Genomic DNA, 52,060 nt, shown 5'->3' on the forward strand with positions numbered 1-52,060 from the left:
TGCGTTCGGGCACACCGAGCATTAGCGAGGTGCCGAGTGGTGGGGCAAGAGCGTTTTGCTTACTTTTGCGCTTTTCAAAAGTGAGCCGCTGTAAGAGCGGAACCCATATCAGCCATCACCTAAATAACGGATATACACCCCACCCCAGCAACAACCAGCCTACGCAGTCTTCCCGGTATGGTTATTCAGCGAAATAACCTTGGTCTTCCCAATCCGGTGACGATAAATCTCGCGCAGGTACTTGATCGCCTTCTTCACACAATCCCGCGACAGCCGGATATCGTTGATCGACACAAACTTGTCCTTGTCGTTGATCAGCTCACGGTACTTCTTCTCATACATCGGTTTGATCGCATACCAGTTGGTATCCAGGATCTTCGCCGGATTCTCGAACTCGTTGAGCAGCTCATCAATCCGGTCTTCATCAAAATCCTCATGGATGATGAAATCCAGGATCGAATTATCCAGCGTGTCATCAAAGCGGTACGGATTACGCGCAAAGCAGCGCTTGATAAACGCTACGATCAACGTCAGAAAGTCGTCCGACAAACACGGGCTCTTGGCAATCAGGGTGGTCAGCGACAAGTTGGCCGACGCCCCGATCACCAACGCATAACGCTTGAGGGTCGTGTTGGGAAACAGACTGTTGAGGTGCGTCTTGAGCCGGTTCAGGTCCATATAGGACAGCTTGTAATCCTTGGGCAACGACACAATCGATACCACCGACGAGCAGTTCTTGAAGAAGTGCAGGTCATGCAGCGCCGCCGCGTCATACCCGGAGTTCTTGTACTGCTCCAGGGACGCCTTGTAGCGCTTGGACTCAATCGGCAACAGGCTGATGCCCTCGATCGCCTGGGTCACCTTGTTGAAGTGCGGCAGGTCAATGGAGCGGAAGAACAGGTCGTCGATGTTCAGCCGCTGCGGCTCTTTTTCGAACACCTTGAACTTGTCGCTCGACGGCGCCGGGGTTTCCGGTACCACCGATTCGGCGTAGGCAATCGCCACCGGGCCGGCCAGGCTCATGAACAGGTCGTTGGCATCCAGGCGGATGGTCTCGCCGATGTCGATCCCGGCCCGACGGAAATAGTTCTGGTCGTAGTCGGTCGTAACCGCCTGGGCCGTCAGAATGTTGAAGATCTGCTGCGAGATGTACTGGTTGGCGTGTTTCTCCATGGCATTGACATCAATGTTCTGGATGTTGCCGTCATCGCTTTCTTCGGCGTAACGCATGATGTCGTTGGAGATCAGCATCATCGCGTTCCACGGCCGGATACGGCCTTTCACGCTGGCTTCGCTGCTGTCTTCATTGTCGAAGTTGTACGAGAAGTCCCATTCCTCCGACAGGTATTTGCACAGCAGCCGCCCGGCGTTGATGTGCAGCGCCTCGGACATTTCGCTGCGGTGATCGGAGATATTCGGCAGCACACAAATGCCGCTGGTGAAGATCGGCTCGAACACGAAGGCGTGGCCGCTTTTGCTGTCGTGCTCGTCGGCGGGCTTGGTGTCGAACGTCTTGTTCATGTACGAGTGCTGCTGGGCCAGGCCGAATTCCGAGGCCATGCCCGAGCCGGTACCGCCGCCGGCGCTGAAGATCGAGAAGTACAGCCGCGACTGGTTGGCCTTGATGCCGCAGGAATCGATCAGGTACGAATGGATCATCTTCCAGTCGGGGCTGGAGAAGCGCTGGGTGTCTTTGTTGAGGATGATCTTGGCCAGGTACTGGCCGAGGATCGGCGCGTTGCCGGCGCCACCGGCATGGACTTCCGAGAGGTCCATGATTTTCATCTTGCTGTAGTCCCGCAGGAAACCGCTTTTCTCACCCTTGCGCGAGAAACGGATGCGCCCGGCGATGTCCTTGTCCAGATCGCCCAGCATCACCAGCGGCTCGACCAGGAATACCGGCTTGGTGCCCTTGTTCGAACCCAGGCGCAGGTTGTTGCGAATCCATTGGGCGGGGCGATAGCCCTTATCCGTGGACTTGTCTTCGTTGCTGAATTCGTTGAGGTAGAACTTGCGGGCGTTGTACACCAACTCCGCCACATCCAGGGCAATGTTCGAACCGCAGCGGCCCAGGCCGATCAGGCACACCGAGGGGAATTCCTGCTCGTTGCGCAACTCACCGTCGACTTCCAGGTGCGGCGCACGCGGGAACACCATGTCGCGCAGGCCGTCGAGGTTATCGAGGATGCGGTCGGTGTTGGTCTCGGTGAAGTACAGGTACTGCTGGGTGGCCAGCGGGCGGGCGGTGCTCAATGACTTTGAACCTGAGGGTTTTTCCGCAGGGCCTGTCAGCAACACGTCGGATACCGCAGTGGCAGAGTTATTTTTAGAAGTCATTGTGCGCCATGTGCCTGGACGGACGGCTGGAAAAGTATCAAATAGCCATCACAGAATGAGAGATCGCAACTTTACAGTGCGTCCTGGTCCTGGGCGATAGGGTTTAACCCTAGGGTTTTAAGGGGGAAACTCTGGCCGGACTCTGATGAATCGGCCGTTCGTCGGGGTTCTTTAATGAAATGATGGCGATTTGCCAAATTTTCGGCGTCAGCGAATTGGCCGAACGATGGACGCTGGGCCCGTACGACCCGAAGGCGGGTCTTTCGGCGCGGGTTCTCCTCCGGTGAGGCCCAGCAGGCTGAACATATTGTGCTGATCCAGGCCATTGATCACCGCGCTGATATCACTCATTGGCACCGCAGCGCTGAGCAGGTAACCCTGGACGAAATCGCAGCCGTGTTTTTGCACCACTTCCAGCTGTTGCAGGGTTTCCACGCCTTCGGTCACCACCTGCAGGTGCAGGGTGTGGGCCATGCCGATAATCGCCTGGACGATCTCGATGTCGGTGGTGGATTTGGGAATGTCCTGGATAAACGAGCGGTCGATTTTCAAGGTGTTCAGCGGCAGTCGCTTGAGGTAGGCGAGGGACGAATAGCCGGTACCGAAGTCGTCAATCGACAGCGAGACGCCCAGGGCGCGGATTTGCCGCAGCAGCGCCAGGGTGCTGCTGATATTGCCCATCAGGGCGTTCTCGGTCACTTCCAGTTCCAGGCGATTGGCGGCGATCCCGCCGAAGCGCAGGGCGTTTTCGATTTCGTCGGCCAACTCGTCACGGGTCAGGTTCAGGGCCGAGCAATTGACCGCCATGATCAATTCGGTATGCCCTCGCTCCGACAGCAGACTCAGGTCGTGACAAGCCTGGCGCAGCACCCAGTGATCCAGTTCGGCAATCAGCCCGTTGTTTTCGGCAATGCCGATAAACCGGTCCGGGGTCAGCAGTCCATGTTGGGGATGTTGCCAGCGCACCAGGGCTTCAAGGCGCGTGATCTTGCCTTTTTTCAGGTCAAGAATCGGTTGGTAAAACAGCACCAATTCGTTCTTGCCGCGCAGGGCCGCGCGCAGTTCTTCTTCCAGCTGCAGTTCCAGGAAAGCCCGGGTTTTCAGGTTGGAGCTGAAGAAGTTCAGGCTGTTGCGCCCCGCATCCTTGGACTGATACAGCGCCAGGTCAGCGGTTTTCAGCAGTTCTTCGCTGGTTTTGCCGTCTTCGGGGAACAGGCTGATGCCGATGCTGGTGGTCATCACCATGCGCCGGCCAGCCAGCTCGATGGGGTCTTTCATTTTCTGCATGATGCGCTGGGCCAGATGCCGCGCTTCATCGCGATGATGGATGCTGATGAGGATGCAGAACTCGTCACCGCCAAACCGTGCAACCACGTCGTCATGGCTGCGTACCGAGCTTTTGATGTGGCCGGCGAGTACGGTCAGCAGTTCGTCACCGGCGTCGTGGCCGAGGCTGTCGTTGATGCGCTTGAAGTGGTCGATGTCGAGGAAAATCACCGCCAGCATGCCGTCGGTGGCGGTTTTTTCCGCAAGTTTCTCGGCAAAGATCTGGTTGAAACCACGGCGGTTGAGCAGGCTGGTCAGGGCGTCGTAGTGCGCCACCTGTTGCAGGGAGGCGCGGGCCTGATCCAGCTCGGTGAGCAGTGCATTGACCCGGCGCAGGTCGGTTTCCTTGTGTTGCAGCTTCTTGTCTGCCAGGGCGGCGCTGATGCTGCTGCCGATCACCAGCAAGGCGATGACCGCCACCAGCAGGCCCAGTTGGACCGGGTTGTTGTCCACGGGCAGCGCCGACGGCACCACGTCCTCGGGCACCAGCAGTTGCATGGCCGCCATGCCGGTGAAGTGCATGCTGATAATGCCGGCGCCGAGCACCAGGCTGGCGGCGTACTTGAGCAATTGATGGAACATCCCCGTGCCGTTGCGCAGGTACAGCGACAGCAGCAACGCCGCCAGGCTGGCGCCGATGGCGATTACCACCGAGGCCAGGAACAGTCCGGTCTCGAAATACACGCCCGCCTCGGAGCGCATGGCCGACATGCCAACGTAGTGCATCAGGGCAATACCCAGCCCCATCCACACTGAAGCCAGCACATATTGGTGCAGGCGCAGCCTTGGGTGACTGAGGGTTTGCATGGCGAACAGCGACGCGATCAGGGCGATCAGCAGCGAGGCGAACGTCATGATCAATTCGTAGTGAATTGCGATAGGCGCCTGGAAGGCCAGCATGCTGATGAAGTGGGTCGACCAGATACCGCCTGCCAGGCAGCCCGCGCCTACCCAGCGCCAGTGCCGTTGAGCCTTGAGGTTGTCGACATGGCCGACACGCTCGGCCATGTCCAGGGTGCCGAAGCCCGCTGCACAGGCCACTACGTAAGCCAGTAGCACCAGAAAGGGGTTATGACTGCAATTGAGTAATAAGTGCCCGGTCCCTGGAAGGTCGGTAAAAAAATGCAAACCAAGCCATTCCATAGCATGTCCCATCACAGAGTTTTAGTCTGACTGCGCTCTTGAGTATAGAGAGCGTGAGCGGGTTGCAAGGGTTGATGGCAGATTGCTTCTAATCATTTGGCGATGAATCTATAAACAACTAGAACTAAATGAATAGGGATGACCGCCAGGGTCGCCCGATGGAGTGACATCAGACTTACGAATCATTACAGACAATCACCACGGGGCTGACTAGATTGCAGGTTCCGGGCTCAGGATGCGTCTGGCATCGCGGCTCACATAACAATAAAAGAGACGGACCCATGCAGAACTCGACCCAAGCGGCGAATGCCTGGCGCATTCTGTTCCTGTTGTTCCTGGCCAACCTGTTCAACTTTTTTGACCGCACCATTCCCGCGATCATCATTGAACCGATCCGTATGGAGTGGCACCTCAGCGACTTCCAGCTCGGCATCATCGGTACGGCGTTCACCATTGTTTATGCGATTGCCGGCTTGCCCCTCGGGCGCATGGCCGATACCGGCTCGCGCAGTAAGCTCATGGGCTGGGGCCTGGCAGCGTGGAGCGGCCTGACCGCGGTGAATGGTCTGGTGGGCAGTTTCTGGACCTTTTTGCTGGTGCGCATGGGCATCGGCATCGGCGAGGCGAGTTATGCGCCGGCGGCCAACTCGCTGATCGGCGACCTGTTTCCCGCCCACCGTCGGGCGCGGGCCATGGGGATCTTCATGCTGGGCCTGCCCTTGGGGCTGTTGCTGGCGTTCTTCACCATTGGCGCGATGGTCAAGGCGTTCGACAGCTGGCGCGCGCCGTTCTTTATTGCGGCGGTGCCGGGGCTGATCCTTGCGGTGTTCATGTTCTACATCAAGGAACCCAAGCGCGGCGCGGCGGAAACCGTGCAAGTCTCCCAGGAGAAAGTCGACCGGCCGATTCGCCGGGTGCTGGCGGTACCGACGTTCCTGTGGCTGGTGCTGGCAGGGTTGTGCTTCAACTTCGCCACCTACGCCTGCAACTCGTTCCTGGTACCGATGCTGCAACGTTATTTCCTGTTGCCGTTGCAGGATGCGGCAGTGGCCACCGGTGTTATCGTCGGTGTTACCGGCCTGGTGGGCCTGACCCTGGGCGGCTGGATTGCCGACAAGATCCATCAACGCATCGCGAATGGCCGGCTGCTGTTCGCGGCGTGCAGCCTGATCATCTCCACTGTCACCACTGCCTGGGCGTTGCACGCCGGGCGGATCGAGATTGGTGTGTTTGTGGCGCTGTTCAGTGTGGGCTGGCTGTTTGCCTATAACTTCTACACCTGCGTGTACACGGCGATCCAGGACGTGGTGGAGCCGCGCCTGCGGGCGACGGCGATGGCGTTGTTCTTCGCCGGCTTGTATTTGCTGGGCGGTGGCATGGGGCCGATTGTGGTGGGTGGGTTGTCGGATCATTTTGCCCATTCGGCGATGTATGCGGCGGGGGCGGAGCAGATGACCGAGGCTTATAAAGCCATAGGGTTGCACGATGCCATGTACCTGATTCCGGTGGCGCTGTTTCTGACCATGCTGTTTCTGTTCCAGGCGTCTCGCAGTTTTGTGCGCGATGCCAAGCGGATGAAGGATGGGTTGGGGGTGGTGGAGGTGCCGGCTGCGGCGGTGACTGCTTGAGACCGAGGTGAAGCCATCGCAGGCAAGCCAGCTCCCACACTTGATCGAGTTGTTGCTGATGTACTCGTTCACTGTGGGAGCCGGGCTTGCCCGCGATGACGGCAGCAAGGTCACCGATGAAACCCAGTGAAAAAAAAGGCCCGCATTGCGCGGGCCTTTTTGTTTGGCAGGGCAGGGCGGCTAGTTAGCCCGCGACCAACACCCGAATCGCTTCCAGTCGCAGCGCCGCCTTGTCGAGCATGGCCAGGCCTTGCTCGCGCTGTTGGCGCAGGGCAACCAGTTCGCTGTCACGCACGGTCGGGTTGACCGCTTGCAACGCGGTCAGGCGTGCCAGTTCTTCGTCGGTATCCGCCGCCAGGCGACGTTGAGCCTCGGCCACACGCTCGGCGTGGCGCGGTGCGATCTTCTCTTCACCGGCGTTGATCCGTGGCGTCAGCTGGTCGCGCTGGGCCTGGACGAACTTGTTGGCACTGGCACGCGGCACGCTTTCCAGCTGGTCGTTCAAGGTCAGGAACGACACGCGGCCCGACAAATCATTGCCGTTGGCATCCAGCAGGCAGCGCAACGCGGCCGGTGGCAGGTAGCGGCCCAGTTGCAGCGAGCGCGGGGCAACCACTTCGCTGACGTAGAGCAGTTCCAGCAACACGGTGCCGGGTTTGAGCGCCTTGTTCTTGATCAGCGCCACGGCGGTGTTGCCCATGGAACCGGACAGCACCAGGTCCATGCCGCCCTGCACCATCGGGTGTTCCCAGGTGATGAACTGCATGTCTTCGCGCGACAGCGCCTGGTTGCGGTCGTAGGTGATGGTCACGCCTTCGTCGTCGCCCAGGGGGAAGCTGGCGTCGAGCATTTTTTCGCTGGGCTTGAGGATCAGCGCGTTTTCCGAATGGTCTTCGCTGTCGATGCCGAAGGCGTCGAACAGGGTTTCCATGTAGATCGGCAGGGTGAACTGATCGTCTTGCTCAAGGATGTCTTCCACCAGCGCATCACCTTCGCCGGCGCCGCCGGAGTTGAGCTCCAGCAGGCGATCGCGGCCGGTGTGCAGCTCGGCTTCGAGGCGCTCGCGTTCGGTGCGGGCTTCGTCGATCAGCGCTTGCCACTCGCCGTCGTCGGCGTTTTCCAGCAGCGGCAGCAGGCGCGGGCCGAACTGGTGCTGCAAGGCGTTGCCGGTCGGGCAGGTGTTGAGGAACGCATTCAGTGCTTCGTGGTACCACTGGAACAGCCGCTCTTGCGGGCTGGTTTCCAGGTACGGCACGTGCAGTTCGATCACATGCTTCTGGCCGATCCGGTCGAGACGGCCGATCCGCTGTTCCAACAGGTCCGGGTGGGACGGCAGGTCGAACAGCACCAGGTGGTGGGAGAACTGGAAGTTGCGGCCTTCACTGCCGATTTCCGAGCAGATCAGCACCTGGGCGCCGAACTCTTCGTCTGCAAAGTAGGCAGCGGCGCGGTCACGCTCGAGGATGTTCATGCCTTCGTGGAACACCGTGGCCGGGATGCCGGAGCGCACGCGCAGGGCGTCTTCCAGGTCCATGGCGGTTTCGGCGTGGGCGCAGATCACCAGCACTTTGGTGCGTTTGAGCATTTTCAGCTGGTCGATCAGCCACTCGACCCGCGGGTCGAAACGCCACCAGCGCTGTTCTTCATCCACATCCGGCTGCGACTGGAAGCTGACTTCCGGGTACAGCTCGGCGTGTTCGCCCAGGGGCAGTTCGAGGTATTCGTCCGGGCACGGCAGCGGGTAGGCGTGCAGCTTGCGCTCCGGGAAGCCTTGCACCGCGGCGCGGGTGTTGCGGAACAGCACGCGGCCGGTGCCGTGGCGGTCCAGCAGTTCGCGCACCAGGCGGGCGCTGGCTTCGGCGTCGCCATCGTTGACGGCGGTCAGCAGCGCTTCGCCTTCGTCACCGAGGAAACCCTGGATGGTCTTGTGGGCGGCTGGCGACAGACGGCCCTTGTCCAGCAGCTCCTGGACGGCTTCGGCCACCGGGCGATAGTTTTCGCTCTCGGCGCGGAAGGCGTGCAGGTCGTGGAAACGGTTCGGGTCCAGCAGGCGCAGGCGCGCGAAGTGGCTGTCCTGGCCCAATTGTTCAGGGGTTGCGGTGAGCAGCAGTACGCCGGGAATCACTTCGGCCAGTTGTTCCACCAGCGAGTACTCGGGGCTGGCTTTCTCTTCGTGCCAGACCAGGTGGTGAGCTTCGTCGACCACCAGCAGATCCCAGCCGGCGGCGAACAGCGCGTCCTGGGCTTTCTCGTCGTCCACCAGCCATTCCAGGGCCACCAGCGCGAGCTGGGTGTCTTCGAACGGGTTGGCGGCATCGCTTTCGATAAAGCGTTCTTCGTCGAACAGCGCGACTTGCAGGTTGAAGCGGCGGCGCATTTCCACCAGCCACTGGTGCTGGAGGTTTTCCGGCACCAGGATCAGCACGCGGTTGGCGCGGCCCGACAGCAACTGGCGATGGATTACCAGGCCGGCCTCGATGGTCTTGCCCAGGCCCACTTCGTCCGCCAGCAGAACCCGTGGCGCGATACGGTCGGCGACTTCACGGGCGATGTGCAACTGGTGCGCGATCGGTTGCGCGCGCACGCCGCCCAGGCCCCAGAGCGAGGATTGCAACTGGCGGCTGGTGTGCTCAAGCGTGTGGTAGCGCAGGGAGAACCAGGCCAGCGGGTCGATCTGACCGGCGAACAGACGGTCGCTGGCCAGACGGAACTGGATGAAGTTCGAGAGTTGGGTTTCCGGCAGGGTGACCTGTTCGTTCTGCCCATTGAGGCCGTGGTAGACCAGCAGGCCGTCGACGTCGTCGACCTCTTGCACGGTCATTTTCCAGCCTTCGAAATGGGTGATGGTGTCACCCGGCGAAAACCTCACGCGAGTGAGGGGCGCGTTCCGTAGCGCATACTGGCGGGTGTCGCCAGTGGCCGGATAGAGCACGGTCAACAAGCGGCCGTCCTGTGCCAGAACGGTGCCTAACCCCAGCTCTGCTTCGCTGTCACTAATCCAGCGTTGCCCCGGTTGATACTGCTGCGCCATGCTGCCTGACTCCCGCCGTGAAAAAGCCGACTATCTTAACGGAACAAGGGCCCCAGCCAAAGGACTCTGACAAAAACTACCAAGCTTTACGGGTGGTTCGGGCTGCAATCGACGGGTGGCAAGGCACTTGAGACTGACGACTGAGTCACAAGTTGGCAAACGAAGGCTCAAGTGGATCCCGCGCCAGCCGACAGCCTGCTGACAGGAGACTGATAATTATGATTCCACCCATGCTGCCCTTGAGTGTTGTGCCGGTCACGTCGCAACTCGATCCGGTGCGCCAGAAACCGGATATCCCGCCCGTGGTGCCGGTTCAGCCAGGCTCCAACGAAAGCACCATCGACCTGCAAAAGCGCGACCCCGAGGAAGCGGCACTGTTGCTGCGCGAAGAACAGCGTCGCCAGCAGGAACAGCAAAAGCGCCGCCGCGAAGCCGATGAGGATCCGCAGGAGCACCTGGCTGTGCCCGGTGACGAACTCAACGCCGACAACACCGTGCCGGTGGTGCCACTGATCGAAGATGCGCCCCGGCAAGGCTTGTGGGTGGACGTCGAGGTTTAGTCCCGCAGTTCCCGCAGGGCGGCGATCAGTTGCTCGATGTCTTGCGCCGTATTGAGGTAGCTCAGCGAAATTCGCGCCACGCTGTCCAGCCCGCGGGCCAGCATGTCCAGCGGGGTGTAGGGCACGCCGTTGGCACCGATGTTGATCCGCTTGAGCCCCAGGCGCCGCTTGAGCTCAAAGGCGTCCCAGCCGGCCAGGTTGAAGGCGATCAAACCGGACTGGTTTGCGGCCACCCCCAGGTCATGCAAGGTTATCCCGTCGATCCCGCGCAGTTCTTCGCGAAGCGTGACGCTTAGAAGCCGGACCGTCTCGCGGATCCGCTCAACCCCCAATCGATTGACCTCCAGCAACGCGTTGCCCAGGCCTGCCAGCAAGGCGAATGACACTTCGCTGGTTTCAAAGCGCCGCGCGTCGTTGCGCAGGTCGAAACCCGCCGGGCTCCAGGGCGCAGAAAACACATCGCGCTGGGCAGGGTTCAAACGCTCCAGGAAATCCGGCCGCACATAGAGCAGGGCGGTCCCGCGCGGGCCCCGCAGATGTTTGCGCCCGGCGCCCTTGAGCACATCGCACCCCAGCGCTTGTACATCCACCGGCACCTGGCCGATGGCTTGGCCGGCGTCGATGAAATAGGCGATGCCGTGGCGCCTGGCGACCTGGCCGATGGCCTCGGCGGGGTTGATCAAACCGCTGTTGGCGGGGAGCCAGGTCAGGTCGATCAACCGCACCCGTGCGTCGAGCATGGCTTCCAGGCCAGCGACGGACACGGCGCCGGTTTCATCGCAAGGAATCACCTCAATCCGCGTGCCTGCTTCTATGGCCGTCTGCATGCTCGCCAGGTTGCCGCCCCATTCATGGCGGCCCACCAGGATCCGGTCGCCCGGCTGCCACGGGCCCAGCGCCTGGAACGCCATGCTCCAGGCGGTGGAGCCGCTGCTGGCGAAAGCAATCGATGATACCGGCGCGTTGAGCAATTGCGCGGCGGCGCGGCGGGCTTTCTCGGCCAACTGCGCCCCGTGCTCGCCGGCCTCCATCGGGCCGTCGTGGGCTTCGCGCTGCAACTGATCAATGATCGCGTCGAGCGTGCCCTGGCTGGGCAGGGACGCACCGGCGTGATTGAAGTGGACGATGCCGGACTGGCAGCCCGGCGTTTCGTCCCGCAGTTCCAGGACTTGCGTCGGGGAAAGCGCGGTCACGGCTGCAGCTCGAAAATGGCGTCGATCTCCACGGCCACGCCGCCCGGCAAACTGGCGACGCCCACAGCCGTACGGGCATGGCGGCCCTTGTCGCCGAGGGCGTTGACCAGCAGGTTCGACGCGCCATTGGCGACGGCGCCCTGGCGCTGGAAATCGCCGCTGCTGGCGATAAACACCCCCAGCCGAATGATGCGCACCAGCCGCGACAAGTCATCGCCCAGGGCATCGCTCAATTGCGCCAGCAGGCCCAATGCCGCGAGTTCGGCGGCCTTGGCGCCTTCATCTTCGCTGATGGACTCGCCGAGTCGGCCGATGTACGTCGGCTTGCCATCCAGCAGCGGGATTTGGCCGGAGATGAACAGTTGGTTCTGGCTGATCACGTAATTGACGTAGTTGGCGATCGGCTGGCTGGGTGTCGGCAGGTTCAGGCCGAGGGCTTGTACGCGTTGGGCGATGGAGTGGCTCATGTCGAATCCTCGTGGAAAGAGGCTTCAGCATGGGCGGCATGATTTTGGTCGACAAACGGATAGATCTCACTCGACGTATCTAAATAACTCATGCGTCGGCACAGATTTCCTTTAACCATTTACTGAAAGCTGCGGCCGCTTCGCGGGTATCGCCTTGCGGTGCGATCAGCCAGTAACCGATCTCGCTTTGGTAAGGCGGCCAGCTGGTGGCTTCCACCAGCGTGCCGTCCTTCAACCTGCGCTCGATCAACCGGTGGCGGCCCATGGCGATGCCCTGGCCGGCGGCGGCAGCCTCAACCACGATGTTGTAGTCGTGCAACAGCGCCTTGGGATAGTGCTCCACATTCACTTGGTAATGCCGGGACCAGTCGGTCCACTCGAAAGGACGGTGTGAAGTGGCCATTAGCAGCGGGCCATTATCCAGTTGGCTGGCCTTGAATGCCGGGCTGCACACCGGTGACAGGGTTTCGCTCATCAAGCGGGTGGCCTGCACATCTTCCCAGTCGCCCTTGCCATAGCGAATCGCCAGGTCGACCTCGGCAGCGGCGACGTCCGCCAGTTGAATCGCCGGCACCAATTCCACCTGGATGTGCGGGTAGCGGCTGAGAAACCCGGCCAGGCGCGGTGCCAGCCACAAGGTGGCGAACGAGGCGAGCAGGCCGATTCGCAGCACGGTGCTGGCGGGCGGTGTTTGTTGCTGGCGCGTCGCGGCGGCGATGGCGTCGAGGGCGGGGCGGATCTGGTTGTAGTAGTGCTGACCGTCTTCTGTCAGATCGATGGCCCGGGTGCGTCGGATAAAGAGTGGCTTGCCCAAGTGCTGTTCGAGCTTTTGCACCTGATGGCTGAGGGCGCTCTGGGTCACCGACAGCTCGACGGCGGCCTTGATAAAGCTCAAATGCCGGGCCACGGCCTCAAAGGCGCGCAGGGCCAGAAGTGGGGGAAGGTCCTTGTGCAGTGCCACCTGAGTGCGCCTCGTGCGTAGAGTGTAAAAGTGCTGATTCTGGGCGATGGCGGTGTAATTTGTCGCCCGTTGTTTTTCTGTCGGTTTTGATCACCAGGCCTGCATGGCATTGGCTTGGGATTTGTCTTACATAGACTTTCACAATTATTCTGAAGAATTTACGCCTCATTATTGAGGTGATGGAACGATGCACAGGTATGTAAAAAAGTGGTTGTTTGGGGTGACTATTACGGCGGCACTTTGCGGGACGGTACTGGCAAATGAGTCACCGTTGGTGGGGGCATGGCGATTGGTCGGTTATCAGGTTGAGTCCCAGGCTACCCTTGAGCGGATTCCTGCGATGGGAAGCCATCCTACCGGGCGCGTCATTTTTACCGCTGATCACCGAGTGGCTTTTGTGCTGACGGGTGAGGGAAGAAAAGCGGGATCAACGGACGCGCAAAAGGCGGTGTTGCTGAATACGCTGGTGGCCTATACCGGTATCGAGCGGGTCGAGGGCAACCGATGGTGCACACAGGTAGAGGCCGCCTGGAACCCGGATTGGGTCGGTACCGAGCAGTGCAGGGATTTTGAGGTCAAGGGGGACACGTTGGAAGTGCTGACGCCTTGGCGAGAGATGCCGAATTGGCCGGGCGTTACACGCTCCATCATTACCTTTGAGCGCGATAAATAAGTGAGTGAGTGTGAGTGCGGCGGGAATTTCCTCCAGGGTATTTGCCGCAACGCAGGCAAGGCCGCATTATTGAGTCATTCCCGCCACAACGTAAGCCAAGCCATGAGTGATGACGACAAGCTGATTGACCTGAATGCCGAACGTGCCAAACGCGTTCATGACCTCAATGACAAGCGTCTGAACGAAGTGCGCCAGGCATTTGAGCAGGCGATGCCGTTGGGTAAGGCTAAGAAAAAGCCGAAAAACAAACCGAAAAAGCGTTGATATAGCCTGCATCATTTGATGCAGGTCAGTTATTTCCCTTCTTTACGTCCCGTCGCGGGCGACATTGATCCTAGTCAATTTCTTCTTTCGTCTTCTTGGTTAACTTAGCCCTATCGCAACAGGGCAAGTGCAGGAGGCCGGTCATGTTTTTCGATAATGTGGTATTTGCCGGGGTGCTGACGGTTGGCCTCATGGTGATGTTCTTTGTAGGGTTTGGAATTTTTATCTGGAAAGACGCTAACAAGCGTAAGAAGCCTTAGGTCTTTTCGGGATACATGAGCACGCAAGGCATTTTGGGCGACTTCGGTCGCCTTTTTTTTGTTTTGTTTTTATTGGGGTTGAGTACATATCCGTTGCTGCGGTAACGGCTACTTAGGGTTCCGCTCTTACAGCGGGTCACTTTGGAAAAGCCGGAATGCCGGCCCAGCCCAAAGCAAGCAAAGGGCTCTGCCCCGCTTGTCGGCGCCTTGCTGTGGCTCGGCGTTCCCTTGGGCTGAATGGGGCAGTCAGATCAAAAGCAAGATCAACAGCACGGCGGCCTGAAGCCGACCTGAGTGTTAAAAGCAAAAGCAAAAGCCGCTTTTCTGTAGGAGCTGGCTTGCCTGCGATGCAGACAACTCGGTACATCAGATACACCGAGGCGATGCCATCGCCGGCAAGCCAGCTCCTACAGTGGACCGTGCTCGCTTTAGATTTTGATGTTGCCTTTGCTTCACCACACTCAAGCCGGCCTGTAGGCCGCTGTGCTGTTGATCTGCTTTTGATCTTGATCTTAGGCGCCCCGTTAAACCACGCTGGCCGAACGCAGGTATTACGGAGCGGGTAAACCGGCAGGACGCCGGTTTAGCCGCGACGGGGCAGGGACGCCCCGTCGCGGCGGCCCGCGGAGTAATGCCGGAGCTGAGGGCACACCGAGCCTGAGCGAGGTGCCGAGTGGTGGGGCAAGAGCGTTTTGCTTACTTTTGACTGGGCCGGCATTCCGGCTGTTCAAAAGTGAGCCGCTGTAAGAGCGGAACCCATATCAGCCATCACCCAAAAAACGGATATACACCCAAACCCCAGCCATAAAAAAAGGCGCAACCCTCACAGGTCGCACCTTCTTCACAAGCCAAAGACCTGTCAGCTACCCAAAGCCTTGGAAGCCAACCAGAACAACCCGGCCGAAAGGCCCACAGTCGCCGGCAGCGTCAACACCCAAGCCATCAGAATGGTCTTGACGGTGCCGCCCTGCAGCCCGCTCTTGTTAGCCACCATGGTCCCCGCCACACCCGAAGACAACACATGGGTCGTAGAAACCGGCAGGCTGAAGATGTTAGCCAAGCCAATCATGCTGGCCGTGGTGATCTGCGCCGACATGCCCTGAGCATAGGTCATGCCCTGCTTGCCGATCTTCTCGCCAATGGTCAACACCACACGCTTCCAGCCCACCATGGTGCCCAGGCCCAAGGCCAACGCTACCGCCAGGATCACCCAGAACGGCGCGTACTCCGTGGTAGCGGTCAGGTCCTTGCGCAACTTGTCCAGGTCCGACTTCTCACGCGCATCCAGGCCAGGCAACTTGCCAACCTTCTTCGCGGTGTCATCCAGGCACAACAGATAACGACGCACTTCAATCCGATGCTCGGCGGTCAACGAATGGTAGTCAGAGACACCTTTCAATGTACCCAGCAGGGCGTTGATGGTCGGCTCAGTCTGCTGCGGATTGCACTGGAACTTGCCCGGCAGATCGTTTTGCACACTCTTGCCCAGGGCAAGGAACTCACCGAGGGTTTCATGATTGCGCTGGTAGAACTGATTCAAGTGCAGGGTGGCGTCGCGGGTACGCTCGATCTGGTAAGTGGTGCTGCCCAGGTCCAGTACAAACTGTGCCGGCACAATACCAATCAACACCAGCATGATCAGGCCGATACCTTTCTGCCCGTCGTTGGAGCCGTGCACGAAGCTCACGGCCATGGCCGAAATCACCAGTACCAGGCGGTTCCAGAACGGCGGGTGCTTCTTGTCGTCGAGCTTGCGGCGCTGGTCCGGCGTCTTGTGCATCTTCGACAGCGGGCGCCACCATTTCAGGCCCAGCAGCACCAGGGCTGCCACCACGAAACCGGCCATCGGCGAGAACACCAGCGAGGCGCCGATATCGATCGCTTTCTGCCAGTTCACGCCGTCAGCCAGCGGGATGTCGTTGATCAGGGCGTTGGCCAGGCCGACACCAAGGATCGAACCGATCAGGGTGTGGGAGCTGGACGCCGGGATCCCGAAGTACCAGGTGCCGAGGTTCCAGGTGATCGCCGCTGCCAATAATGAGAAGACCATGGCCAGGCCGTGGCCGGTGTTCACATTGATCAGCAACTCCACCGGCAGCAAGTGCACGATGGCATAGGCAACACCGACACCGCCGAGCAACACGCCGAGGAAGTTGAACACCCCGGAGAAGAACACGGCCAGGTGCGGCGGCATGGCTTTGGTATAGATGACTGTGGCAACCGCGTTAGCGGTGTCATGAAAGCCATTGATGAACTCGAAGGCGAGGACAAAGGCCAGGGCGAGCAACAGGCTCACGAGAACCCAAGCATCCAGTCCGCTGAATAAATCGATCATGAAGGTTTTCTGACCCGGTCGTAAGGGGGCGCGATTATGCCAGAAAACATCGGTAATCAATGCACTAGCTGCTCATCGGTAACATTCTTCAACGAAAAAAAATGGGGGCGAGGCGCGCATCCCGCTGTTTTCGTGGCTTTAGCAAGTGTTTGATTTATAAAGAAGATTTGTGAAATATTTGGGTTTAAGCACCGGGAAGGCATATCTGAAACAATTGTATGAAATTTCGCTAAGACGGCCAAAAGGGGCTTCCCTCCACCAGCGCAGTACTGGCAGAGAGATGGCACTTGTGACTGCTCAACCCGAATCGCTTATGGCTCTTCGGCTTTGAGGTCCTGTTCAATCTTTTGGATTTCCTGGGCAAAGGCCTGGTCGAGCAGACTGGCTCGTTTGCGCCATGGCTTGCGTTCAGGTTCTGGCTGGGCGGCGTAGGTGGTGACTTCCCCGCCGTAAACATCCTTGTAACGTTGTTCCTGGCGCTCAAGTTCCGCGCGCAGTTCGTCTTTCGTCACATTGTTACCTAATTGAGTTGAGTTTGATTCCGGTGAAGCGCGATGCCAGGAAGGACAAAACATTTCCTTATTCCGCGCGGCCACGATACCGGAGAAGAACAGCTGTCGTAGCAACAGTTTTCTTTTTCTCAGCCACAAGCAGTTGGCAGGCATTTGAAATGAGTGTCAGGTACTTGCGGCGCAGCTTGCACAAAGCCAGTGCATGGCTGGGTGAGGTTCGTCCTCGGGGGCTAGACGAGGCTGGCCTCTACACAGGATGCATTATAGCGATGCGTTTGAATAACACTATCATCATCAAGTTAAAAATCGTCAACTTTGTGTGAGGGTTTTGTTACGTGCGCATGTGGGGTACTTGCTGAACTATTGGCGCCATAAATTGTGCGGTGTTTTACAGGCGGTAAATAAACCTTAAGTTCTTTCGTACATCAGTCGATTTTGAAAACAGGTCAAGTGGCGCGCCGATTTGGGCCCGGCACCGGCCGGCAGTGTCAAATTGCGATAATCGAATGATCGTCCGATAATCGCACAATGTTGGCTGCCCTGCCTTGTGTACCCATTGCATGGCGGCTTGTAATAGCGGTTACCCTCCCGCAGCGGTTAAAAACAAGAGAAAGGACCCCACATGAACGATCAATTGCGCAACTCCTTCGCATCAGTGGCGCCGCCGATCGTTGCTTCACCGGCCAAGCGCATCCAGGCGTTTACCGGTGATCCGGACTTCATGACTTCCCTGGCACGTGGCCTGGCCGTGGTGCAAGCGTTCCAGGAGCGCAAGCGCCACCTCACCATCGCCCAGATCAGCCATCGCACCGAAATTCCCCGCGCTGCCGTACGCCGTTGCCTGCATACCTTGATCAAACTCGGCTACGCCACCACTGACGGGCGTACCTACTCGCTGCTGCCCAAGGTGCTGACCCTCGGCCACGCGTATCTGTCGTCCACGCCCCTGGCGGTATCGGCCCAGCCCTATCTGGACCGCATGAGCGAGCAACTTCACGAAGCCTGCAACATGGCGACCCTGGAGGGCGACGACATCCTCTACATCGCCCGCTCGGCCACCACCCAGCGCCTGATTTCCGTCGACCTGTCGGTGGGCGGGCGCCTGCCGGCCTATTGCACCTCCATGGGCCGCATCCTGCTGGCGGCACTCGATGACGCCTCGCTGCAGGACTACCTCGACCACGCCGACCTGCAAACCAAGACCAGCCGCACCCTCACCACCCCGCAAGCCTTGCTCGAATGCCTGCAGGAAGTGCGGCAACAGGGCTGGTGCATTGTCGACCAGGAACTGGAGCAGGGCCTGCGTTCCATCGCCGTGCCGGTGTACGACGCTTCCGGCCAGGTGCTGGCGGCGTTGAATGTCAGCACCCATGCCGGGCGGGTCAGCCGCAGTGAGCTGGAGCAGCGTTTCCTGCCGAGCATGCTCAGCGCCAGCCAGGAGTTGAGTGCCCAGCTGTTTGCCTAAGCTGTTCGGTGATCGCACAGATACCGGCCGGATGAATTGACGGTGTTTCCCCAGGCTTATTAATGTGCGGCAGCGCTTCATGGCGCCGCCCCAATAATAATGACGACCCAACGTCGTTCGCCCGCCCATCGGTGTGGAAATAAAAATAATGAATCAGCCTTCACCTGCTGTCGGTACGTGCCTGGACGTTCAGTCCTTCATCAACGCCCAACCGCTGTCGCGGTATCAGTGGCGGGTGGTGATCCTGTGTTTTCTCATTGTGTTCCTCGACGGCCTCGACACCGCCGCCATGGGCTTTATTGCCCCGGCGCTGTCCCAGGACTGGGGCATCGACCGCGCCAGCCTCGGCCCGGTGATGAGTGCCGCGTTGATCGGCATGGTCTTCGGTGCCCTGGGGTCCGGCCCGTTGGCCGACCGCTTTGGGCGCAAGGTGGTGCTGGTAGGGGCAGTGCTGGTATTCGGTGCCTTCAGCCTCGCGTCGGCCTACAGCAGCAACGTTGATCAATTGCTGATTCTGCGTTTCCTCACCGGCCTGGGCCTGGGTGCCGGGATGCCGAACGCCACGACGCTGCTCTCCGAATACACCCCGGAACGCCATAAATCCTTGCTGGTGACCAGCATGTTCTGCGGCTTCAACCTGGGCATGGCCGGTGGCGGGTTTATCTCGGCCAAGTTGATTCCGGCCTTCGGCTGGCACAGCTTGCTGATGATTGGCGGAATTTTGCCGTTGATCCTCGCCGTGGTGTTGCTGTTCTGGCTGCCGGAATCGGCGCGTTACCTGGTGGTGCGCAATCGCGGCACCGACAAGGTGCGCAAGACCCTCGCGCCCATTGACCCCGCCGTTGTCGCCCAGGCCTCAAGCTTCAGCGTGCCCGAGCAAAAAACCGTCAAGGCGCGCAACGTATTCGCGGTGATCTTCTCCGGCACCTACAGCGCCGGCACCTTGCTGCTGTGGCTGACCTACTTCATGGGCCTGGTGATTGTTTACCTGCTGACCAGTTGGCTGCCGACCCTGATGCGCGACAGCGGCGCCAGCATGGAACAGGCCGCGTTTATCGGCGCCTTGTTCCAGTTTGGCGGCGTGTTGAGTGCGGTCGGTGTGGGCTGGGCGATGGACCGGTTCAATCCCCACAAAGTTATCGGCACCTTCTACCTGCTGGCCGGGGTATTTGCCTACGCGGTGGGGCAGAGCCTGGGCAATATCACGCTGCTGGCGACCCTGGTGCTGATCGCCGGGATGTGCGTCAACGGTGCGCAATCGGCGATGCCGTCGTTGGCCGCGCGTTTCTATCCGACCCAAGGCCGCGCCACCGGTGTTTCGTGGATGCTCGGCATCGGCCGTTTTGGCGCGATCCTCGGTGCCTGGATGGGCGCGACCTTGCTGGGCCTGGGCTGGAACTTCGAACAGGTGCTGACGGCCCTGGTGATTCCGGCGGCCTTGGCCACCACGGCGGTGGTGATCAAGGGCATGGTCAGCCATGCAGACGCGACGTAAAGCCGACCGATAGCAAGACAACAATCCGTTCGATAATCGAACACTCAGTCGATTATCGGATTGTTTGGCCCCGACCCCCGGCTTAACCTTCAAGCACTTCGGCGCTGCCTCCAGCGCCTTTTTCGATCCATACCGGGAGCCCAACCCCATGGCTGAAATCCTTTCCCTGGCCGAGGCCGTGAAGCAGTTCGTGAATGACGGTGACACCGTTGCACTCGAAGGCTTTACTCACTTGATTCCTACGGCGGCAGGTCATGAAATCATTCGTCAGGGCAAGAAAGACCTGACGCTGGTGCGCATGACGCCCGACCTGATCTACGACCAGTTGATCGGCGCCGGCTGTGCACGCAAGCTGATTTTCTCCTGGGGCGGCAACCCGGGTGTGGGTTCCCTGCATCGCCTGCGGGACGCGGTTGAAAAACAGTGGCCGCAACCGCTGGAGATCGAAGAACACAGCCACGCCGACCTGGCCAATGCCTACGTCGCCGGTGCCTCCGGCCTGCCATTTGCGGTGCTGCGTGCCTACGCCGGTTCCGACCTGCCCAAGGTCAACCCGCTGATCAAGACCGTGACCTGCCCGTTCACCGGCGAAGTGCTGGCGGCTGTGCCGTCGGTACGCCCGGACATCACTGTGATCCACGCGCAAAAGGCTGACCGCAAGGGCAACGTACTGCTGTGGGGCATCCTCGGGGTGCAGAAGGAAGCGGCCCTGGCGGCCAAGCGCTGCATCGTGACCGTCGAAGAGATCGTCGACGACCTCAACGCGCCGATGAACGCCTGTGTATTACCGACCTGGGCCCTGACCGCCGTGTGCCACGTGCCAGGCGGCGCGCATCCGTCCTACGCCCACGGTTACACCGAGCGTGACAACCGCTTCTACCAGGCCTGGGACCCGATCGCCCGGGACCGTGAGACGTTTACCGCGTGGATCAACGAATACATCCACGGCACCGCCAACTTCAGTGAATTCCAGGCCAAGCTGGCCACCGCGCAGGAGGCCAAATAATGGCTTACTCCACCAACGAAATGATGACCGTCGCCGCCGCGCGCCGCCTGAAGAACGGTTCGGTGTGCTTCGTCGGCATCGGCCTGCCTTCCAAGGCGGCCAACCTGGCACGCCTGACGTCGTCGCCCGACGTGGTGCTGATCTACGAGTCCGGCCCGATTGGCGCCAAGCCGTCGGTGCTGCCGCTGTCCATCGGTGACGGCGAGCTGGCGGAAACCGCAGACACCGTGGTGCCGACCGGTGAGATTTTTCGCTACTGGCTGCAGGGCGGGCGCATTGACGTCGGCTTCCTCGGTGCGGCCCAGGTCGACCGTTTCGGCAATATCAACACCACCGTGGTTGGTGATTATCACCAGCCCAAAGTGCGCCTGCCGGGTGCCGGTGGCGCACCGGAGATCGCCGGCTCCGCCAAGAGCGTGCTGATCATCCTCAAGCAGTCGGCCCGTTCGTTTGTCGACAAACTGGATTTCATTACCTCGGTTGGCCACGGCGAAGGCGGCGACTCGCGCAAACGCCTGGGTCTGCCAGGCGCCGGCCCTGTAGGGATTATTACCGACCTGTGCATCATGGAACCGGAGGAGGGCAGCCACGAGTTTGTCGTCACCGCCCTGCACCCTGGCGTGACCCGTGAGCAAGTAGTGGCCGCCACCGGTTGGGCGATCCGTTTCGCCGACCAGGTGACCACCAGCGCCGAGCCCACCGAGATTGAACTGACTGCCCTGCGCGACCTTGAAGCACGCACCGCTGCCGCCCACGGCCAAGCCCCCGGAGAAGCCTGATGCGCGACGTATTTATCTGTGACGCCATTCGTACCCCCATCGGCCGTTTTGGCGGAGGCTTGTCTACCGTGCGCGCCGATGACCTGGCGGCACTGCCGATCAAGGCCTTGATGGAGCGCAACCCGTCGGTGGACTGGAATGCGGTGGACGAAGTGTTCCTCGGCTGCGCCAACCAGGCCGGCGAAGACAACCGCAACGTCGCCCGCATGGCCGCGCTGCTGGCCGGCCTGCCGGAGAGCATTCCCGGCGTCACCCTGAACCGCCTGTGCGCTTCGGGCATGGACGCCATCGGCACGGCGTTCCGCGCCATCGCCAGCGGCGAGATGGAGCTGGCAATTGCCGGTGGCGTCGAGTCGATGTCCCGCGCGCCGTTCGTGATGGGCAAGGCGGATGCAGCGTTTTCGCGCAACATGAAGCTGGAAGACACCACCATCGGCTGGCGTTTCATCAACCCGTTGATGAAGGCCCAGTACGGCGTCGACCCGATGCCGCAGACCGCCGACAACGTGGCCGATGACTATAAAGTCTCCCGCGCCGACCAGGACGCTTTCGCCCTGCGCAGCCAGCAACGTACCGCCGTTGCACAGGCCGCCGGCTTCTTCGCTGAAGAGATCGTGCCGGTGCGGGTCGCCCATAAAAAAGGCGAAACCGTGGTCGAGCACGACGAGCACCCACGGGCCGATACCACTCTGGAGGCCCTGACCAAACTCAAGCCGGTCAACGGCCCCGACAAGACCGTCACCGCGGGCAACGCCTCGGGCGTCAACGACGGTGCCGCCGCGCTGATCCTGGCCTCCGCCGAAGCCGTCAAAAAACACGGCCTGACCGCCCGCGCTCGGGTATTGGGCATGGCCAGCGCCGGTGTGGCGCCACGTGTAATGGGCATCGGCCCGGTGCCGGCGGTGCGCAAACTGGTGGAGCGCCTGGGCCTGGCGGTCACCGATTTTGATGTGATCGAACTCAACGAAGCCTTTGCCAGCCAGGGCCTGGCCGTACTGCGGGAACTGGGGATTGCCGACGACGCACCCCAGGTCAACCCGAACGGCGGCGCGATTGCCCTCGGCCATCCGCTGGGCATGAGCGGCGCGCGCCTGGTGCTGACCGCGTTGCATCAGCTGGAAAAAACCGGCGGCAGCAAAGGCCTGGCGACCATGTGTGTGGGGGTTGGCCAAGGTTTGGCCCTGGCGATCGAACGCGTTTGAGACCCACAAAAATAAAGAGGATTGCTCCATGAGTGACAAGCCCGGATACCGGCGCCCGCAAGCGGGTACTCAGCCTGATTACCTGCACCCGGCCTACCAGTCGACGAACCTGCGTTCGCCGTCCAAGCCGTTGGTGTTCCTGCCCCATTCCCTGTCGGAAATCACCGGCCCGACCATCGGTGCCGAGCGGATCAACGAGAAGGACAACGACCTGACCGCCCAGCACGAAGGCGAGCCCCAGGGCGAGCGCATCATCATTCACGGGCGTGTGCTGGATGAAAACGGCTTGCCCGTGCCCGGCATCCTCGTGGAAATCTGGCAGGCCAACGCTGCCGGCCGCTACAACCACAAACGCGACGTGCACGACGCGCCGCTGGACCCGAACTTCACCGGCACCGGCCGTACCGTCACCGACGCCGATGGCTGGTACCAGTTCCAGACCATCAAGCCCGGTGCCTACCCGTGGGGCAACCACCACAACGCCTGGCGCCCGGCGCATATCCACTTCTCGCTGTTCGGCCCGAGTGTGCTGACGCGGCTGGTGACGCAGATGTACTTCCCCGGCGACCCGCTGCTGGCCTACGACCCGATCTATAACTGCGTCCCGGATACGTCCGCCAAGGAACGCCTGATCGCCTCGTTCGATCTGGAAAAAACCATTCCGCACTATGCCCTCGGCTACCGCTGGGACATCGTCCTGCGCGGCCGCGACGCCACGCCGATGGAGAAATGAGATGAGCCTCAACGCGACTACTTCCCACACCGTCGGGCCGTATTACCACATCGGCCTGACCTGGCTGAACCGCGAAGACCTGACCGTTGCAGCAACCCTCGGTGAGCGTGTGGCGATCACCGGGCAGGTGGTGGATGGCAACGGCGATGTGGTCAACGACGCCATGCTGGAAGTCTGGCAGGCCAATGCAGCCGGCAAGTACGACCATCCCGAAGATGACCAGGACAAGGCGGTGGATCCGAACTTCGAAGGTTTTGGCCGGGTGCCGGTGGATGCCGAAGGGCGGTTTCGGTTTACCACCATCAAGCCGGGCAGCGTGCCGGGGTTGAAGGGTACGACCCAGGCGCCGCACTTGGTGGTGTTGGTGTTTGCCCGTGGATTGGTGAAGCACCTGCTGACGCGGATTTACTTTGACGGTGAGGCGCTGAATGGGGATGACGCGCTGCTGGCGTGTGTGCCCCAGGAGCGGCGGCGCACGTTGATCGCCAAGGCGGATGCGGCGGGTGTGTATCAGTGGAATGTGATTTTGCAGGGCACAGACGAAGAAACGGTGTTCTTCGATTATTGAGTTGGCGGGGGATTTATCGCAGGCAAGCCAGCTCCCACAGGGGAATGCATTCCAAATGTAGGAGCCGGGCTTGCCCGCGATGAGGCCAGCCCAGGCAACAAATATCCAAAAGTCTGCTTGCGGAACATGGTTGTTGCAAAGTATGTCTAGGCTATAACCGTTCCCACTGAGTGAAAAAACATGACAACAAAAACGAGCCACTACACCGGAGAAGAACGCAGCAAAAGGATTTTTGCGATTGTCGGTGCCTCTTCCGGCAACCTCGTCGAATGGTTCGACTTCTACGTCTATGCCTTCTGCGCCATCTATTTCGCCCCGGCGTTTTTCCCGTCGGACGACCCCACCGTGCAACTGCTCAACACCGCCGGCGTGTTCGCTGCCGGCTTCCTGATGCGTCCCATCGGCGGCTGGCTGTTCGGCCGGGTGGCGGATAAACACGGTCGCAAGAATTCCATGATGATCTCGGTGCTGATGATGTGCGCCGGCTCCCTGGTCATCGCGTTTTTGCCCACCTACAAAGACATCGGCGCCTGGGCCCCGGCCTTGCTGCTGGTGGCCCGGTTGTTCCAGGGCCTGTCGGTCGGCGGCGAATACGGCACCACCGCCACCTACATGAGTGAAGTCGCCCTCAAGGGCCAGCGCGGGTTCTTCGCCTCGTTCCAGTACGTGACCCTGATCGGCGGGCAACTGCTGGCGGTGCTGGTGGTGGTGATCCTGCAACAGATCCTCACCGAAGAAGAACTGCGGGCCTGGGGCTGGCGGATTCCGTTCGTGATCGGCGCCATCGCGGCCGTGATCTCGCTGTTGCTGCGTCGCACCCTGAAAGAAACCACCAGCAAGGAAATGCGTGAAGACAAGGACGCCGGCAGCATTGCCGCGCTGTTCCGCGATCACAAGGCGGCGTTTATCACGGTGCTCGGCTACACCGCCGGCGGCTCGCTGATTTTTTACACCTTCACCACCTACATGCAGAAGTACCTGGTGAACACCGCCGGGATGCACGCCAAGACGGCCAGCTACATCATGACCGGCGCGCTGTTCTTCTACATGTGCATGCAGCCGGTGTTCGGCATGCTGGCAGACAAGATCGGCCGGCGTAATTCGATGCTGTGGTTCGGTGCCCTGGGCACCCTGTTCACCGTGCCGATCCTGCTGACCCTGAAAACCGTCAGCAGCCCGTTCCTGGCGTTTGTGCTGATCACCCTGGCCCTGGCCATCGTGAGCTTCTACACCTCCATCAGCGGGCTGGTGAAAGCCGAAATGTTCCCGCCACAAGTGCGTGCACTCGGCGTGGGCCTGGCGTATGCGGTGGCGAACGCGATCTTCGGTGGTTCGGCGGAGTACGTGGCCCTGGGCCTGAAGTCCCTGGGCATGGAGAACACCTTCTATTGGTACGTCACGGCGATGATGGCGGTGGCGTTCCTGTTCAGCTTGCGCCTGCCCAAAGAGGCGGCGTACTTGCACCACGATCTGTAACCGGCTGGCGCATGCCCGTTGCCGGGTATGCGCCACCTAGGGATGTTTTATGAGCATGCGCACGAGCAACCAACTGTTCGACGCCTATTTCACTGCCAACGGCATGGCCGAAGTGTTCTGCGACCAGGGGCGCTTGCAGGGCATGCTGGATTTCGAAGCGGCGCTGGCCCGGGCCGAGGCCCAGGTGGGGTTGATCCCGCACGCGGCCGTCGCACCCATTGCCCAGGCCTGCCTGGCTTCTCTCTACGACGTTGATGCCCTCGGCGAGGCGATTGCCACGGCGGGCAATTCGGCGATTCCGTTGGTCAAGGCCCTCGGCAAGTTGATCGCCAGCGAAGATGTCGGCGCCGAACGTTATGTGCATCTGGGCGCTACCAGCCAGGATGTGATGGACACCGGCCTGGTGCTGCAACTGCGCAGCGCGGTCGAATTGATCGAACACGACCTGGCGCGGCTCGGTGACATCCTCGCTGCCCAGGCTCAACGCTATGCCGCAACCCCGTTGGCTGGCCGGACCTGGTTGCAGCATGCAACACCGGTCACGCTGGGCATGAAAATCGCCGGCTGGCTCGGTGCAGTCAGCCGCAGTCGGCAACGCCTCAGCGAACTCAAACCGCGCTTGCTGGTGCTGCAATTTGGTGGTGCTTCCGGCACCCTGGCGGCCCTCGGCGAACAGGCGATGCCGGTGGCTCAAGCGCTGGCCGCCGAGTTGCAACTGGGCTTGCCGGAACAACCCTGGCATACCCAGCGCGACCGCCTGGTGGAGTTCGCCTCGGTGCTTGGCCTGATCGCCGGTAGCCTGGGCAAACTCGGCCGCGACATCAGCCTGCTGATGCAGACCGAAGCGGCGGAAGTGTTCGAACCGTCGGCACCCGGCAAAGGCGGCTCCTCGACCATGCCCCACAAACGCAACCCGGTGGGCGCCGCCGTGCTGATCAGCGCCGCCACCCGCGTGCCCGGCCTGGTGGCGACGATGTTCAGCGCCATGCCCCAGGAGCACGAGCGCAGCCTGGGCCTGTGGCACGCCGAATGGGAGACCTTGCCGGAGATTTGCCGGCTGGTGTCCGGTGCGTTGCATCAGGCGCTGCTGGTCAGCGAAGGCCTGGAAGTCGACCCCGGGCGCATGGGCCAAAACCTTGACCTGACCCAAGGCCTGGTGCTGGCCGAAGCGGTCAGCATCGTCCTCGCCCAACGCCTGGGCCGCGAAACTGCGCACCATCTGCTGGAACAATGCTGCAAACGCGCCGTCGCGCACGGGCGCCACCTGCGGGCGGTGCTGGGGGATGAGCCGCAAGTGACGGCCGAGCTCTCGGCGGCCGAACTTGATCGCCTGCTGGACCCGGCGCATTACCTGGGCCAGGCGCAAACCTGGGTCACCCGGGCCGTGGCCGAACATTTTGCTTTGACTGCCTGAGGAGGCTGCTGTGGGATTTGTACAACTCGCCGATGGCGCACTGAACTACCAACTCGATGGCCCCGAAGACGCACCGGTGCTGGTGCTGTCCAACTCCCTGGGCACCGACCTGCACATGTGGGACATCCAGATCGAGGCGTTCACGAAGCACTTCCGGGTGCTGCGTTTCGACACTCGTGGCCACGGCAAGTCACTGGTGACAGAAGGCCCCTACAGCATCGAGCAGTTGGGCCATGACGTATTGGCGTTGCTGGATGCGCTGCAGATCGAACGCGCGCATTTTTGCGGGTTGTCCATGGGCGGCCTGATCGGCCAATGGCTGGGCATCAATGCCGGTGAGCGCCTGCGCCGGCTGGTGGTGTGCAACACCGCCGCGAAAATTGGCACGCCCGAGATCTGGAACCCGCGCATCGAGATGGTCCTGCGGGAAGGTTCGGCTGCGATGGTGGCCCTGCGTGACGCCTCGATCGCACGTTGGTTTACCGCCGATTTCGCCGAGGTCCATCCTGATCAAGCCAAGCTGATCACCGACATGCTGGCGGCGACCAATCCCCAAGGCTATGCCGCCAACTGCGCGGCGGTCCGCGACGCGGATTTGCGCGAGCAACTGGCATTGATCAAGGTGCCGACCCTGGTGATTGCCGGCACTGAAGATGCGGTCACACCGCCTTCCGGTGGGCACTTTATCCAGGAGCAGGTGAGGGGCGCCGAGTATGCCGAGTTCTACGCGGCGCACCTGTCCAACGTGCAAGCCGGTGTGGCGTTCAGCGACCGCGTACTGGAATTTCTGTTAGCCCGCTGAGTATCGCTAAACCCTGTGGCGAGGGAGCTTGCTCCCGCTGGACTGCGTAGCAGCCCCAAAAGCCGCAATAGGGATCTTCCAGTAAATATGCAGCGACCTTATTGGGGCCGCTGCGCGACCCAACGGGAGCAAGCTCCCTCGCCACAGGTGATGTGCCTGTCGTCGATAGTTGCATGAGGAGCTTTTTGTGGACGAGAAACAACGTTATGCCGACGGCCTGCAAGTGCGCCGCGAAGTGCTGGGCGACGCCCATGTCGACCGCAGCCTCAATGCCCTGACCGAGTTCAACAGCGAGTTCCAGGAAATGATCACCCGCCACGCCTGGGGTGATATCTGGACCCGCCCGGGCCTGCCCCGGCATACCCGCAGCCTGATCACCATCGCCATGCTCATCGGCATGAACCGCAGTGAAGAACTGAAGCTGCACCTGCGGGCCGCCGCGAGTAACGGCGTGACCCGCGCCGAGATCAAGGAAGTGCTGATGCAGAGCGCGATCTACTGCGGGATTCCGGCGGCCAACGCGACGTTTCATCTGGCCGAGTCGGTGTGGGACGAACTCGGTGTGGAGTCGCGCGATTCGGCCTGAGTGAGCGGTGCCTGTTACGTGTAATGGCCGCGTAATGGGCGTCCCATTTCGTCCCTCAGGGCGTTTTCCGTAAAGGGCGTGGGATTGGTAGTCGTGGGCGCGGTCGCGCGGTGATTGTCGAAGTCAAACGGCTGCGTGGCGGTAGGCAAGCCTACCGCTTGTCGTTCAGCGTTGGGTTCACCTTCGGGGTTCTGCGGTATGGCGGTGTCGCCCTGCAGGAAGGTCCCGGTTGCACCGTTATAGGCATGGGCCATTTCGTGATAGAGGGCGTTGACCGGCGCGCTGTCCTCATCAAGCGAGAAGGAGGGGTTGTACTGTATTTCCCCGGCGGTGGCGACAGCGCCGCGCTGATGATCGGTGATATGGCCTTGGGCCGCGGGTGCCAGGGTTTCAAGGGGTTCACCTGCTGCCAGATGGCTGCGAACCGCGGCGTTATTGAAATAATAAACACCGTTATCGCCCGTGAATTCAGTGATGCGAACCGGGGCGTTGTTGCGCTGGGCCGTGGCGTCGGCAGCACCGAGCATTTTCTTGCCCTGCGGTGACATTCTCAGCAACTCCATATCGTCCTCTACCCGTTGTTTGAACTCGGTAGAACCTTCAATGATGTAGCCACTTTTACCCGCCTGATCGGGTTGTGTGTGAACGCGTGTGGAACCTGGCGTGCGGTGAATCTCGTCCGAAGTCTTGGCGTAGATGACGGTGTCGTCGTTATCGGACCTGACAATGTTCCGGTCGCGCCCGGTATAGATCGTGGCGGGGCCATGGGTCACGATCAGATTTTCACCTTTGCCTCCGTGTATGACTGCCGGGATGTCGGTGTCATTGCGGGTGACAATCATGAAGTCATGGCCATCACCGCCGTCCATGAACAGGCGGCGTTCCGGTGATCCTCGGCCGGCTTGCATACGGTCGTTGCCGTTGTTGCCTTTGAGAACGCTGTTACCGGAACCTGCGATCAGCAAATCATTGCCATCGTCGCCGAACGCGATGCCGTTGCCGCTGCCGAGTTTAAGGGTGTCGTTGCCCGCTCCGCCGTAGAGTCGGGTGTTGCCCGCGCCGGCCCTGGCGTAATCGTTGCCGTCACCCAATTCGATGCGGATATCGTTCGCAACCTGAGGGTCGATCAGAACGCAGTCGTCGCCGCCGTTTGTTCTGATGCGCAGGGGTTGAGTTTCACTGCCGTCAGGGGAGCGAAGCAGGTTCAGTTGGTAGGGTGTTTTGTTGATGAGAGCGATCAGGCTGTGGTCCGGGCCTTTTTTGATGATCACCTTGTCGGCTTGGTTGCCTGTCTCGATGACGAACTCGTTACCGGTAGAGCCCACAGGCTGTCCGTTTTTACTGACGTAGGTGATCTCCTGGTAGATCTTCACATTTTGGTCGTGTCGCAATACGTCGGTATTGACGTACTTTTTCTCGTTTTTATCCCACGGATTCTGGTCCGGGGTGAGCCTGGAGTCGGCAGAGAAATACAAGAAGTCCAGCGGCCTGTCGTGGCCAATATATCGCGACGATTTGCCGGTGATGACCACGGGGACTGGCGGTGAGGACGCCTTCGAATCTGTCGGTGCAGGTGATATCACCTGTGGGTTGAGTGCCGGCGAACCGAGAAGGGGAGACATATTCATGGGGTCTTATCTCTGTGTGGATATACCCTTTGTGTGGCGGAACTTGGGGGCGAGTTCCTCATGGCACTCGGGATGTTGGGGCGATTACTGTTACCTGTCGTCGCGAGGCTGTGCAACGCAGTAGACGGTCCTACGGATGGGCACTTGAGTGTTTCAGCTATGCTGATAATGAGTGACGGCTTCTTCCTACAGCTCCTATGGCGCGTCGTGTTTATCCTGCGCTATGGCCCTCTCTGTTACGCCCCGAGCCCTGATACCCGATGAAACTACTGCTGCATCCCGCAAGGGTGGTTGCCCTGGTGTTCCTGGCCGCGATACTGGCCGGAACCTTCATGCTGATGCAGCCGATCTCCCAGGCTGAAGGGGCGGCCGTTCCTTGGGTGACGGCCTTCTTTACGGCGGTGTCCGCCGTCTGCGTGACCGGGTTGGTGGTGGTGGACACCGGCACGTACTGGTCGACCTTCGGTCAGTCGGTGATTCTTCTGCTGTTCCAGCTCGGTGGCTTCGGCATCATGACGGTGGCCACGTTGCTCGGCTTGATGGTGAACAGCCGGTTGCGCCTGCGTACCAAAATGGTCGCACAGTTGGAGTCGCGCTCATTGGGCGTGGGCGACATCGCCAGCGTGGCGAAGTTGGTGCTGGTGGTGACGTTAGCCCTGGAACTCGTCGCGGCCGTTTGGCTCACCCTCAGGTTTCATTTTGCCTATGGCCAGCCATGGAGCGACGCGGCATGGAGCGGCCTGTTTCATGCGGTATCGGCGTTCAATAACGCGGGGTTCTCGATTTATCCCGACAGCCTGATACGTTATGCCGCAGACGGCTGGGTGTTGCTGCCGATCATGGCGGCGATTGTGATCGGCGGCATTGGTTTTCCGGTGCTGTACGACTTGCGCAGCCGGTTCAATCAGCCCCGTCGCTGGTCACTGCATACCAAGCTCACCCTGGCCGGCACCGCCATTTTACTGATGCTCGGGTTGCTCACGCTGCTGCTGTTCGAGTGGGACAACTCGGCCACCCTGGGCCCGATGGCCGTGGCCGATAAACTGCTCTCGGCGGCATTTGCTTCGGTGTCCGCCCGCACTGCCGGGTTCAATTCCATCGAGATTGGCGCACTGACCCCGGAAAGCTGGGCCGTGCATTACTTCCTGATGTTCGTCGGCGGCGGTAGTGCGGGCACGGCCGGTGGTGTCAAGGTTGGCACGGTCGCGATCCTGGCCTTGCTGGTGATTGCCGAAATTCGCGGGAACAGTGACTGCGAGGCATTTGGCCGGCGAGTCGGCGCCCCGGCCCAGCGCCAGGCCATTACGGTGCTGGTGCTGAGCAGCGCGCTGATCGTGCTGGCGACGCTGTTTATCCTGCGTGAAACCGCGCTGCCCACCGACCAGGTGATTTTCGAAGTCATCTCGGCGTTTGGCACCGTGGGCTTGTCCACCGGCATTACCGCCGATCTCCCCACCTCGGCCCAGTTGGTGCTGACCCTGCTGATGTACATCGGGCGTGTTGGCACTATTACCCTGGCGGCCTCGCTGGCGCTGGGGGAGCACCGCATGCCGTACCGCTACCCGGAGGAACATCCAATTGTTGGCTAACTTGTTATTTTCAGAACGCTTTTCTTTCGCCAAAGGCGACAGCGTAGTGGTGATCGGGCTTGGCCGCTTTGGTGGCTCGGTGGCCCAATCATTGATGCGCCTGGGCCATGATGTGATGGGGATCGACAGCGACCCTGCGCCGGTGCATGAGTGGGCCGATCTCTTGACCCACGCGGCCCAGGCCGACTCGACCAACCTGCAGGTCATGCGCCAACTGGGGATTGCCGACTTTGCCCACGCTATTGTGGGAATTGGCACCGACTTGTCCGCCAGCCTGCTGACCGTCATGGCCCTGACCGAACTGGGGATTTCGGATATCTGGGTCAAGGCCCGCACCGCCGAGCATGGGCAGATAGCCCAGCGCATTGGCGCCCATCATGTGGTCTACCCGGAGAAGGAAATGGGCGAGCGGGTGGCTCACCTGATTACCGGGCGGATGATCGATTTCATTGAGTTCGACGACGGTTTTGCCATCGCGAAGATTCATTCCCCGCTGTCGTGTCACAACAACACCCTGGCCGACGGGCAGATCCGCGAAAAATTCGGCGTGACGATCGTCGGGCTCAAGCGCGCCAGCCAGGATTTCCAGCATGCCACCCCGAGCACCCTGGTGCTGCCGGGTGATCTGCTGATCGTGTCCGGCCCGACGCATCTGATCCAGAAATTTGCCGGCCACTCGAGCTGACCCGAGCGGTCAGTGGGAGTCTGCGTCCCACACCCAGTTCCACACGCCCGGCAGATGCACCACTTCGTCAGCGTCCTTCACCGTGCGGGCCATGGCGGCGCGCTGCAAGGCTGCGCGGTCGGTATAGAACGGCTGCGTGGCGACCGGTACGCCGTTGATACGCGCACTGTCCATCAGGATTTGCAGGTATTCCTTCAGGTGCCAGGCGGTGTAGCGGTTGATGTCGTGGAAGGTCACCACCACCGGGATCACGCCGTCCACGGTCGGTAACTCACCCTTGGCAATGCGCTCGCGCAGTACCGACAACTGGCGTATCAGGTTTTCCCGACGACGCGGGCTGCCGTTGAAGACCCAGATCACCCCGTCATTCGCACTCAGGTCCGTGAGCAGCACGTGCATCCCATGCTGCTGGTAGGCGGCGAAGGTGCGTTTGTCGTAATTCCAGAACGGCGGGCGTACCAGCGTGGGCGGCTGGCCGGTGATGGACTGAAGGGTCGACGAACCCAGGCTGAGGTAGTGCTCCAGTTCAGCGGGACTCTGCGAGCGATGATTGCTGTGCCACGGCGTGGCGGTGTGGAAGGCCAGGATATGGCCGGCTGCGAATTCCCGCTCCATGGTCTTGCGACCCCGTGGGTTGCCGCCGGAGCGGGGCGCCTCGGTCTGCAAAAAGAACACCGCCTTGATGCCCGGCTGTATCGGGTTATTCGCCAGGTCAGCCATCACCGAACGGCTGGGGTTCATAAAACCCGAAGCGCTGGGGCCGTCATCGAAGGTCAGCAAAAAACGAATTGGCGCCTCGGTTTTCAGGCGTTGTTCGGTCTGCGGTGTGAGGGCCAGGGGCGGACCGATACAGCCGCTGAGGCTCAGGGCCAGGACCCATAGGGCCGATGCGATGGCGAAGGGTTTCATGGTGGACGGCGGACTCGAAGACGTTGGCTGCGGGTTTCGGTCATCCATGACACGCGCACCATACAGCAAGTCCCGCGAGGCTTTACAGCAGGCTTGGCGGGTAACTGACGACCAGCCGGTTATCGCACAACGTGTCAGGAGTAACGACGGCGCAAGGGCCTGCCCATTTCTTCGTGCAACGTATTTTCGGTAAAGGGTTTGGGGTTGGTTGACGTGGCTGGCGTGGCGGGGTCGTTATCGAAGTCGAACGGCGGGGCGTCAGTTTCAAGGCCGACCGCCTGGCGTTCGTTATTGGCCACGTACCCTGGCGACTCGCCTGGATGCCCCTCCAGCATGAACCCGGGAAGAAACGTGCCGTTGGCACCGTTATAGGCGTGCGCCAGTTCATGGTACAGCGTGGTCAAGGGGGGGGCGACATCGCCAGGGGTGATGTGTAAGGACGTCCGGTTGAAACGGATATAAGCCTGAGTTGCACTAGAGCCGGGTACGCCGTTTTTGATCGCGCCTTCAATAGGGTCGTCGGTATCGACTGGCGAGTGTTGCATCCACGCCCTCAATTCCTCGCTATCGAAAACGTATTGGCTGTCATCGATATGAAGTTCTTCCTTGATCGTGACGGGCCCACCGTTTTTTCTGGCCGCCGCATCCATTGCCATCAGCATCGCCTGGCCGCTGGGTGAGTTGCGCAGCAGTTCAAGATCATCCGCGACGCGCTGCCTGAAGGCGTCCGAACCTTCGACGGCCAGGCCCTGGGCGCCTGCGGTACTGGGTGTTACCTGGCTGACGATTGAACGGCGGGCACCGTAGACCGTGTCGCCGGCCTTGCCATAGATGAGGTTTTCGCCTCCATTGGAGAAAACCCTGTCGTTACCCTGGCCGGTGTAGAACGTGGTCCGATCATGACCCACCAGTACATCATCGCCTCGGCCTCCATGGATGACCGTATGGCCATTGCCCGCGTAAAGATGATCGTTGCCCTGGCCACCGTCCAGGTAACTCTGTTTGCCGCAGGTTCCAGCCCCGGCATACAACCGGTCATTACCGTTGTTGCCATACATCACGTGGCTGCCGGTGCCGCCCGTGATCAGGTCGTCGCCATCATTGCCTTCGGCGTAGCCTGTGCCGTCGGCCAGGCGAAGGGTGTCATTGCCCGCGCCGCCGAACAGCCATGTTGCGCCACCGCCCGCCTGGACGTGGTCGTGACCGTCACCGGCTTCGACTTTGACGGCAAGCCTGACATCACTGTCAATCCTTACCCGGTCATTGCCGCCCTGGGTCTTGATATGCAGCAGTGGCGGCGGCCCATCCTGCGTGTCCGAGGGCTTAAGCCAATAGGATCGGCCATTCACGCTGACCCGTAACTGCCCACTGTGGTGTTTGCTGATGTGCACGATGTCTGGGTGATTGCCGGTTTCAATCAGCAGGGTGTCATTCAGTATTTCCGCCTGGTCGGGGTGCCCCAGATCCCAGGTGACCACCCGGCTGGCGTGCAGGTTGCCATCATTGATCAGCGTGCTGGTCTTGATTTGAATGGGCTCCTGCACATGCTGTGGTAACCGTACGGGCGGATCGTAGGCGGGCGGATGACGAAAATCTATGCTGTTCAATGGCGTGGCCTTCAAGTCGGGAGGGTGGGTTTTCAGCTGCGCCATCAGAGGGCGAGAGCATCGCCTGCCGACACGTGCGGCAGGTATACCTCTACGTTCTCTATCGAGCGGGACTGGTTCCACCCGGTATTGCATCGAACTGATTCAGCACGTGCGCCGCCGGCTTACAGCAGGCTTATCGGGTAACTGACGATCAGCCGGTTTTCATCAAACTCATTGTTGTTGTAGTCCCGGCGCATGCTGGAATTGCGCCAGCGCACATTGAGGTCTTTCAATGTTCCGCTTTGCACCACGTAGCCCACTTCGCTTTCCCGTCCCCATTCCCTGCCGTCGGTCACCGTGCCGCTGTGTACGTTGCTGCCGCTGATGTAGCGGTTCATCAACGTCAGGCCTGGAATACCCAGGGCGGCGAAGTTGTAGTCGTGGCGCACCTGCCAGGATTTTTCCTGGGCGTTGTCATAGCTGGCGTTGTAGCTGTCGTTGGCCAATGTGCCGCCGCTGGTGCCGTTGACCCGCATCCAGGCGCTGTTGCCGGTGAGTTTTTGCAGGCCCACGTAGAAGGTGTTGCCACCGTATCGGGCCGAGAACAAGCCGGACCAGGTCTTGTTGTCGAGGTCGCCGGCGCGGGCGCTGCCGTCGTCCTTGCCGTAGAAGAACCCGAGGTTGGCGCCCAGGGTCCAGTCGCCCACGGGCTGGCTGTGGATCAGGTTGAGGTATTGCTGGCTGTAGATGTCCTTGAGCTGGGCGTTCCACACGCCGATCTGGGTGCGTTTGTCGTTGAAGGCATATTCGCCGCCCTGGAAGTTGAAGCGGTCGGAGGTGAACGCGGTTTTCCCGAACATCGACATGTCGGTCATGCTGCTGTCGTCCCGCGGGCTGTTGGCGCGGAACTGGCCACCGTACAGGGTCAGGCCGTCGATTTCTTTGGAGGTGATTTGCCCGCCGCGCAGGGTTTGCGGGAGTGAGCGGCCATCGTCGGAACGCAGGATCGGCAGCACCGGCATCCACTCGCCCACCTTCACTTCGGTCTTCGAGATCCGGGCCTTGAACGCAACGCCGAGGCGTCCGAAGTTATCGGCGGGCTCGCCATCGCGGTCCAGCGGCAGGAGTTGGGTACCGCCGGTGCCGCGTCCGCCATCGAGCTTCTGCGAGTACAGGCCGAGCACGTCCATACCGAACCCGACGGTGCCTTGGGTGAAACCGGACCTGGCGTCGAGAATGAAACTTTGCGTCCACTCCTGTGCGCCGCCCTGGGCTTTGGTCGGGTTGGTGAAGTTGCGGTTGAAGAAGAAGTTGCGCAGGTTGAGGTTGGCGCTGGCGTCTTCGAGAAAGCCGTGTTCTTCGGCGAGAACGGGAAGGGCGAGACTGGCAACAGCGGTTGCCAGCAATAGCTGGCGCGGGTCAAGGATGCTCATGGTGTCGGACCTGTTGTTATTGGGGTTATGCAGGTGCGGGCCATGGTGCGGGGCGGTGCGGGGGCGTTTCAATTGGGGTGGAGCGGGTTTTGGGCGATGATCGAACGCAAGTTGCAGGACCAGCCCCGCGGCAGGGCTGGCCGGTTTTTCGCACGCGTTACAGGCGGGAGGCGGTGAGGCTGGTCCAGGGAAAGGCGGGCAAGTATTTCTGGCAGGCGAGGGTTGCGGCCACCATCACTAACAGGAACACGACCTGAAACGGGCTCCAGTAGCTCCAGTGCAGGCCGCTGATCCACGGGTATTTTTCATTGAAGCTTTCGCTGACTTGGCCAATGCGCCGGCGGTGAAACTGATTGATCAGAATCATGCCCAGGTAGCCCAGCATGCCCATCAGTCCCAGCACGAAGCCGAACATCAACAGCATGCCCACTTGCGGGATACCGTGGCGCAGCACCAACCAGTATTGATGAGGGTTGAAGCGCTTGGGCAGCAGGCGTTCACTCAGCCACAGGTCGGGTACGATCAGCCGCGAAGTGAATGCCGCCCAGAGCTGGGTGCCACGAATGGCGATCATGGCCGGGATAAAGGTCAGCAGCATGAACATGACCATTTCGGCGACCAGCGTGGTTTTTTTCTGCTGATAAAACGCCAGGCCACTGGCGATGGCCAGGCCGCCCCACACCCGGACCCAACTCTGATAAGAGACGGCGCGCGGCAGGAACCTGCGCCAGAAATACACATCGGGCTGAGGCAGACGCTCAAGCAGCTGCGGGTAGCGCCAGGCCAGGGTTTCAGACAGGTGCTGGCAGGCGTTCCATTCGTTGCCGCCAAACGGGTCTGTGAAGCGATGCTGCTGTGTGGCGGACATGGGCGTGAGCAGCAGCCGCGCCGCCAGCACGTCCGGTGAGTTGCGCGGACCGTCCTTGGCCTTGGCCAGCAGGTTGTCGTAGAAGCTTTCCTGCTGGCAGCGCTCCACCAGGCCGCTCCACATCCACTCTGGCTCCGGGTGCACGCCTTTCTGATCGTCCCAGCCAAAGGCCTGGGACACCCGCTCGAACAGCGGCACGCTCCACTGCGTTTCGTGGAGCAATTGCAGGATGATGCGTTGCCACTGTTGCTGCAGGTCGAACACCCGCAGCCAGGGTTGCTGGTTGTACGCCGTGAGCTGGTTGACGAACTCGCGCTCGGCCTTTTGCTCCAACAGTTCCTGAAGCGCCTGGCGGTATTGCTGGAGCAGTTCGTTGGTGAGCGCTTCGTGTTGCCAGGGCGTCATCACCACGCTTTGCCAGGGCGTCAGCCATTCCAGATGCTGCACGGCCCAGGCGGCAATCGCGCCGCGTTCGCCAGGGGTATCGAAGCAATGGCGCAGCAGGGCGGCCTGGAAGGCATCCGCACACAGTTGCTGCTGCGCCTGCTCCCAGCGCTCGTTGAGGTTGGCTGCGCTCAGCCCTTTGATCAGGGCCTGTGCACGAGTCTGCTCGGGCGGTAGCGCGAACGGGGCAGGGCTGACGGGGTGCACGTCGATAAAGTCCGAGTACTGGTTGAGGCTGCCGTAGGCCTGCTCCGCCACCGGGGCTTCAATGGCTTCGGCTTCTTGCTCTTCATGCTCGGCCCGCCAGCGCGCGATGTTCAGCGCCTGCTCGTAAGCCTCCCGCAGGCGCTGGAAGCCTTCGGCATCGTCATCCGGGCGGCAGTTTTTGAGCCGGCGCGCATAGCTGCGCTTGATGCTGCGTTCGTCGGCGTCTTCCGGCAGTTGCAACACTGTCCAACATTCCATGTCGCAGGCTCCCTAGCGCCAGATGCCACTGTCCAGTTGTTCCAGTTGCCGGGTGAGTTCCGTGCGGGCTTCACGGATACGACGTTCGTCCTGGGTGTCGAGCACTTGCTGGAACTGCGCCGCCCAATGGCCCAATTGCTCACGCAACTCCCCCAGGTTTTCCTGGTAGAGCCGCTCCAGGCGTGCGGTCAGCACGGTGTTGACCTGTTGGTCCCTCGGGTGAATCTTCAGCAGCGCCAGGGCTTGCAGGCGTTGCTGGATTTCGTCCGCAGTCAGTACGCCGGGGTTGTTCTCGATCACCAGCGAGTGTTGCTCGCCCGTCAGCGGAATACTTACCTGGGCTTCCAGCAGGCCGTTGTTGTCATAGGTGAAGCGCACATCCAGCGAGACTTCGCCGGCCTTGCGCTTGGGCACATCAATTTCCAGCTCGCCGAGCTTGATGTTGTCTTTCACCAGGCGGCTTTCGCCCTGGAAGATTTTCAGCAGTACCTGGGCCTGGTTGTCGTGCATGGTGTGCACGGTTTTGACGCGGCTCACCGGCACGCTGCTGTTGCGCTCGATCAGCGGCAGGTAATGGCCGCTTTCGATGTGGTTACCGTACTGGGTCGAGGTTTCGATGCCCAGGGTGTAAGGGCAGACGTCGGTCAGCACCACTTCTTCCAGCGCCGCCGAACGCGCCTTGAGCGCGGCTTGAATCGCGGCGCCGTGGGCAACGACCTGGTCGGGGTCGAGGCTGATGGACGGGAAGCGCCCGAACAATCCGGCGGCCAGCTTGCGCACCAGCGGCATGCGCGTGGTGCCGCCCACCAGCAGGATCTCGTCCAGGTCGCCGACCCGGATGCGCGCGTCCCGCAGCGCCCGTTCAATCGGGGTGCGCAGGCGTTCAAGCAGCGGCGTGAAGAGTTTGGCCAGTTCCTGCTGGGTGATGGTGTGGGTCCATTGCTGGCCATCCACGCGCAACGTGAACTCGGCGCTGTCGTCCTGGCCGAGGGCCTTGCGCACCCGTTCGGCTTCGCGTCGCAGGGGTTGCAGCACCGAGGCCCGTGGCGGGAAGCCTTGGACGTTGCGCTGGCTGTCGATGAAATGGTCGAGCAGCAGGGTGTCGAAATCTTCGCCGCCGAGGAAGTTGTCACCGGCGCTGGCGCGCACTTCCATGACGCCGTCGAACAGCTCGATGATCGACACGTCAAAGGTGCCGCCGCCAAGGTCGAACACCAGGAACGAGGTTTCCTTGTCCCGCTGGTGCAGGCCGTAGGCGAGGGCGGCGGCGGTGGGTTCGTTGATCAGCTTTTCGATGTTCAGGCCGGCCAGTTCACCGGCGATGCGGGTGGCCTTGCGCTGGCCGTCACTGAAGTAGGCGGGCACGCTGATCACGGCTTCCGTGACGGTGTGGCCGTAGGTGCGCTCGATGTCTTCCTTGAGGCTTTTGAGCACCAGCGCCGAGAGCTCTTCCGGGCGGAACAGCCGGTCGCCCAGGCGCACTTCAGTGGCGCTGCCCATGTAGCGCTTGAACAGCGAGGTGGTCAGTTGCGGGTGAGTGTGCAGCCGCTCGCGTGCGGCCTGGCCCACCAGAATCCGGCCCTGGTCATCCAGCCCGACCACGCTTGGGGTCAGGAACTGGCCAAGGGCGTTGGGCACCAACTCGGTGGTATCGCCGCGCCATACGGCGGCAAGACTGTTGGTGGTCCCCAGGTCGATTCCTACGATCATTACGACAAGCTCCCTCTGTGGTCTGTAAGAATCTGTTACCAATTTTACCCTGATGTCCGGCGCGAAACGCAACCCACATTAGACCAGTGCCGCTCCCGGATCTGAAATGCACCCCCTTGTGGGAGCCGGGCTTGCCCGCGATGCAGACGACGCGGTCTGCCAGACACACCGCAGCGATCCCATCGCAGCCTCGCCAAGGCTCGACAGCTCCTACCTTGATCTTTGTTACAGGCATAAAAAAACCGCCTCCCGTGAGGGAAGCGGTTTTTGTGTTACCGGGCTATCAGAACAGATTCAGCTTTGGCGCTTCTTCTTTCAACGGCTCGTTCTTCGCGGTTTGCTCGTTCCAGCCACCACCGAGGGCCTTGTACAGGTTGACCTCGCTGTTGAGCTGCGCCAGGCGGTCGGTGATCAGCGATTGCTGGGCACTGAACAGTTGGCGCTGGGCGTCGAGGAACGTCAGGTTGCTGTCGACACCAATGCGGTAGCGACGCTCGGCCAGGCGGTAGTAATCCTGGTTGGCCGCGACGAAGCCACGTTGGGCGTCCAGTTGCTGCTTGTAGGTCTCGCGGGCGGCAAGGCCATCGGAGACTTCCTGGAAGCCGGTCTGGATCGCTTTCTCGTAGTTGGCGACGTTGATCTCTTTCTGGATTTTCGAGTAATCCAGGCTGGCGCGCAGGCTGCCGGCGTTGAAGATCGGGATGTTGATCTGCGGTGCGAACGACCAGGTACCCGAACCACCCTTGAACAGGCCGCCCAGGGTCGGGCTTGCAGTACCGGCACTGGCGGTCAGGGTGATGCTCGGGAAGAACGCTGCCCGTGCCGCACCGATGTTGGCGTTGGCCGCCTTGAGGTTGTACTCGGCCTGCAGGATGTCCGGACGACGTTGCAGCAGGTCCGACGGCAGGCCGGCCGGTACTTCGCTCAGCAGGTCGTCAGCCAATGGCCGGCTGACGATGTTCGCCGGCAGGCCGGTGCCCAGCAGCAGGGTCAGGTTGTTTTCGTCCTGGGCCACCTGGCGGGTATAGCGCGCCAGTGCAACCCGGGCGTTTTCCACCGAGGTACGGGCCTGGCTCAGGTCCAGGGCCGACGCTACGCCGACTTCATTGCTGCGGGAGGTGAGCTTGAAGCTCTGCTCGTACGCGCCCAGGGTGTCCTGGGTGAGCTTGAGCAGCTCCTTGTCGGCCTGCCAGGTCAGGTAGGCGTTGGCCACACTGGCCACCAGGCTGATCTGAGTGGTGCGACGCGCTTCTTCGGTGGCGAAGTATTGTTGCAGCGCTTGCTCGCTCAGGCTGCGCACACGGCCGAACAGGTCCAGCTCATAAGAGCTGATCCCCAGGCCCGCCGAGTATTGGCTGGTAATGCCCGCTTCGCCGGTCTGCGACAGTTTGGCTGGAGTCCGCGAACGGCTGCCGCTGCCGGTGGCCGAGATGGCCGGGAACAGGTCGGCACGCTGGATCTGGTACTGCGCGGCATAGGCGTCGATGTTCAGGGCCGCGACACGCAGGTCGCGGTTGTTCACCAGTGCAGTCTGGATCAGCTGCTGCAGGGCAGGGTCATGGAAAAACTGCTTCCAGCCTTGCTCGGCGGCGGCCTGGCTCGGCGCCTGGGCCGACGAATACGCCGGCCCCTGCGGGAACTGCGCGGCTACCGGCGCTTCAGGGCGCTGGTAGTCCGGGATCAGCGAGCAGCCACTGAGCACGAATGCCGTGACGGCTAAGGAAAGTAGCGACTTGCTCATTGGCCAGCCTCTTTAGGAGTTTGCTTGGTTTCAGTCTTTTTACGCTCGCCAGCGGAGGACACGGTTGCGAAGAACAGGGGTACCCAGAAAATCGCGAGGACCGTGGCGGTGATCATACCGCCAATTACGCCCGTACCGATGGCGTGCTGGCTACCTGAGCCGGCACCGGTGGAAATCGCCAGGGGCAGTACGCCGAGCATGAACGCCATGGACGTCATGATGATCGGACGCAGACGCATGCGGGATGCCTCGATAGCCGACTCGACGATGCCTTTGCCCTGTTCGTGAAGCTCTTTGGCGAACTCCACGATCAGGATGGCGTTTTTCGCCGCCAGGCCCACCGTCACCAACAGGCCCACCTGGAAGAACACGTCGTTGGACAGTCCCCGCAGGCTGGTGGCGATCAGTGCACCGATCACACCCAGTGGTACAACCAGAATCACCGCGATCGGAATCGACCAGCTTTCGTACAGTGCCGCAAGGCAAAGGAACACGACCAGCAGCGACAGGGCGTACAGCGCAGGTGCCTGGGAGCCGGACAGGCGTTCTTCGTACGACAGGCCGGTCCAGGAGTAACCGACACCGGCCGGCAGGTCCTTGGCGATACGCTCGACTTCCGCCATCGCATCACCGGTACTGTAGCCAGGTGCCGGGGTACCGAGGATTTCCATCGCCGCTACACCGTTATAGCGCGAGAGTTTCGGCGAACCGAAGATCCACTTGCCCGAAGAGATGGCCGACAGCGGCACCATCTTCCCGGACGTGCTGCGCACGTACCATTTGCTCAGGTCTTCCGGAGACATCCGGCTGGCGGCGTCACCCTGTACATACACCTTCTTCACACGACCACGGTCGATGAAGTCGTTGATGTAGCTGCCACCCAAGGCGATTGCCAGGGTCTGCTGGATGTCTGCCAGGCTGATGCCCTGGGCGCTGGCCTTCTCGTCGTCAACGGTCAGCTCGTACTGCGGCTCATCGTTCACGCCGTTGGGGCGCACGCCCGCCAGGATCTTGCTTTGTGCAGCGGCACCGAGGAACTGGTTACGCGCATCCATCAACTTCTGGTGGCCAACGCCACCCTGGTCTTGCAGGAACACGTCGAAGCCGGTGGCGTTACCCAGTTCCAGTACCGACGGTGGTACCACGGCGAACACCATGGCGTCCTTGAAGGTCTGGAAGAAATAACCCTGGGCGCGCTTGGCAACTTCAAATACCGACAGCGACGCATCACGCTCATCCCATGGCTTGAGCATCACGAACGCGAGGCCCGAGCTCTGGCCACGACCGGCGAAGTTGAAGCCGTTTACGGTAAACACCGATTTAACCGCCTTGCCTTCGCCTGGCTCGCCTTCCTTGTCGTTCAACAGGTAGGCGCGCATGTCGTCGATGACTTTCTGCGTACGTTCAGCCGAAGAGCCCACTGGCGTCTGGACCTGGGCAAAGATCACGCCCTGGTCTTCCTCTGGGAGGAACGCGCTTGGAATACGGGTGAACATCCAGATCATGCCGGCGAGGATCAGTGCATAGACCACGAAAGCCGGGAACTTGTGCTTGATCATGTTACCGACGCCGCGCTCGTAGCTCAGTACGCCACGGTCGAAGGTACGGTTGAACCAGCCGAAGAAACCGCGCTTGGGTTGGCCGTGCTTTTCCGGGTCAATCGGCTTGAGCATGGTGGCGCACAAGGCCGGGGTGAAGATCAGGGCAACCAGTACCGACAGCGCCATCGCCGAAACAATGGTGATGGAGAACTGGCGGTAGATCACACCGGTGGAACCACCGAAGAACGCCATTGGCAGCAATACCGCCGACAGTACCAGGGCGATACCCACCAGGGCGCCCTGGATCTGGCCCATGGACTTGACCGTCGCCTCCTTGGGCGACAGGTGCTCCTCGGCCATTACCCGCTCGACGTTCTCCACCACAACAATGGCATCGTCCACCAGCAAGCCGATGGCCAGGATCATGCCGAACATGGTCAGGGTGTTGATGGTGAAGCCGAACGCGGCGAGGATCCCGAAGGTACCCAGCAATACCACCGGTACGGTCATGGTGGTGATGATGGTGGCGCGGAAGTTCTGCAGGAACAGGAACATCACCAGGAACACCAGCACGATCGCTTCGACCAGGGTGTGAACCACACCGGAGATCGATTCGGTCACGACCGGCGTGGTGTCATACGGCACCACAGCCTTCATGCCAGGCGGGAAGAACGGTTCGAGGGACGCAACCGTTTCACGAATCGCCTTGGCGGTGTCGAGTGCGTTGGCACCGGCTGCCAGCTTGATCGCCATACCGGAAGCCGGCTTGCCGTTGAACTGTGCACTGATGCTGTAGTTCTGGCCGCCCAGTTCGATACGCGCAACGTCACCCAGACGAACCTGGGAGCCGTCGGAGTTGACCTTCATCAGGATATTGCCGAACGCTTCAGTGGTTTGCAGACGCGTCTTGCCGATGATGGTGGCGTTCAACTGAGTGCCGGGCAGGGCAGGCAGGCCGCCCAATTGGCCGGTGGCCACCTGGACGTTCTGCGCCTGGATGGCGTTGCTGACATCCACTGGCGTCAGCTGGTAGTTGTTCAGCTTGGCCGGGTCGAGCCAGATACGCATGGCGTACTGGGAACCGAACACCTGGAAGTCACCCACACCAGCGGTCCGGGAAATCGGGTCCTGGATGTTGGAAACGATGTAGTTGGAAAGGTCATCCTTGGTCATGCTGCCGTCTTCCGACACCAGACCGATCACCATCAGGAAGTTCTTCACCGACTTGGTAACGCGGATACCTTGCTGCTGTACTTCTTGTGGCAGCAGCGGGGTCGCCAGGTTGAGCTTGTTCTGCACCTGAACCTGGGCGATGTCCGGGTTGGTACCCTGGTTGAACGTCGCGGTGATGGTCATGCTGCCGTCGGAGTTACTGTCCGAGGCGACATAACGCAGGTTGTCGATACCGTTGAGCTGTTGCTCGATCACCTGCACCACGGTGTCCTGCACGGTTTGTGCAGACGCGCCCGGGTAGGTCACTTGGATATCAATGGCGGTTGGCGCAATGGCCGGGTACTGGTTGATGGGCAACTTCAGGATAGACAGTGCCCCGACCAGCATGATCACCAGGGCAATTACCCAGGCGAAAATGGGACGGTCGATAAAAAATTTCGACATGAATTACTCCCCTTGACCAGCAGCGGCAGCAGGAGCAGCAGCGGAACCGGCGGGCTTGGCGTTATCCGCGTCCTTGACCTTGACTTCGATGCCCGGCTTGATGAATTGCAGGCCTTCGGTGATCACACGGTCACCGGCGTTCAGGCCTTTTTCCACCAGCCAGTAGGCGCCGGTAGTCCGGTTGGCGACCAGTACACGCTGCTCGACCTTGTTGTCCTTGTTCACCACCAGCGCGGTCGGGATGCCCTTCAGGTCGCGGGTCACGCCTTGCTGCGGTGCCAGGATGGCCTTGCTGTTCACACCGGCCTGCAATTGCGCGTGCACAAACATGCCCGGCAGCAGGGTGTGGTCTGGGTTCGGGAATACGGCACGCAGGGTCACGGAACCGGTGGTTTCGTCGACCGAGACTTCAGAGAATTCCAGTTTACCGTCCAGCTTGTAATCGCTGCCGTCTTCCAGGGTCAGCTTGACCTTGGCCGCGTTGTCACCGGCTTTTTCCAGCTGGCCGCTTTCCAGGTCGCGACGCAGTTTCAGCATCTCGGCGGAGGACTGCGTGACGTCGACGTAGATCGGGTCCAGTTGCTGGATCACGGCCATGGCATCGGTCTGGCCGTTGCTGACCAGCGCGCCTTCGGTGACCGAAGAGCGGCCGATACGCCCGGAGATCGGGGCGAAGACCTTGGTGTAGCGCACGTTGATCTGGGCCGTTTGCACGTTGGCTTCAGAGGTCATGCGGTTGGACACGGCGGTGTCGTATTCCTGACGGCTGACCGCTTGCTCGTCCACCAACTGCTTGTAGCGGTCGGCAATCGACTTGGTCTGGGCCAGGTTGGCCTGGGCGCTTTTCAGAGAGGCGTCATACACCGACGGATCGATCTGATAGAGCTGCTGGCCTTCCTTGACGTCGCCGCCTTCCTTGAACAGGCGCTTGAGAATGATGCCGTTGACCTGAGGGCGAACCTCGGCAATGCGATAGGCCGTGGTGCGGCCTGGCAGCTCGGATGTCAGGGTAAAGGCTTGAGGTTGAATAGTGACCACGCCGACCTGAGGGGTTTGAGCGGGCGGAGCCGCTTCTTCCTTTTTACATCCGCTGAGCAGCGATGCCAGGGCGACGGCAGTAACCAGGGCGGTAACAGCTGGCTTAAGTTGCATGAAGATCCTCGGGTCAGGCGCGCAGAGTGCGCACAAGAAGTGTGGAAGGGTAAAAAACAGGCACTGAGTGGATAAGTAGCTTGCTACGCAATATACTTACGTTCATGGTTGTTTGTAAACTCTTGACAGGCTTCGCGGAATGTTGACAAAGCAGCGTCCAAAGCCTCGATTCTAGTACGTTCGGCGCCCATGAAGGCGTCGTCCCACAATTATTCAGATGGTCGTTTCCGGCCACCCAAAGTGTCCTGATTGAGGTTTTACTGCCATGGTTCGTCGTACCAAAGAGGAAGCTCAGGAAACGCGCAGCCAGATTCTTGAAGCGGCCGAGCAAGCCTTTTACGAGCGCGGGGTTGCGCGTACCACGCTGGCGGACATCGCCGCCTTGGCGGGCGTGACGCGCGGTGCCATCTACTGGCATTTCAGCAACAAGGCCGACCTGGTGCAGGCGATGCTCGATACGCTGCACGAGCCGCTGGATGAGTTGGCCAGGGCCAGTGAGAGCGAGGACGAGGTCGATCCGCTGGGTTGCATGCGCAAGCTGCTGATTCATCTGTTCCATCAAGTGGCGCTGGACCCGAAGACCCGGCGCATCAATGAGATTTTGTTTCATAAGTGCGAATTCACCGATGAAATGTGTGATCTGCGCCGTCAGCGCCAGACCGCCAGCCTTGAATGCAACCTGCGCATCGGGCTGACCCTGCGTAACGCGGTCCATCGCGGGCAGCTTCCGGAGAATCTCGACACCGTACGTGCTGCCGTATGCATGCACGCTTATATCGACGGAATTCTCGGCCAATGGCTGCTGGTACCCGACAGTTTTCAATTGGCCCAGGACGCAGAACGGTGGGTCGATATCGCGTTGGACATGCTGCGCTTGAGCCCTGGCCTGCGCAATTAAGACAAAATGCGTAATTGCGACCAGTTGTGTCAACAATAAAGGCCAGGGCAGGTCAATCAGCCTTTTCCCTGATTTTATGGGGTGACGTTATATACGGGCTGGCGGGTGGTTGATAGGTAGTTGGCTAAGTATTTTGTAGCAATATTGTTGCAAGGCTGTGAAGGAATGTTCCTGCGGCCTGTGTAGGAGCGAGCTTGCTCGCGAAGATCGTCAACGATAACGCGGGCATGCTGCATTAACGCGTCGCCTGGGCGTTTTTCGCGAGCAAGCTCGCTCCTACAGGAAAATGTTTCCTGCGGCCCATAAAAAAGCCCCGGCTCTCGCAAGCCGGGGCTTTTTCGTTTCAGCCGATTACAGGGCCAGGGTCGGGTAGTCGATGTAGCCGACCGGGCCTTTGGCGTAGAACGTCTCTGGATGCGCTTCGTTCAGCGGAGCATCGGCCTTCAGGCGAGCCGGCAGGTCCGGGTTGGCGATGAACGGTACGCCGAACGCTACGGCGTCGGCCTTGCCCGAGGCCAGCCAGGCGTTGGCGCTGTCCTTGGTGAAGCGTTCGTTGGCGATGTACGGGCCGCCGAAGGCTGCTTTCAGTTGTGGGCCGAGGCTGTCACCGGCTTCCTTTTCACGGGAGCAGATGAACGCGATGCCACGCTTGCCCAGTTCCTTGGCGATGTAGGTGAAAGTTTCCGACAGGTTGGCGTCGCCCATGTCGTGGGAGTCGGCGCGTGGTGCCAGGTGCACACCCACACGGCCGGCGCCCCAGACTTCAATCACCGCATCAGTCACTTCGAGCATCAGGCGTGCACGGTTTTCCAGGGAGCCGCCATAGTTATCGGTGCGCTGGTTGGTGCTGCTTTGCAGGAACTGGTCGAGCAGGTAGCCGTTTGCGCCGTGAACTTCCACGCCGTCAAAACCGGCAGCCTTGGCGTTCTCGGCACCTACGCGGTAGGCGTCGACGATGTCGGCGATTTCAGCGGTTTCCAGGGCACGCGGGGTAGGGTAGTCGGCCAGTGGGCGCACCAGGCTGACGTGGCCTTTAGGCTGGATGGCACTGGGTGCGACCGGGGTTTCACCGTCGAGGTACGATTCATGGGAGATGCGGCCCACGTGCCACAGTTGCAGGAAGATCTTGCCGCCTGCGCCGTGTACGGCCTTGGTTACATTGGCCCAGCCACGCACCTGGTCGTTGGACCAGATGCCCGGGGTATCCGGGTAGCCCACGCCCATTGGCGTCACAGAGGTGGCTTCGCTGAGGATCAGGCCGGCGGAGGCACGTTGTACGTAGTACTCGGCCATCAGCGCATTGGGCACACGACCGGCGTCGGCACGGCAGCGGGTCAGCGGCGCCATGATGATGCGGTTCGACAGTTCCAGGTCGCCCAGCTTGATTGGATCGAAAATAGTCGTCATGGGATACACCCTTCTCTTTAGTTGATCAGTTGGTCGCGGGGGCCAGGTCGGCATCGCCGGTCTGACGGAAAGTAATCAGGGTCACCAGCAGGGCGAGCACCGCCAATGCTGCAGCGGCCAGGGGCACGCTGGTCAGGCCGAAACCGTGGGCAATCACGCTGCCGCCAACCCAGGCGCCGAGGGCGTTGCCGATGTTGAAGGCGCCGATGTTCAAGGTGGACACCAGGTTGGGGGCGGCCTTGCCGAAGGTCACCACGTTGATTTGCAGTGCCGGCACGGCGGCAAACGAGGCGGTGGCCCAGAGGAACAGGGTGATTTCAGTCGGGATCACGGCGACGCTGGTCCAGGTCAGCACCGTGGAGACGACGGCCATGCTGATGAATACGCCGATCAGGGTGGCGGCCAGGCGTTTGTCTGCCAGCTTGCCGCCGATGATGTTGCCGACGGTCAGGCCCAGGCCGATCAGCAGCAGGGTCCAGGTCACGCCTTTGGGCGAGACACCGGTGACATCCCCCAGCAGCGGCGCGACGTAGGTAAAGAGGGTGAACATCGAGGCGGAGAACAGCGCGGTCATGCTCAATGACAGCCAGATACCGGCGCCTTTGAGTGCTTTGAGCTCGGCGCGCATGTCGAGTTTTTCCTCGTCACGCTTGGTCGGCAGGAAGCGGATCAGGCCGATCAATGCGATCACTCCAATCACGGTGACTGCCCAGAAGGTCGAGCGCCAGCCGGCTTCCTGGCCCAGTGCCGTGCCCAACGGCACACCCAGCACGTTGGCCAGGGTCAAGCCGGTGAACATCAGCGCCACGGCCGAAGCACGTTTGTTGGCCGGCACCAGGTTGGCGGCGACCACCGAACCGATACCGAAGAAGGCACCGTGGCAGAGCGCCGTCACCACACGGGCAAACATCAGCACGTTGTAGTCACTGGCCATGGCGCAGAGCAGGTTGCCGATGATGAAAATGCCCATCAACGCTACCAGGGCGGCCTTGCGTGGCAGCTTGGCGGTGGCCAGTGCCATGAAGGGCGCGCCGATGGCCACGCCCAGGGCGTAACCGGTCACCAGCCAGCCGGCGCCGGGAATCGATACACCGAGGTCGGCCGCCACATCGGGCAACAGCCCCATGATGACGAACTCGGTCGTACCGATGGCGAAGGCGCTTAAGGCCAGGATGAGTAGCGAGAGAGGCATTGGTGGGTCCTTGTTACAGCGGTGTGCTGAGTTCTTCGGTGAGCGCTTTGAGGAAGGCTTGTATTGCCTCCTCATTGCGTTTGAAAAAGTGCCATTGGCCGGCCTTCTGGCTGCTGATCAGCCCCGCCCGTTGCAGAGTCGCCAGGTGCGCCGACACGGTGGACTGGGACAGGCCGCAACGCTGGTCGATCTGCCCGGCGCAAATGCCGTGCTCGTGGTGGTGGATCTGCTCAGGGAATTGCGTCTTCGGGTCTTTCAGCCAGTTGAGGATGTCTCGCCGTACTGGGTGCGCCAGGGCTTTTATTATTTCGTCGAGGTCGATGGACATGGCAGTGATGCTCGGGTTTGTAAAACGTTATATCGCGATGAGGCGAACTTTAAATCGTTATATTCCGATACACCAATATGATTTTGGTCTTAGGCCAGGCTAAATCGGTATATCGGGTTATAACGATACGTTGGCGGCAGTGTTAGACTGCGCGGCATGAATTATCTCGCACATCTGCACCTGGGCGGCCAACTTCCTGCTCAATTGCTCGGCAGCCTGTATGGCGACTTCGTTAAAGGTCGCCTGCAAGGCCAGTTCAGCCCGCAAATCGAGTCGGCGATTCAGTTGCACCGCTCAATCGACCGCTACACCGACAGCCACCCGCTGGTAGGGGAGGCATTGTCGCGCTTCACACTCACCCGACGCCGCTACGCCGGGATCGTCCTCGATGTGTTTTTCGACCACTGCCTGGCGCGGGATTGGGCCTTGTATGCCGATCAGCCGCTGGAGCGGTTTACCTCGCGGGTTTACCGGGTGCTCGCCGAAGAGCCGGCGTTGCCGGGGCGGCTGGCGCAGATTGCGCCGTATATGGCGGCGGATGACTGGCTGGGTTCATACCGCGAGTTTGCGGTGATGGAGCAGGTATTGGCGGGGATCGGCCGGCGCCTGACACGGCCCGAAGAACTGGGCCAAGCCATGCAGGAATTGCGCACGCTGTATGAGCCGTTGAGCGAGGACTTTCGGGTGTTTTATCCAGAGTTGCAGCAGTTCGCACAAAACCAGCTGACCACACATAACTAAATGTGGGAGCTGGCTTGCCGGCGATGCAGGCACCTCGGTTTTTCAGATACACCGAGGTGATGCCATCGCAGGCAAGCCAGCTCCCACAGGTTAATTGTGTTCACATCACTTCATGCAGCGAACGCTGGCCGTACGGGTAGCTGCTCTGTTTCAGGGGTTGGCCCAAACAACGCCTTCTGCACCGCCTGCTGCGCCTGGAATGCCAGCGCGGCACGTTCCTGCCCGGCGCAGGCAATCGGCTTGAGCAGATGGATTTCCACATCGCCCTGGTCATTGCCAAACAAACGCATCAGGTGCGAGAGCAAATCATCGTCGCCAATAAAGGGTGCCAGCGGGTCGATGTTGCCATCGCGCAGATAACGGATCGCCACCGGTTGCAACGACACGTCGGCATCAATCGCACTGGCCAGCAACCGCCCATGGAACGTGCGCAGGGCACGACCATCGGTGGTGGTGCCTTCCGGGAACATCAACAGCGGGTGCTTTTGTTCCAGGTGACGGGTCATCTGCTTGCGGATCAACTGGCTGTCACCCGAACCGCGGCGGATAAACAGGCTGCCGGCCTTGGCCGCCAGCCAGCCCGCCACCGGCCAGGTACGCACCTCGGCCTTGGACAGGAACGACATCGGCGCCACCATCCCCAGCAGCGGGATATCGGTCCAGGACACATGGTTGCTGACCCACAGCATCGACTGCTGTGGCAACTCACCGTGAACGGTCACGCGAAAGGGCAGGGCACTGGTCAGCCGCGCCATGAAAAACCGCGACCAGCGCTGGCGGCGTACCATCGAGTTGGCCACCCCCAAACGTTCAAACACACCAAACACACTGGCCATGGTCAAACCCAGGGCCACCACCAGCAGCACGCGGGCGATCCGCCCGTACACCCGAAGGCGGCTCATCACATGGCTGCCTTGAAGTGGCGAGCGTAACGCGGGCACAACTCGTCGCGCTTGAGCAGGATAAACACGTCGGCCACCTGGAAATCCTCGTCCCAGCATGGCTCGCCGCAAATCTTCGCACCCAGGCGCATGTAGGCCTTGAGCAGGGGCGGCATTTCGGCGATGACGTTGGACGGCAGGTCCAAGGCAGGCAGCGGTTTTTTCGGCTCGGCGCGCAGGTGTTCGTTGCACAGGTAGCGTTCGCGCAGGCGCTGCATGATGGCGTGGGCCTGGATGCCGCCGTCGTGCATCGGGATGCTCGCGCAGCCCATCAGGTAGCTGTAGCCGCCCTGGTTGAGTACCTCGGCCAATTCGCCCCACAACACCGCGATGGTGCCGCCGTTGCGGTAGGCCGGGTCGACGCAGGTGCGGCCGATTTCCAGGATCGGGCCTTTGAGGTGCAGCAGGCCGTGGAGGCTGAATTCTTCTTCGCTGTAGAAGCGGCCCAGGGTGCTGGCGGCCTGGTGGTCGAGCAAACGGGTGGTGGCGACGAGTCGACCGCTGTTCAAATCCCGCACGCCGATGTGGCTGCAGTGAACATCATAGTCATCCATGTCCAGACCCAGTTCAGCGCCTTTCAGCTTGGCGTTGAATTCGCCGCTGAACACGTTGAACCGCAGGGCCTGGGCTTCCTGCAAAGCCTGGGCGCCGATCAGGCGTTCGGCTTGCAGGCGGCGTTCATTGCCGGTGTCGCTGATGCGGGCGATCTGAGTCATGGCGAGTCTCCGAGTGCCGGCCAGGGTTGCGGCCGGTCGACTTGTTTGTGCCAACTCAGGCTATGTACGGCCGGTGTCATCTCCATGAAGTTACGGTGACGCTTAGATGACAGGCGTTTTGGTCGGGGATCGCTGGGTACATATCCGTTATTTAGGTAACGGCCGCCTATGGTTTCGCTCTTACAGCGAGTCACTTTGCAAAAGCGGCAAAGTAACCAAAACGCTCTGCCCCGCCTGTCGGCACCTCGCT

General features: G+C 61.0%; 43 protein-coding genes. 21 read left to right on the forward strand and 22 right to left on the reverse strand.

The window, feature by feature from the left end; genetic code table 11:
- Positions 1 to 159 precede the first annotated feature (159 nt).
- Both V3W39_RS31410 and V3W39_RS31415 read right to left on the reverse strand, forming a co-directional pair.
- The gene (locus V3W39_RS31410) at positions 160 to 2,337 is read right to left on the reverse strand and encodes a hypothetical protein (protein ID WP_177048376.1); all 2,178 of its coding nucleotides are present in this window, start codon (positions 2,335 to 2,337) and stop codon (positions 160 to 162) included.
- A 207-nt stretch (positions 2,338 to 2,544) separates the two neighbouring features.
- On the reverse strand, positions 2,545 to 4,806 hold the full coding sequence (locus V3W39_RS31415) for a putative bifunctional diguanylate cyclase/phosphodiesterase (protein ID WP_177076702.1): 2,262 nt from the start codon (positions 4,804 to 4,806) through the stop codon (positions 2,545 to 2,547).
- 281 nt (positions 4,807 to 5,087) lie between these two features.
- On the opposite strand from V3W39_RS31415, the gene V3W39_RS31420 reads away from it, so the two are divergent.
- Together V3W39_RS31420 and V3W39_RS31425 are read left to right on the forward strand one after the other, a co-directional pair.
- Positions 5,088 to 6,434: a spinster family MFS transporter gene (locus V3W39_RS31420; RefSeq protein WP_177076700.1), complete on the forward strand. Its 1,347-nt coding sequence runs from the start codon at positions 5,088 to 5,090 to the stop codon at positions 6,432 to 6,434.
- Between the two features lie 7 nt (positions 6,435 to 6,441).
- Entirely contained in the window at positions 6,442 to 6,564 is a 123-nt protein-coding gene (locus V3W39_RS31425) for a hypothetical protein (RefSeq protein ID WP_330214031.1), read from the forward strand.
- Positions 6,565 to 6,618: 54 nt separating this feature from the next.
- On the opposite strand, the gene rapA is transcribed toward V3W39_RS31425, so the two are convergent.
- Positions 6,619 to 9,465 (reverse strand): RNA polymerase-associated protein RapA, encoded by a 2,847-nt coding sequence (gene rapA / locus V3W39_RS31430; protein ID WP_177048372.1) that lies wholly within the window; start codon positions 9,463 to 9,465, stop codon positions 6,619 to 6,621.
- Positions 9,466 to 9,683: 218 nt separating this feature from the next.
- Here rapA and V3W39_RS31435 point away from each other — a divergent pair, with 218 nt between their 5' ends.
- The gene (locus tag V3W39_RS31435; RefSeq protein WP_010176684.1) at positions 9,684 to 10,025 is read left to right on the forward strand and encodes a hypothetical protein; all 342 of its coding nucleotides are present in this window, start codon (positions 9,684 to 9,686) and stop codon (positions 10,023 to 10,025) included.
- Here V3W39_RS31435 and V3W39_RS31440 read toward each other — a convergent pair.
- From V3W39_RS31440 to V3W39_RS31450, 3 genes are all read right to left on the reverse strand, one after another.
- The gene (locus V3W39_RS31440; RefSeq protein WP_330214032.1) at positions 10,022 to 11,218 is read right to left on the reverse strand and encodes an aminotransferase class V-fold PLP-dependent enzyme; all 1,197 of its coding nucleotides are present in this window, start codon (positions 11,216 to 11,218) and stop codon (positions 10,022 to 10,024) included. The two genes, V3W39_RS31435 and V3W39_RS31440, sit on opposite strands and share 4 nt — an antisense overlap.
- A complete protein-coding gene (locus V3W39_RS31445; RefSeq protein WP_177048368.1) occupies positions 11,215 to 11,685 on the reverse strand; it encodes a RidA family protein in 471 nt (156 codons plus the stop codon). Before V3W39_RS31445 ends, V3W39_RS31440 begins: the two co-directional genes overlap by 4 nt.
- Before the next feature lie 88 nt (positions 11,686 to 11,773).
- Positions 11,774 to 12,646 (reverse strand): LysR substrate-binding domain-containing protein, encoded by an 873-nt coding sequence (locus V3W39_RS31450; RefSeq protein WP_330214033.1) that lies wholly within the window; start codon positions 12,644 to 12,646, stop codon positions 11,774 to 11,776.
- A gap of 187 nt (positions 12,647 to 12,833) precedes the next feature.
- On the opposite strand from V3W39_RS31450, the gene V3W39_RS31455 reads away from it, so the two are divergent.
- The 3 genes from V3W39_RS31455 (at position 12,834) to ccoM (ending at position 13,843) form a co-directional block, all read left to right on the forward strand.
- The gene (locus V3W39_RS31455; protein ID WP_177076694.1) at positions 12,834 to 13,319 is read left to right on the forward strand and encodes a lipocalin-like domain-containing protein; all 486 of its coding nucleotides are present in this window, start codon (positions 12,834 to 12,836) and stop codon (positions 13,317 to 13,319) included.
- A gap of 102 nt (positions 13,320 to 13,421) precedes the next feature.
- Positions 13,422 to 13,583 (forward strand): hypothetical protein, encoded by a 162-nt coding sequence (locus V3W39_RS31460; RefSeq protein WP_003172386.1) that lies wholly within the window; start codon positions 13,422 to 13,424, stop codon positions 13,581 to 13,583.
- A 143-nt stretch (positions 13,584 to 13,726) separates the two neighbouring features.
- Positions 13,727 to 13,843, forward strand: coding sequence for a cytochrome c oxidase subunit CcoM (ccoM, locus tag V3W39_RS31465; protein WP_010176679.1), 117 nt, complete (start codon positions 13,727 to 13,729; stop codon positions 13,841 to 13,843).
- A gap of 859 nt (positions 13,844 to 14,702) precedes the next feature.
- On the opposite strand, the gene V3W39_RS31470 is transcribed toward ccoM, so the two are convergent.
- Together V3W39_RS31470 and V3W39_RS31475 are read right to left on the reverse strand one after the other, a co-directional pair.
- Positions 14,703 to 16,178 (reverse strand): inorganic phosphate transporter, encoded by a 1,476-nt coding sequence (locus V3W39_RS31470; RefSeq protein ID WP_177048865.1) that lies wholly within the window; start codon positions 16,176 to 16,178, stop codon positions 14,703 to 14,705.
- Between the two features lie 311 nt (positions 16,179 to 16,489).
- Positions 16,490 to 16,690 (reverse strand): hypothetical protein, encoded by a 201-nt coding sequence (locus V3W39_RS31475; protein ID WP_003219834.1) that lies wholly within the window; start codon positions 16,688 to 16,690, stop codon positions 16,490 to 16,492.
- A gap of 622 nt (positions 16,691 to 17,312) precedes the next feature.
- Between V3W39_RS31475 and pcaR the strand changes: the two genes are divergently transcribed.
- The 11 genes from pcaR to pcaC all read left to right on the forward strand — a co-directional run bounded on the left by pcaR (position 17,313) and on the right by pcaC (position 28,216).
- Positions 17,313 to 18,155 (forward strand): pca regulon transcriptional regulator PcaR, encoded by an 843-nt coding sequence (pcaR, locus tag V3W39_RS31480; RefSeq protein ID WP_003219833.1) that lies wholly within the window; start codon positions 17,313 to 17,315, stop codon positions 18,153 to 18,155.
- Between the two features lie 148 nt (positions 18,156 to 18,303).
- Entirely contained in the window at positions 18,304 to 19,650 is a 1,347-nt protein-coding gene (locus V3W39_RS31485; RefSeq protein ID WP_177048867.1) for an MFS transporter, read from the forward strand.
- A gap of 148 nt (positions 19,651 to 19,798) precedes the next feature.
- Positions 19,799 to 20,656, forward strand: a complete 858-nt coding sequence (locus tag V3W39_RS31490) for a CoA transferase subunit A (protein WP_177048869.1) — start codon at positions 19,799 to 19,801, stop codon at positions 20,654 to 20,656.
- Positions 20,653 to 21,435 carry a CoA-transferase subunit beta gene (locus V3W39_RS31495; RefSeq protein WP_172834582.1) on the forward strand — a complete coding sequence of 261 codons (783 nt, stop codon included), beginning with the start codon at positions 20,653 to 20,655 and terminating at the stop codon, positions 21,433 to 21,435. Before V3W39_RS31490 ends, V3W39_RS31495 begins: the two co-directional genes overlap by 4 nt.
- The gene (pcaF, locus tag V3W39_RS31500; RefSeq protein WP_173860403.1) at positions 21,432 to 22,637 is read left to right on the forward strand and encodes a 3-oxoadipyl-CoA thiolase; all 1,206 of its coding nucleotides are present in this window, start codon (positions 21,432 to 21,434) and stop codon (positions 22,635 to 22,637) included. Before V3W39_RS31495 ends, pcaF begins: the two co-directional genes overlap by 4 nt.
- A gap of 28 nt (positions 22,638 to 22,665) precedes the next feature.
- Positions 22,666 to 23,370 carry a protocatechuate 3,4-dioxygenase subunit beta gene (pcaH, locus tag V3W39_RS31505; RefSeq protein ID WP_177048871.1) on the forward strand — a complete coding sequence of 235 codons (705 nt, stop codon included), beginning with the start codon at positions 22,666 to 22,668 and terminating at the stop codon, positions 23,368 to 23,370.
- A 1-nt stretch (position 23,371) separates the two neighbouring features.
- A complete protein-coding gene (pcaG, locus tag V3W39_RS31510) occupies positions 23,372 to 23,938 on the forward strand; it encodes a protocatechuate 3,4-dioxygenase subunit alpha (RefSeq protein ID WP_177048873.1) in 567 nt (188 codons plus the stop codon).
- A 180-nt stretch (positions 23,939 to 24,118) separates the two neighbouring features.
- Positions 24,119 to 25,414 carry an MFS family transporter gene (locus V3W39_RS31515; RefSeq protein WP_010176673.1) on the forward strand — a complete coding sequence of 432 codons (1,296 nt, stop codon included), beginning with the start codon at positions 24,119 to 24,121 and terminating at the stop codon, positions 25,412 to 25,414.
- Positions 25,415 to 25,463: 49 nt separating this feature from the next.
- The gene (locus V3W39_RS31520; RefSeq protein WP_330214034.1) at positions 25,464 to 26,828 is read left to right on the forward strand and encodes a 3-carboxy-cis,cis-muconate cycloisomerase; all 1,365 of its coding nucleotides are present in this window, start codon (positions 25,464 to 25,466) and stop codon (positions 26,826 to 26,828) included.
- 10 nt (positions 26,829 to 26,838) lie between these two features.
- Positions 26,839 to 27,630, forward strand: coding sequence for a 3-oxoadipate enol-lactonase (pcaD, locus tag V3W39_RS31525; protein WP_177076688.1), 792 nt, complete (start codon positions 26,839 to 26,841; stop codon positions 27,628 to 27,630).
- Between the two features lie 187 nt (positions 27,631 to 27,817).
- The gene (gene pcaC / locus V3W39_RS31530; RefSeq protein ID WP_177048881.1) at positions 27,818 to 28,216 is read left to right on the forward strand and encodes a 4-carboxymuconolactone decarboxylase; all 399 of its coding nucleotides are present in this window, start codon (positions 27,818 to 27,820) and stop codon (positions 28,214 to 28,216) included.
- 14 nt (positions 28,217 to 28,230) lie between these two features.
- Here the strand turns inward: pcaC and V3W39_RS31535 are convergent, their stop codons facing one another.
- Complete coding sequence (locus tag V3W39_RS31535) at positions 28,231 to 29,844, reverse strand: M91 family zinc metallopeptidase (RefSeq protein WP_259200101.1); 1,614 nt, start codon at positions 29,842 to 29,844, stop codon at positions 28,231 to 28,233.
- A gap of 260 nt (positions 29,845 to 30,104) precedes the next feature.
- Between V3W39_RS31535 and V3W39_RS31540 the strand changes: the two genes are divergently transcribed.
- Both V3W39_RS31540 and V3W39_RS31545 read left to right on the forward strand, forming a co-directional pair.
- Positions 30,105 to 31,433, forward strand: a complete 1,329-nt coding sequence (locus tag V3W39_RS31540) for a TrkH family potassium uptake protein (RefSeq protein WP_330214035.1) — start codon at positions 30,105 to 30,107, stop codon at positions 31,431 to 31,433.
- Positions 31,423 to 32,118, forward strand: coding sequence for a potassium channel family protein (locus V3W39_RS31545; RefSeq protein WP_330214036.1), 696 nt, complete (start codon positions 31,423 to 31,425; stop codon positions 32,116 to 32,118). Before V3W39_RS31540 ends, V3W39_RS31545 begins: the two co-directional genes overlap by 11 nt.
- Positions 32,119 to 32,127: 9 nt before the next feature.
- Here the strand turns inward: V3W39_RS31545 and V3W39_RS31550 are convergent, their stop codons facing one another.
- From V3W39_RS31550 to V3W39_RS31585, 8 genes are all read right to left on the reverse strand, one after another.
- Positions 32,128 to 33,027: a polysaccharide deacetylase family protein gene (locus tag V3W39_RS31550; RefSeq protein ID WP_330214040.1), complete on the reverse strand. Its 900-nt coding sequence runs from the start codon at positions 33,025 to 33,027 to the stop codon at positions 32,128 to 32,130.
- A gap of 134 nt (positions 33,028 to 33,161) precedes the next feature.
- The gene (locus V3W39_RS31555) at positions 33,162 to 34,679 is read right to left on the reverse strand and encodes a M91 family zinc metallopeptidase (protein WP_330214037.1); all 1,518 of its coding nucleotides are present in this window, start codon (positions 34,677 to 34,679) and stop codon (positions 33,162 to 33,164) included.
- 119 nt (positions 34,680 to 34,798) lie between these two features.
- Positions 34,799 to 36,049, reverse strand: coding sequence for an OprD family porin (locus tag V3W39_RS31560; RefSeq protein WP_177113382.1), 1,251 nt, complete (start codon positions 36,047 to 36,049; stop codon positions 34,799 to 34,801).
- Positions 36,050 to 36,206: 157 nt separating this feature from the next.
- The gene (locus V3W39_RS31565; protein WP_330214038.1) at positions 36,207 to 37,826 is read right to left on the reverse strand and encodes a J domain-containing protein; all 1,620 of its coding nucleotides are present in this window, start codon (positions 37,824 to 37,826) and stop codon (positions 36,207 to 36,209) included.
- A gap of 12 nt (positions 37,827 to 37,838) precedes the next feature.
- Entirely contained in the window at positions 37,839 to 39,536 is a 1,698-nt protein-coding gene (locus tag V3W39_RS31570; RefSeq protein WP_177048893.1) for a molecular chaperone HscC, read from the reverse strand.
- Positions 39,537 to 39,819: 283 nt separating this feature from the next.
- Positions 39,820 to 41,277: an AdeC/AdeK/OprM family multidrug efflux complex outer membrane factor gene (adeC, locus tag V3W39_RS31575; protein WP_177048894.1), complete on the reverse strand. Its 1,458-nt coding sequence runs from the start codon at positions 41,275 to 41,277 to the stop codon at positions 39,820 to 39,822.
- On the reverse strand, positions 41,274 to 44,435 hold the full coding sequence (locus V3W39_RS31580; protein WP_177048895.1) for an efflux RND transporter permease subunit: 3,162 nt from the start codon (positions 44,433 to 44,435) through the stop codon (positions 41,274 to 41,276). The genes adeC and V3W39_RS31580 overlap by 4 nt, the downstream gene beginning before the upstream one ends.
- A gap of 3 nt (positions 44,436 to 44,438) precedes the next feature.
- Positions 44,439 to 45,587 carry an efflux RND transporter periplasmic adaptor subunit gene (locus V3W39_RS31585; RefSeq protein ID WP_177048896.1) on the reverse strand — a complete coding sequence of 383 codons (1,149 nt, stop codon included), beginning with the start codon at positions 45,585 to 45,587 and terminating at the stop codon, positions 44,439 to 44,441.
- Positions 45,588 to 45,852: 265 nt separating this feature from the next.
- On the opposite strand from V3W39_RS31585, the gene V3W39_RS31590 reads away from it, so the two are divergent.
- Positions 45,853 to 46,485 carry a TetR family transcriptional regulator gene (locus tag V3W39_RS31590; RefSeq protein WP_003219798.1) on the forward strand — a complete coding sequence of 211 codons (633 nt, stop codon included), beginning with the start codon at positions 45,853 to 45,855 and terminating at the stop codon, positions 46,483 to 46,485.
- Positions 46,486 to 46,836: 351 nt separating this feature from the next.
- On the opposite strand, the gene V3W39_RS31595 is transcribed toward V3W39_RS31590, so the two are convergent.
- From V3W39_RS31595 to V3W39_RS31605, 3 genes are read right to left on the reverse strand one after another with little or no spacing between them, the layout of a single operon-like run.
- On the reverse strand, positions 46,837 to 47,892 hold the full coding sequence (locus V3W39_RS31595) for an alkene reductase (RefSeq protein WP_330214039.1): 1,056 nt from the start codon (positions 47,890 to 47,892) through the stop codon (positions 46,837 to 46,839).
- Positions 47,893 to 47,917: 25 nt separating this feature from the next.
- On the reverse strand, positions 47,918 to 49,084 hold the full coding sequence (locus tag V3W39_RS31600; protein WP_177048898.1) for an MFS transporter: 1,167 nt from the start codon (positions 49,082 to 49,084) through the stop codon (positions 47,918 to 47,920).
- A 13-nt stretch (positions 49,085 to 49,097) separates the two neighbouring features.
- Positions 49,098 to 49,412: an ArsR/SmtB family transcription factor gene (locus tag V3W39_RS31605; protein ID WP_177048899.1), complete on the reverse strand. Its 315-nt coding sequence runs from the start codon at positions 49,410 to 49,412 to the stop codon at positions 49,098 to 49,100.
- Positions 49,413 to 49,568: 156 nt separating this feature from the next.
- Here V3W39_RS31605 and V3W39_RS31610 point away from each other — a divergent pair, with 156 nt between their 5' ends.
- Positions 49,569 to 50,153: an acyl carrier protein phosphodiesterase gene (locus V3W39_RS31610; RefSeq protein WP_177048900.1), complete on the forward strand. Its 585-nt coding sequence runs from the start codon at positions 49,569 to 49,571 to the stop codon at positions 50,151 to 50,153.
- Positions 50,154 to 50,263: 110 nt separating this feature from the next.
- Here the strand turns inward: V3W39_RS31610 and V3W39_RS31615 are convergent, their stop codons facing one another.
- Both V3W39_RS31615 and olsB read right to left on the reverse strand, forming a co-directional pair.
- Positions 50,264 to 51,055: a lysophospholipid acyltransferase family protein gene (locus V3W39_RS31615; protein WP_177076678.1), complete on the reverse strand. Its 792-nt coding sequence runs from the start codon at positions 51,053 to 51,055 to the stop codon at positions 50,264 to 50,266.
- Positions 51,055 to 51,810 carry an L-ornithine N(alpha)-acyltransferase gene (gene olsB, locus V3W39_RS31620; RefSeq protein WP_010176659.1) on the reverse strand — a complete coding sequence of 252 codons (756 nt, stop codon included), beginning with the start codon at positions 51,808 to 51,810 and terminating at the stop codon, positions 51,055 to 51,057. Before olsB ends, V3W39_RS31615 begins: the two co-directional genes overlap by 1 nt.
- Between the last annotated feature and the right edge of the window lie 250 nt (positions 51,811 to 52,060).

This window comes from Pseudomonas sp. Z18(2022) (assembly GCF_036346535.1).
In the GTDB taxonomy this organism is placed as follows: domain Bacteria; phylum Pseudomonadota; class Gammaproteobacteria; order Pseudomonadales; family Pseudomonadaceae; genus Aquipseudomonas; species Aquipseudomonas yamanorum_A.

Bases quoted from the DNA above. Each gene is read 5' to 3' on its own strand.
- V3W39_RS31560 (WP_177113382.1), bottom strand. From the start codon at position 36,049: ATGAGCATCCTTGACCCGCGCCAGCTATTGCTGGCAACCGCTGTTGCC.
- V3W39_RS31565 (WP_330214038.1), bottom strand. From the start codon at position 37,826: ATGGAATGTTGGACAGTGTTGCAACTGCCGGAAGACGCCGACGAACGC.
- V3W39_RS31435 (WP_010176684.1), top strand. From the start codon at position 9,684: ATGATTCCACCCATGCTGCCCTTGAGTGTTGTGCCGGTCACGTCGCAA.
- pcaH (WP_177048871.1), top strand. From the start codon at position 22,666: ATGAGTGACAAGCCCGGATACCGGCGCCCGCAAGCGGGTACTCAGCCT.
- V3W39_RS31455 (WP_177076694.1), top strand. From the start codon at position 12,834: ATGCACAGGTATGTAAAAAAGTGGTTGTTTGGGGTGACTATTACGGCG.
- V3W39_RS31580 (WP_177048895.1), bottom strand. From the start codon at position 44,435: ATGTCGAAATTTTTTATCGACCGTCCCATTTTCGCCTGGGTAATTGCC.
- V3W39_RS31550 (WP_330214040.1), bottom strand. From the start codon at position 33,027: ATGAAACCCTTCGCCATCGCATCGGCCCTATGGGTCCTGGCCCTGAGC.
- pcaR (WP_003219833.1), top strand. From the start codon at position 17,313: ATGAACGATCAATTGCGCAACTCCTTCGCATCAGTGGCGCCGCCGATC.
- pcaG (WP_177048873.1), top strand. From the start codon at position 23,372: ATGAGCCTCAACGCGACTACTTCCCACACCGTCGGGCCGTATTACCAC.
- adeC (WP_177048894.1), bottom strand. From the start codon at position 41,277: ATGAGCAAGTCGCTACTTTCCTTAGCCGTCACGGCATTCGTGCTCAGT.
- ccoM (WP_010176679.1), top strand. From the start codon at position 13,727: ATGTTTTTCGATAATGTGGTATTTGCCGGGGTGCTGACGGTTGGCCTC.
- V3W39_RS31535 (WP_259200101.1), bottom strand. From the start codon at position 29,844: ATGAATATGTCTCCCCTTCTCGGTTCGCCGGCACTCAACCCACAGGTG.
- V3W39_RS31445 (WP_177048368.1), bottom strand. From the start codon at position 11,685: ATGAGCCACTCCATCGCCCAACGCGTACAAGCCCTCGGCCTGAACCTG.
- V3W39_RS31585 (WP_177048896.1), bottom strand. From the start codon at position 45,587: ATGCAACTTAAGCCAGCTGTTACCGCCCTGGTTACTGCCGTCGCCCTG.
- V3W39_RS31595 (WP_330214039.1), bottom strand. From the start codon at position 47,892: ATGACGACTATTTTCGATCCAATCAAGCTGGGCGACCTGGAACTGTCG.
- V3W39_RS31420 (WP_177076700.1), top strand. From the start codon at position 5,088: ATGCAGAACTCGACCCAAGCGGCGAATGCCTGGCGCATTCTGTTCCTG.
- V3W39_RS31615 (WP_177076678.1), bottom strand. From the start codon at position 51,055: ATGAGCCGCCTTCGGGTGTACGGGCGGATCGCCCGCGTGCTGCTGGTG.
- V3W39_RS31610 (WP_177048900.1), top strand. From the start codon at position 49,569: ATGAATTATCTCGCACATCTGCACCTGGGCGGCCAACTTCCTGCTCAA.
- V3W39_RS31540 (WP_330214035.1), top strand. From the start codon at position 30,105: ATGAAACTACTGCTGCATCCCGCAAGGGTGGTTGCCCTGGTGTTCCTG.
- olsB (WP_010176659.1), bottom strand. From the start codon at position 51,810: ATGACTCAGATCGCCCGCATCAGCGACACCGGCAATGAACGCCGCCTG.
- V3W39_RS31470 (WP_177048865.1), bottom strand. From the start codon at position 16,178: ATGATCGATTTATTCAGCGGACTGGATGCTTGGGTTCTCGTGAGCCTG.
- rapA (WP_177048372.1), bottom strand. From the start codon at position 9,465: ATGGCGCAGCAGTATCAACCGGGGCAACGCTGGATTAGTGACAGCGAA.
- V3W39_RS31460 (WP_003172386.1), top strand. From the start codon at position 13,422: ATGAGTGATGACGACAAGCTGATTGACCTGAATGCCGAACGTGCCAAA.
- V3W39_RS31490 (WP_177048869.1), top strand. From the start codon at position 19,799: ATGGCTGAAATCCTTTCCCTGGCCGAGGCCGTGAAGCAGTTCGTGAAT.
- V3W39_RS31520 (WP_330214034.1), top strand. From the start codon at position 25,464: ATGAGCATGCGCACGAGCAACCAACTGTTCGACGCCTATTTCACTGCC.
- V3W39_RS31570 (WP_177048893.1), bottom strand. From the start codon at position 39,536: ATGATCGTAGGAATCGACCTGGGGACCACCAACAGTCTTGCCGCCGTA.
- V3W39_RS31555 (WP_330214037.1), bottom strand. From the start codon at position 34,679: ATGGCGCAGCTGAAAACCCACCCTCCCGACTTGAAGGCCACGCCATTG.
- V3W39_RS31600 (WP_177048898.1), bottom strand. From the start codon at position 49,084: ATGCCTCTCTCGCTACTCATCCTGGCCTTAAGCGCCTTCGCCATCGGT.
- V3W39_RS31515 (WP_010176673.1), top strand. From the start codon at position 24,119: ATGACAACAAAAACGAGCCACTACACCGGAGAAGAACGCAGCAAAAGG.
- V3W39_RS31415 (WP_177076702.1), bottom strand. From the start codon at position 4,806: ATGGAATGGCTTGGTTTGCATTTTTTTACCGACCTTCCAGGGACCGGG.
- V3W39_RS31590 (WP_003219798.1), top strand. From the start codon at position 45,853: ATGGTTCGTCGTACCAAAGAGGAAGCTCAGGAAACGCGCAGCCAGATT.
- V3W39_RS31485 (WP_177048867.1), top strand. From the start codon at position 18,304: ATGAATCAGCCTTCACCTGCTGTCGGTACGTGCCTGGACGTTCAGTCC.
- V3W39_RS31605 (WP_177048899.1), bottom strand. From the start codon at position 49,412: ATGTCCATCGACCTCGACGAAATAATAAAAGCCCTGGCGCACCCAGTA.
- V3W39_RS31410 (WP_177048376.1), bottom strand. From the start codon at position 2,337: ATGACTTCTAAAAATAACTCTGCCACTGCGGTATCCGACGTGTTGCTG.